Source organism: Roseobacter sp. CCS2 (assembly GCF_000169435.1).
Lineage (GTDB): Bacteria > Pseudomonadota > Alphaproteobacteria > Rhodobacterales > Rhodobacteraceae > Yoonia.
The window spans coordinates 1-49903 of the sequence record NZ_AAYB01000010.1 but is presented as its reverse complement, the minus strand read 5'-3'; the positions used below and the strand labels follow the sequence as shown (position 1 = coordinate 49903).

Here is a 49903-nt window from a genome sequence, read left to right as displayed (position 1 = left end):
TTTCGCTACAGCATCGGCACAGACTTTGCCGATCCGCTCACGCAATTCAGGTGTGATGCAAGGGCCGGGGGCCTCTTCAAACACTTTTTGGTGGCGCCGTTGCAACGAACAATCGCGTTCGCCTAAGTGGACGGCGTTACCTTTGCCATCGCCAAATACTTGAATTTCGATGTGGCGCGGCGTGGTCAGATATTTTTCAATATAGACTTCATCGTTCCCAAACGCGGCTTTGCCTTCGGCCCGTGCGGAATGGAACGCCTGTTCCATGTCTGCGGCTGTTTGGGCCACTTTCATACCACGCCCACCGCCACCAGCAGTGGCTTTGATGATGACAGGATAGCCAACTTCTTCGCCAACACGTTGCGCATCGGCCAGCGTTGGCACGCCGCCGTCAGAGCCGGGCACGCAGGGCACGCCAAGGTCTTTCATCGTGTCTTTGGCAGTGATTTTATCACCCATCACCCGAATATGTTCGGCCGTGGGGCCGATGAATGTCAGATCATGATCTTCGACAGCCTGCACAAAGGCTGCGTTTTCTGACAGAAAGCCATAGCCGGGGTGGATTGCCTGCGCGCCTGTAATTTCACAAGCTGATATGATCGCCGGGAACGACAGATAGCTTTGCGCCGATGATGGCGGCCCGATGCAGATGGCTTCATCTGCCATGCGCACGTGCATCGCATCTGAGTCGGCTGTCGAATGCACAGCCACAGATTTCACACCCATTTCACGGCAGGCACGCACAACCCGAAGGGCGATTTCGCCGCGGTTCGCGATAAGAATTTTATCGAACATGGGACCGCCCTTATTCGATGATCACAAGAGGTGCGCCAAATTCGACGGGTCCGCCATCCTCGACCAAAATCCGTTTGATCGTGCCCGCACGCGGTGCAGGGATGTGGTTCATCGTTTTCATGGCTTCGATGATAAGGATGGTATCACCCTCTTTCACAGTTGCGCCCACTGTGGCGAATGGCGCGGCATCCGGCTCGGGTGCCATGTAAACTGTCCCGACCATCGGTGATGTTACAGCACCCGGGTGGCTGGCAGGGTCGGCTGCGTCTGACGCGGATGCTGGTGCGGCTGGCGCGCTGGGTGCTGCCGGGGCGGTTGTTGGCGCCGCTGGGGCGGCGGGTACGCTCGCTTGTACAACTGTCTGGGTTTGGCGGCTCACGCGGACGTTTAGACTGTCGTTCTCGCCATAGTCCCGTTTGACCTGCAATTCAGTGAGATCGTTGTCGCGCAGCAATGCGGCCAAGGCCGCAATAAAGCTGACGTCGCTATCGTGAGAGGTTTTGTTGCCCATGTTTTCCTCGGCCCGTTGCCCATATTATTGGCGCTGTCGCGACGTTGCGTCACGAAGCATCAAAACGCTTATAGGGCAAGCCAGCGAAGGTGGAAAGCATCGCCGCCCGGAAAAATATCATGCCTCTTTGGCTGTGCTTTCTTCAGGCACCGTCTGCGCCCCGCCTACAGGGGTTGCATCGATGGTTTCACCACTGCTGTCGTAAGGTAGCATCGGCATGTCATATGGACGTAAGGTGCGTTCTGGTGGGGCAATCTCGACTGGGTTTTCGGGGAATTCAGACCCTGACAGGCGCGCCGTCACGACCTGTGCGATATATGGTTTATTCGAGGGCAAGGTTGCACTGCTATCGGAACTTTCAACCGCCTGTACCTTCGTGGTGACCGCACGCGGCAAAGTGGGTGCCGCGGCTGTAGCAGCGGCTGCAGGTGTGGGAAGTGAGAGTGCTGTATCCATCAATCTGGCTCCGTAAAAGCAAGGGCTATGCTGTCCCAGATTCGCTTTTTCGGATTACCAAATGCTTAATCGCAGCGAACGATTTCGCTGCCATTTTAGATTAACGCGCTCTGGCAATCAGATCGCAAGATACTGCGCACGCAGGTCTTCATTCTCAAGCACTTCGGCGGCAGACCCATCAAAAACCACCTTGCCGATATCAAGAATGACAGCACGGTCAGCCAGCTTTAGCGCCGCAACTGCGTTTTGCTCAACAATGATTGTCGTGATGCCCTGATCCCGGATCACACCAAGGGTCTTGGCAATTTCTTGAACAATCACCGGTGCCAGACCCTCGTAAGGCTCATCTAGCAAAAGCACTTTAATATCACGGGCCAACGCGCGGGCGATGGACAGCATTTGCTGCTCACCACCAGATAGGGTCACGCCCTCTTGCTTGCGCCGTTCGCCCAGACGCGGGAACAGGTCATAAATCCGATCCAGCGACCAGCCATGTGGTGGCGCGATTTGCGCCAGCTGCAGGTTCTCTTCCACTGTCAGGCCCGGAATGATCCGCCGATCTTCGGGCACCAGGGAAATACCGTTCGCGGCTGCCTCATGGCTTTTCATTTCGTGCAGCGGTTTGTGGTCCAGCCAGATTTCTCCATGCGTCAATGCAGGATCATCAAGGCGGGCAATGGTGCGCAAGGTCGATGTTTTGCCTGCCCCGTTGCGCCCCAAAAGGGCAAGGATTTCGCCTTCGTGGATGTTGAAGCTGACGTTTTGTACGATGTAGCTTTCGCCGTAATAGGCTTCGATCTCCCATACGCTCAGATAAGCAGGGTGGGTGGCCGCGTTGTTGGCGTGCTTGTTGAAAGGTGCGTTCATTGTATCGTCTCCTAGATCTGCGCTTCACCAAGATAGGCTTCACGCACCTTGGGGTGACCCTTGATCTTGTCGGGCGTATCTTCGACCAGCGGCGTGCCTTGAGCCAGCACCGTAATCCGTTCGGCCAGCGAAAAGACCACATTCATGTCATGTTCAATAATCGCCATGGTGATCCCGCGCTTTTCGCGGATTTCCTTCAGCAGGCTGATCGTGTTTTGCGTATCGGCGCGCGCCATACCCGCTGTTGGTTCGTCCAGCAGCAAAAGTTTGGGGTCTTGGACCAGACACATCGCCATTTCCAGGCGCCGCTTGTCACCCCGCGACAGGCTAGAGGCCAGCATATCCTTTTTTTCAAGCATATTGACATCAGCAAGGATGCTGTCTGCCTGCGCTTGAATGTCCCTTTCAGCAAAGATGCTTTCGATGGCATGCATCCGAAACGCCCCATCACGTTTGGCAAAGCAAGGGATCATCACGTTTTCAAAAACGGTCAGGTCGGTAAAAATCTCAGGCGTCTGAAACACCCGGCTGATCCCCATCTGGTTGATCTCATGCGGTTTGCGCCCCAACACGGATTGCCCATCAAACATCACCGATCCACTGTCAGGGATCAGCTTGCCCACCAGCACGTTCAGTAGCGTCGATTTGCCTGCCCCGTTTGGCCCGATGATCGCGTGTAGGCTGCCTTCGGCAACGCTCAGGTTCACGTCACCCAGTGCTTGCAGGCCACCGAACCGTTTATTGATGCCTTTTACTTCTAACAAACCCATCTGTTTGTCTCCTTATTCGGCCGGTTCAGTGGCGTTTGGTTTGGCGTCTTCGGGCTTGTTACGCCGGAAGAGGGCGGCGATTTTCTGACCACCTTGGACAAGGCCACCGGGCAGAAAGATCACAACCAGCATGAACACGATGCCTAAGGTCAGGTGCCAGCCTTTGCCGATGAATGGGTAGATCATCGCGACGACGAAGTTTTCCAATCCATCAGGCAAGAAGGCAAACCAGCTGTGCAGAATGGTTTCGTTGATCTTTGAAAAGATGTTTTCGAAGTATTTGATCATACCGGCACCAAGGACCGGACCGATCAGTGTACCTGCACCACCCAAGATAGTCATCAAAACAACCTCACCTGACGCTGTCCATTGCATCCGTTCTGCCCCGGCAAGTGGATCCATCGAGGCCATCAGACCACCGGCCAGCCCGGCATACATGCCAGAGATCACAAAGGCCGCCAGCGTATAGGGCCGTGCGTTCAGGCCAGTATAGCTCATCCGGGTCTGGTTCGATTTGATCGCCCGCAGCATCATTCCGAAGGGGGACCGAAAGATGCGGATCGACATATAGAAAGCGAAGATCATAAAGGCCGCGGCAAGATAGTAGCCCGCATTAAACGTGAACAACCACGCGCCCACTTCCCATTCAAAACTGGATCGCATTTCCAATCCGAAAAGTGAGGGAACAGGGATATTGCCTGTCGCGGTTTGCGATGCGCCAAAGATGCGCGGGTCATCAAGCGCCAGTTGCAAGCCTGTCTCACCACCGGTGATCGGTGTCAGCACCGAATAGGCCAAGGCGAATGACATTTGCGCAAAGGCCAGCGTCAGGATTGAAAAATAGATGCCAGAGCGTCGCAGTGAGATAAACCCAATCAGCAGCGAGAATAGCCCTGCAATAATTACGCTTATCGCAATCGCTGGCAGAACATTCATGCTGAGCAGCTTGAACATCCAAACCGCCCCATAAGATCCCGCACCCAAGAAAGCCGCGTGACCGAAGGACAGATAGCCCGTAAGCCCAAAGAGAATGTTGAACCCAATGGCGAAGATGCCAAAGATCACAAAGCGCTGCATCAGGTCAGGATAACCTGCGTTGAACTGCGCCATCTCTGCCCCTTCGGGAAAGGGGTTCAGGATGAAAGGTGCGAACATGGTCAAACCAATGACAATGAGCAGCAGACGAAAGTCTTTTTTCTCTAATCCGAGCATTGGCTTATTCCTCCATCACGCCTTTGCGACCCATCAGGCCACGTGGACGCGTCAACAGAATGATAATTGCAACAAGGTAGATGATGATCTGGTTGATGCCTGGCAGGATATCGATGACCTGAGACATCGAAGCAAAGCTTTCCAAAATGCCCAGCAGGAACCCTGCAGCGACGGCACCGGGCAGGGACCCCATACCGCCCACAACAACCACCACGAAACTAAGCACAAGGAAATCCATACCCATGTGATAGTTGGGTGAATTGATGGGCGCGTACATGACGCCCGCCAAGCCAGCCACGGCGGCGGCGATCCCGAACATGATGGTAAAGCGCTTATCGATGTCGATGCCCAGAATACCGACGGTTTCGCGGTCAGCCATGCCCGCCCTTACAACCATGCCGAAAGTCGTAAATTGCAGGAACGCAAAGACTGCACCGATGATGATGACCGAGAAGAAGAAGTAAACCAAACGCCAATAGGGGTAGATGATCTGGTTCGGGTCAAAACCAAGAATAACGCCAAAATCAAAGCTGCCGATAAAGGCTTCTGGTGCAGGCGTTGGAATTGGATTGGCACCGTAAAAGTATTTAACGATCTCTTGAATAACGATGGCTAAACCAAAGGTCACAAGGATCTGGTCAGCATGGGGGCGCTTGTAGAAGTGTTTGATCAACCCGCGCTCCATGATGAAGCCGATGCAGACCATGATCGGGATGGCGACCACGATGGAAATGGGAACGGCCCAGTCAATGATGGTGTCACCCGTCGCCTGTCCGAAAAGATCATAAAGATATGGCACATCCACCTGAAGCGGGTTGCCCAGAAAGTCAGTTCGCGTTTCGTCGATCACCTTGTGGCTGAGCGTCAGCAGGTTGCTGACCGTAACCGCGACAAAGGCACCCAGCATGAACAAAGCACCATGCGCAAAGTTCACAACACCAAGCGTGCCGAAGATTAGCGTCAAGCCCAATGCAATCAGCGCATAGGCCGATCCTTTATCAAGCCCGTTAAGAATTTGAAGAATGAACTGGTCCATCTGGTGACCTCTGATCAGTTGTGGGGGTACGCAACGCTTGCGCGCTATCACGCCACAGCCGGATATCGGCGTCGCATGACCTTAAAAAGGGGCAGGTCACCCGGATATCGGGTGACCTGCGTCTGTTTGGTTTATGCGCCTGGGTTACAGGAGCCCAGTGCACCACCGGCAAACTGCGGGTGATCTGCTGGGTATGTGACCTGAGCAGCTGGCGTAACTTCAACGATTTCAAGAAGGTCGAACTCGTTGTCCGGGTTCTCTTTACCCTTCACAACCAGCACGTCTTTGAAGCACTGGTGATCTTCGCCACGATACAGTGTTGGGCCATTGCCCAGACCGTCGAACTCAAAATCTTCGAGCGCTTCGTCAACCGCACATGGGTTGAACGAACCAGCGCGTGTGACCGCATCTGCATAAAGCAGCGTCTGCACATAGCATGTGTGCGCGGCCTGTGATGGCGGGAAGCCATATTTTGTGCCGAACGAACGTACAAAGGCTTGCGAGCCTGCATCCTGCAAGGACCAGTGCCAGTTCGTGGACCCAAAGATACCCTTCACGTTGGCACCCGCACCTTTTGCCATCAGACGAGAGTACAGTGGAACAACGATCTCAAAGTTCTGACCGTTGGCTTGCGCATCACGCAGACCGAACTGAACCGCGTTGGTCAGCGAGTTCACCATGTTCCCGCCGTAGTGGTTCAGAACCAGAACGTCAGCACCGGAGTTCAGAACAGGCGCGATATAGGAAGAAAAGTCTGTCTGTGTCAGCGGTGTCAGCACCGTGTTCACAGTTTCCCAACCCATGGCTTCTGTTGATGTCCGCACGGCCTCTTCTGTGGTGTAACCCCAGTTATAGTCGGCAGTCAGGTGATAGGCCTTACGGCTGTTGCCGTAAGCCGCTTCAAGCACAGGGGCCAGCGCCGCACCGGACATGTAGGAGTTAAAGAAGTGACGGAAACCATTAGCACGGCGGTCCTTACCGGTCGTGTCGTTGGAGTGTGTCAGACCAGCCATAAAGATGATGCCGGCCTCTTGGCAAAGCGCCTGCACAGCCACAGCCACACCAGAGGACGAACCACCGGTGATCATAATGGCGCCGTCTTTTTCGATCATCGAACGGGCCGATGCGCGGGCTGCATCAGACTTTGTCTGCGTATCACCGGTCACATACTTTACTTCGCGGCCCAAAATACCTGTGCCATCAAGTTCCTGTGACGAGAATGTTGGCAGCATACCACCGTCGCCGCCACCATTCAGGTGCTCAACCGCTAGCTCATAAGCGCGCAGCTCGTCCGCGCCTTCGTCGGCATATGGGCCGGTCTGCGGCACGTTGAAGCCAAGAATGACTTCGCTGTCGCCGGGGGCATTTGTGTAACCAGATTCTTGAGCACTCAGATACTGCGGCAGAGCGAGACCAGCACTGGCAACCATGCCAGTTTTGAGAACGCCACGACGCGAGAAATTCGATTTGGACATTATTATCCTCCCTAAAGATTGACGCTGGCTGTGCCCGTTAGGCCAACTCAGCAGCATCTTGCCAGTCTGAAAGACGCGACACTCTTTCACCAACAAACCATTGAGAGCGCTGGACTTATTTGTAAAGTTATGAACAAGATATAGAGATATGTAGTAAATACTTTCTCTTGCACCCGCAGAAAGCCACTGAAACCTATAAGGGAATTCCCAGTGCCCAATCAAAGGCTTGTCGGATCACGCATTCGCGAAAAGCGGCTCGACCGGGGGTTGAGGCAAGCATCGGTTGCGGAAACAGTTGGGATTTCGCCATCATATTTGAACCTGATCGAACACAATCGGCGAAGAATCGGTGGAAAATTGCTTGCTGACCTGGCGCGGGTATTGGATGTTGACACGTCGCTTTTGGCCGATGGCGTCGATGGTGAGACGCTTGATCAGATGCGTGGTGCTGCGGCCAGCGTGGGCCGCACTGTTGAAGTCGACCGAACCGAAGAACTTGCCGCGCGCTTCCCTGGGTGGGCCGCGTTGATTGCAATGCAGGCCCAAAAGATTGCAGCATTGGAGGAGCGCGGTCGCGTTCTGACAGATCGTATTGCCTATGACCCGCAACTTGCCGGATCGCTGCACGAGGTCATCTCGGCCGTGAGTGCGATCCGATCATCTGCTTCCATTCTGGTCGGGCCAGAGGAACTGGATCAGGACTGGCAACGGCGCTTTCACGAGAATATTCACAACGACAGTATCCGTCTGGCCGACAGCAGTGAGGCGCTGATTGCCTATCTTGAAGCACCCGAAGGCGTTTTAGAGCAATCAGGTTCGCCCTTTGAAACCGTCGAGAACTATCTGGAGCGCAGTGGCTTTCACATTGCAGCGCTGGAAGAAGGTGCGACCCCGGCGCAGGTCTTGAAAGAGGCCGGATTGGAAGGGTCCCCCAAGGCGGTGCTGCGCGAGGTTTTGAACGACTACGCACAAGGTGTCGCGCAATTGCCTTTGGCCAAACTGGAAAAGGCGTGTCGCAAGCATAACTATGATCCCGCAGCACTGGCGCAATTCTTCGGTGTGCCTTTGTCCGTGGTGATGCGCCGTCTGGCACAGTTGCCGCCCGGCAAGGGCCATCCGCCCATGGGTCTGGTGATTTGCGATGCAGCCGGGGCTTTGACATTTGTAAAACCCGCCCCCGGTTTTACGATGCCGCGATCCGGTGGGGCCTGTCCGCTTTGGCCGCTTTATGGCGCGCTTAGCAGACAGCACCAGCCGATCCGCATGGATGTTCAAATGCCCGGTCGGAATGGCACACGCGCGCTGTGCTTTGCATTGGCAGAACCGCGTGCCCCAACAACGTTTGACGCACCACCTGCTTTGCAAAGTATGATGTTGGTGATCCCGGATCCGCCTGAACCCGCAGCAGAGCCGCATCCTGTGGGTGTTTCTTGTCGGATTTGCCCGCGCACCGACTGTCCCAGCCGCAGGGAACCGGCCCTCAAGGGTATGGATACGCAAACAGTGCTTTGACAGGTCTGAGGTTTAGCGTGATAGTCGTTTCTCAGGGAGGCCCCTTTGCAAAAGGGGACATGAAGAGGGAGGCGATGAAATGGGCAAACGTGTCCTTTTGATCGAAGATGAGCCAAATATTATCGAGGCGATCAGCTTTATCCTCTCGCGTGATGGATGGACGGTACATACCCACGAAGACGGCACCTCTGCCATGGATAAGGTTCTCGCGTTGCCGCCCGATATGATCATTCTTGATGTGATGCTGCCGGGGCGCAGCGGCTTTGATATTCTGCGTGATCTGCGGGGCCATGATGTGACAAAGCAAACGCCCGTCATGATGCTGACAGCCCGCGGTCAAGACAAAGACCGTGATCTGGCGATGCGTTTGGGTGCAAACCTTTTTATGACCAAGCCGTTTTCCAACACCGAGGTGCGTGACCACGTGCGCCACCTGATGGAGGCATGAGCCGCAAGCCGACCACGCCGGTCTTTTTGCAGCGGGCCAGTTATCGTCAGCGGCGCGTCAGGGATGCGGCCAAGCTGTTGCCTTTTGTGGGTGTTGTTTTGCTGGCTATTCCATTGGCATGGACGGGCGGCGAGGGGGACGACCAGATCGGAGCATCCGGCCTTTTGTATGTCTTTGGTGTCTGGGTTCTGCTGATCGTTTTGACGGCTTTGCTGTCCAACCTGATGCGCGCTGACAGATCGCTGACAGCGCAGGACAAGCCAGAGGAATGACGTCCTTTAACGCCCTTATTGTAGTGGCGCTGGGCTATGTCGCGTTTCTTTTTGCAATCGCCTTTATCGCAGAGCGTCGGGCCGCTAATGGTCATTCCAACTGGCTGACATCGCCTTGGATTTATACACTATCGCTAAGTATCTATTGCACCGCCTGGACATTTTATGGCGCCGTTGGCTATGCCGCGCGGTCCGGGTTGGAGTTTGTAACGATATACCTTGGCCCAACCTTGGTGATGGTCGGTTGGTGGTGGATACTGCGGCGGCTGGTGCGGATTGGACGCGCACAAAGGATCACATCCATTGCTGATCTGGTATCATCGCGCTTTGGTAAATCAACCCAGTTGGGAATGATCGTGACGGTAATTTCGGTCATTGCCGGTACACCCTATATTGCGCTGCAATTGCAGTCGGTCACCCTGTCTTTTGCGGTCTTTGCGCAAAGCGAAGGGGTTAACTGGGATCAGCCCGACTTTGTAGTGACAGCCATGTGGGTGGCCGTTGGTTTGGCCGTCTTTACGATTATATTCGGCACGCGCAATTTGGACGCCAACGAACGCCACCACGGCGTTGTTATTGCCGTCGCGGCAGAGGCAGTCGTCAAACTGCTTGCGCTGGTTGCAGTGGGTGTCTTTGTGGTCTGGGGTATTGCCGGGGGACCGGGCGAAATGCTGGACCGCATTGATCAGTCTGAAATTGTTTTGTGGAACGAAGACAGCGGACGCTGGATTAGCCTGATCTTCCTTTCAGGGGCAGCATTTTTGTGTCTGCCGCGCATGTTTCAGGTGCTTGTTGTTGAAAATGCAGATGAACGTCACCTGCACATCGCAAGTTGGGCGTTCCCGCTGTATCTTTTTATGATGAGCCTTTTTGTCGTGCCGATCGCGGTGATTGGCCTTGATCTGCTTCCCGCTGGCAGCAACCCCGACCTGTTTGTACTGACTGTCCCGCTAAGCGAAGGGCGTGATGGTTTGGCAGTATTGTCATTTCTGGGTGGCTTTTCGTCTGCAACATCCATGGTCATTGTGGCCACCATCGCCTTGGCGACGATGGTGTCAAACCACATTGTTGTCCCGATTTGGTTGAACCGGCAAACCAATCAGCGCGCCGTCATGTCAGGCGACGTGCGTCATGTGATCTTGTTGGCGCGGCGGTTGTCGGTTGCCGGTATCATTGCGCTAGGTTTTTTTTACTACCGCATGTCAGGCGGCGGCACAGCGCTGGCCGCCATTGGTCTGATTTCCTTTACCGGCGCTGTGCAGATTCTGCCGGCCATGATTGGTGGAATTTTTTGGCGTGGGGCAACCGGTGTTGGTGCCGCAGCAGGGCTGATTACCGGGTTGGTGATCTGGCTGTGGACCCTTTTCTTGCCCAGTTTTGGCGTTGATGCCGTGATCAGTCAGACCGTGATGGACCAAGGGCTTTTCGGTCTGTCATGGCTACGGCCACAGGCGCTTTTTGGTGTCAGCGGTTTGGATCCTCTGGTGCATGGCATTCTGTGGTCAATGGTGCTGAATTCCGCAGTGTTCGTGATCTGCTCGCTTCTGACTTTTCCAGCCCCGTTAGAGCGGTTGCAAGGTGCGCAGTTCGTGAATGTCTTTGCCCATTCAAACGCCGCGCCTGCGTGGTCTGGTGCTGCAACCGGGGCGGAAGATCTGTTGATCATGGCGCAACGGATCATGGGCAGTAAACAAGCCCAGGCGCTTTTCACGCAAGAGGCTGCACGCCAAGGCAAGGTGGGCTACTTGCCCGAAGTGACACCTGATTTCATAGAACAGTTGGAACGCATCTTGGCCGGGTCAGTCGGTGCCGCCACCGCGCATGCGATGATCGCACAGTTGATTGGTGGCAGCAGCGTTTCAGTGGAAGACCTGATTGCGGTGGCGGACGAAGCGGCGCAAATTCTTGAATACTCAAATCAGTTGGAAGCCAAATCGCAAGAACAAGAACGCACGTCACGCGCTTTGCGCGCGGCCAATGACAAGCTGACCGCGCTGTCGATCCAAAAGGATGCCTTTCTAAGCCAGATCAGTCACGAATTGCGTACACCCATGACCTCAATCCGGTCATTTTCTGACATTCTGCGCGATGGTGAGATGAACGAGGAAGAACAAGGGCGTTATGCAAGCATCATCCACGATGAAGCTGTACGTCTGACCCGGCTTTTGGATGATCTGTTGGATCTATCGGTCCTTGAGAACGGACAGGTAGAGTTGCGCGAGCAATCGGGTGATTTGTCAGGCCTGTTGGATCGCGCTGTGCGGGCTGCCGGTACCCATGATGGTGTGTTGGATATCCGGCGTGACCTTGATCAGGAACAGTTGCAACTGTTTACTGATCTGGACCGGCTGACGCAGGTGTTTATCAACCTGATCGCCAATGCGCGTAAATATTGCGATGCGGATAATCCGATACTGGAAATCAAGGTACATCGGCAGGGGGGTGGCTACGTCGTTGATTTCATCGACAACGGTAGCGGCATCGCGCCCGAAAATCAGGATTTGATCTTTGAAAAATTTTCCCGCGTGGCTGACGGATCAAAGGCCGGTGGTGCGGGACTGGGCCTGGCGATTTGTCGTGAAGTCATGCACCGCCTTGGCGGGGATGTTTCTTATCTGTCGCGAACCAGCGGTGCTGCTTTTCGGGTCCAGTTACCGCAGGTCATAGATGTGGCGGCGTTAGAAGAAACGTAACGACTTTTCCGTATCACTGCTGCAGAACATCTGTGACAGGCCTATGACTGATAGCACACAAGTGACATTGCTGCGGCGGATGACCCGTCCGCAAGGGCAAGAGGTCGCGGATAACCCGCTGACCTCTTCTCGTGCTGTGCGGCTGGCGCTGACGAAAGCAGCAAATGATACCGTTGGTCTGGTCCTGACCGTGCAAAGTGTGGCGGAAGAGGTGACAAGCCTTGATGACATGCTGGGCACATTGGCAGACGAATTGATGTTGGTTGCATTGGAACGCGACGGTGGTCTGGCCGGTCTGATCGCGCTGGATATGGAAATGCGCGCGGCAGTGCTTGAGATGGAAACCATGGGCGCGGTGCTGGCCCACCCGGCTGAGGCGCGCGCGCCGACGCTGACTGATAAAACACTTTGCGATCCGCTGTTACAGGCATTCCTGTCGGCATTTCCGCTGGCCGTGCTGGACACGCCATTAGAAGGATGGATGGACAGCGTTGTATTGGGCCACAAAATAGAAAGCACGCGGGCTGCCGGATTGGTGTTGGCAGATCGTGATTACCGCATCGTGCGGCTAAGCGTGGACCTTGGCGTTGCAGAACGGCAAGCAGAACTGGTTATTGTGCTACCGGTTGTGCAGCATGCCCCGGAACCTGAAACGACGCCTGAGACGTTTTTCGACTGGGACAGCGACTTTCAGGACAGGGTTTCGGATGCACCAGCCCGTCTTGATGCTTTACTGCACCGCTTTCCGATATCGCTTGCCACAGCGCAGGGTTTGCAGGTCGGTTCGGTGCTGCCGTTGCCGGGATGCACCGTTAACTCTGTGCGCCTGCTGTCACCAGATGGTCATGAGGTCGCGCAGGCCAAGCTTGGGCAGATTGGTGGTTACCGCGCTGTCCGGCTTGAGGCGGCACCGGCGCCGCAACTGATCGAACTGCCGGGCACAACGGCCGACGTGGGCCAATCTTTGCCTGATGCGATGGACGTTGATCTTGGGGGCGGCGATGTATTGGGTGATGTGCCTCATATGGATGATGGGCTTGCGTCCGGCGAAGTGGCGGAGGCTGCAATGGATATCGACCTGATGTCTGGCGACATGCCCGAGATTGATGATCTGCCCTTTGACCCAGACGCGCTTTAACGGTTGGCTAAGGCTTCCAGCTGGGGGCGCATACCGCCCAGATCATAGCCTGCCGCAGATGTTGCAGCGATAATCTCATCTGCAGGCATTTCTGTTGCTTGGCCCAAGGCCCAGACGATGGAAGACCGCGTGCCAGATGCGCAATAGGCCAGCGTTGGTCCGTCAGAACCATCCGTAGCTGCCTTTTGGGTGTCGATCATCTCCATATTCATTCCTTGATGGGTGACGGGAATGATCACAAAGTTCAGACCGGCGGCCTTTGCGGCCGCTTCGATCACCGCTGCGTGGTGGCTTGGCGGCACCTCAGCATCGGGTCTGTTACAGATGACCGTGGTAAACCCCGCCTCGGCGATGGCTGCGATGTCCGCCACATCAATCTGGGGCGTGACGGCGTAAGTCGGGCTGAGGTGTCGAATATCCATGTGTCCTCCTAAACCGCGACGGCGGTTTGGTCCAGTCGGCTGCGCAGCTTTGGTGTGATCATCATGCCGGTCACCATGGCCACAATAAAGATGACGCCACCAGTGCCCCCGAAACTAAGCGATGCAACCGCCGGACCTGGGCAAAGACCCGAAAGGCCCCAGCCCATACCAAAAAGGGTTGAACCAAGTATCAGATTGCGGCCCAGCTTTGGTTCTGGCGGCGTTGGAAAGGCCGCGCCCAAAACTGGTTTGCGCCCAATCGTAAACCGCCACGCAACAGCCATAGGAACGATCGCGCCGCCCATTACAAAGGCCAGCGTCGGGTCCCAATCGCCAAAGACATCAAGCCACCCTTGCACTTTGGTCGTGTCGGTCATGCCTGATACCAACAAGCCAAGTCCAAACAGCGATCCCACCAAGAACGAGATGAATGCCCGCATCAGATCACCCCCAAAAGATGTTTGAAAATCACGACCGTCAGACCGCCCGCACCAATGTAATACGCAGTCGCGACGATGCCGCGCAACGACAGGCGTGAGATACCGCAGACACCGTGGCCGGACGTACAGCCATTGGCCAATCGCGTGCCAACGCCGACAAGCAGGCCGGCCACGATAATGATCGCCCAATTCCCGGTTAGATGCGTCTCAGTACCGCCCACGATAAATGTGGCGATCCCCGGAACGATGATCAGGCCAGCAATCAGTGCAGCGCGTTCGATCCAATCATGCCGGCCGCTTCCATCCACAAGACCGCCAATAATCCCCGAGGCCCCCATAATGCGCCCGTTCACAAGCAGATAAATGGCCGCAGCCACCCCGATAAGCACGCCACCAGCGAGCCCCATGATCCAATCCATAGGCATCATTTTGTCCTGTTCTGATCGTCGTCTCTAGAGTGCGTTGATCGGCACTTTGAAATAGCTTTGACCGTTCTCTTCCGGTTCGGGCATATGCCCGGCGCGCATATTGGTTTGCAGCGACGGCAGGATCAGGCGCGGCATGCCAAGCTTGGCGTCACGCGCCTCGCGCATCGTTACGAATTCATCCAGCGGTCGTCCTTCGCCGATATGCACGTTCAGCGCCTTTTGTTCACCCACCGTGGTTTCCCATGCAAATTCATCGCGCCCGGGTGCTTTGTAATCATGGCCTACGAAGATGCGTGTATCATCAGGTAAGGCCAGAATTTTCTGGATAGAGGCATAAAGATCTTCTGCCGATCCACCGGGGAAGTCGCAGCGCGCGGTGCCAAAGTCGGGCATAAAGAGTGTATCACCCACGAACGCCGCATCGCCAATCACATAGGTCAGGCAGGCAGGCGTATGGCCCGGCGTATGCAGCACATCGGCACGCATCTGACCAATGTGAAAGCTGTCATCTTCTTCAAAAAGCGCATCAAACTGCGACCCGTCCCGTTGAAAGGCGGTGCCTTCGTTAAAGACTTTGCCAAAAGTATCCTGCACAACCGTGATATTGGCACCAATGCCAATCTTGCCACCAAGATGTTCTTGCAAATAAGGGGCTGCGGAAAGGTGGTCGGCATGGACGTGGCTTTCGAGGATCCATGCAACCTGAAGATCTTCTGATTTGATCCAAGCGATGATTTCATCAGCCGATTGTGTGTTCGTACGACCTGCCGCCTGATCATAGTCAAGAACGCTGTCGATAATGGCACAAGTGCGTCCTTCCGGTTCTTGGACGGCGTAGGATACGGTATTGGTGGCCGTGTCGAAGAATGCTTTCACTTTGGGTGTCATATCGAATCTCCTGTCCAAGCACAGAATAAGCTTTTTAGGACACATTTCAATGTTGAAATGTTTTATTCGGAACGCTACCATGACATCATGGACAATATGACGACGTTTCGCGATGACCCGATGGATGCTGCCGCCGCAGATGCAGCTGACCTTCTTAAATCACTGTCGAACGCAGGCCGCTTGCGCATTCTTTGTGCACTGGTGCCCGGTGATTTAACAGTGAGAGAGCTTGAAACAGCATTGGGTGCCAGCCAATCCTATGTGTCCGGTCAGCTTTTGCGCCTGCGCAACGAAGGACTTGTCGCCTGCGAAAGGAACGGGCGCAGCATGCGCTATCGTTTGTCGGACCCGCGGGTCAGGCCGTTATTGGAACGGATCTACGAATTGTTCTGCCCAGAGGTATAGGGTGCCAGTTCGGCCCGTGCGACCTGCCTGCGATGTACGGCATCCGGTCCGTCAGCTAATCTGAGTGTGCGCAGATGCGTCCATTGCCGCGCGAGCGGCGTGTCTTGTGATACGCCTGCAGCGCCGTGCATTTGTATGGCTTGATCGGTGATATCAAGCGCGACCTGCGGTGCTATGACCTTGATCTGACTAATCCATGGTGCGGCGGCTTTCTTATCGCCCTGATCCATCATCCACGCGGCTTTCAGACACAATAGACGCGCCTGTTCGATATCCATTCGCGCCTTTGCGATAATGTCAAAGTTTTCGCCCAGTTGTGCCAGCGGTTTGCCGAACGCTTCGCGTGCGGTGGCACGTGTGCAAAGCAGCTCCAACGCTTTTTCAGCCTGCCCAATCGCGCGCATGCAGTGGTGAATGCGACCCGGTCCAAGCCGCCCCTGCGCAATTTCAAACCCGCGCCCTTCGCCCAGCAAAAGGTTCTTGGCTGGTACGCGCACATTGTCATAGCGGAAATGCATATGCCCGTGGGGCGCGTCATCGTGTCCATATACCTCCATTGCGCGCAGTTTTGCGATCCCGGGCGTGTCGGCGGGCACCACGATCATGGAATGTTGCTGATGCTTTGGCCCGTCAAAGCGCGTGCGCACCATCACGATATGCACGGCACAACGCGGATCGCCTGCACCCGTTGCCCACCATTTCTGGCCGTTCAGAACATAGTGATCACCGTCGCGTTCGCAGCGCATGGCGATATTGGTGGCGTCTGAACTGGCGACATCGGGTTCTGTCATCAGATAGGCCGACCGTATCGCACCTGCCATCAATGGCTTTAGCCACTGTTCCTTCATCGCATCGGTGCCGTAGCGTGCGAATACTTCCATGTTACCAGTGTCAGGGGCATTGCAGTTAAACACCTCTGCGGCCAAATGGGATTTGCCCATCTCTTCGGCCAGATAGGCATATTCAACGGTATTGAGTTGCGGGCCGTCACGGAACGTATCCCAGAAATTCCATAGGTCGCGCGCTTTTGCCGTTGCCTTCAACCCTTCCAGGATTTCGGTCTGGCGCGGGGTAAAGGTCCAACGGTCACCAACGTTCACTTCGGCCAAAAATTCCACGTCCAGCGGTGCAATCTCATCTGCGATCATGGCTGTGACAGCTGCCAGTACCGGTTTCAGCCGTTCGGTTTGTCCCAGATCCATCATCGCGCCTCATGTATTGGTTGCGCTATCGTGCATCCTCGCATCGGGGTGTCAATCAATGGTTGCACATGGGTGGGTAGGGGCCCCTAATGGGGCCATGAAAGAAGCTGCACAAAACCTAGGGATCAGTCTGCCTGATCTGGATACTTACCTCACGCAATCCATTGCCGAATTTGAAGGACTGAAAGAGGTCATCAAGTTCGGTACAGGCCAATCAAACCCCACTTTTCAGCTGAACGCTGAAAGCGGAACCTATGTGTTGCGTAGCAAACCACCGGGGCGGCTGTTGCCGTCTGCACATGCGGTTGACCGGGAATTCCGCGTGATGCGCGCTTTGGCTGAAACAGAGGTGCCTGTTCCCGAAGTCTTGCATCTGGCGCAGGCTGAAACTTCACCCAGCAGGCGGGCGTTCTTTGTTATGCGCTACCTGCCGGGGCGCATTTTCTGGGACCCGGCGCTGCCAGACTGTCCTAATGATGAAAGATCAGCGATCTATGACGCGATGAACAGGGCTTTGGCTGCGTTACATGATGTGGATGTCGATGCTGTGGGGCTAGGGGATTACGGCAAACCGGGCAACTATTTTGCGCGACAGTTGGAGCGTTGGCGCAGTCAGTATCTGGCGTCAGTTGATGAACCAAGCGCTGCGATGTCCGAGATTATATCATGGCTTGGCGCACATATGCCCGCTGATGACGGAAAAGTCGCGCTGGTGCACGGCGATTGGCGGCTTGATAATATGATCTTTCAACCGGATAGCTCTGATGTGGCGGGCGTGCTGGATTGGGAACTGTCCACCTTGGGTCACCCGATGGCCGATCTTGCCTATCAATGCATGCAGTGGCGATTACCAAACCAAGGGGACATGCGCGGGCTGGCCGGAGTGGACCGCGCCGCCCTGGGCCTGCCAAGCGAGGCGCAATATGTGGCCGATTACGCCGCCCGCCGTGGGATTGGACAGATCGAAAACTGGTCGTTTTATTTGGTCTTTGCTTTCTTCCGGTTGGCCGCAATCCTTGCAGGTGTTGCCGCACGTGCTGCGGCTGGCAATGCGTCAAACCCGGCGATGGCGCGAAAATACGGTGCGGCTGTTCCGGCACTGGCGGCAATGGCCACAATCGTGATGCACGAAGGGGCCGAGCTTTAGCCCAGCATCACGCCTACAATAACCGCCATCAGACCAATCATTGATACAAAAAGGGCGCCCAGATTAATCGGCAAAATCTTGGAAATCCGCGCGCGCAATTCCGCGTCTGGCAGGTTTGCGCGTTTGGCCCGCGCCACAGCCACGATGCTGTAAACAATGCCGCATAGCCCCATAACCGACAGGGCCGCACCAATCCACACGACAATTTCCATGACCACTCCGCTGTTTTGGTCGATCTATCGCGCGGTGCGACACTGCGCAAGGGTTGCAGGCCACGGGGGCAGGGGCTAGTCAATGGCAACCTTTCAGGAGAGCATCATGAACGATTCCGTGACCGAGACCGCAAGCACCGTTGCCGGACAAGAACTGCGTCAGTTCGTGGAACGCTATGAGCGGTTGGAAGCAGAGAAGAAAGACATCGCCGACGCGCAAAAAGAGGTGATGGCCGAAGCCAAAGGGCGCGGCTACGACACCAAGGTGCTGCGCAAGATCGTAGCGATCCGCAAACGCGACGCAAACGATCTAGCTGAAGAAGAGGCAGTGATGGATATGTATAAGGCCGCCCTTGGCATGTAAGGCCTAATCGAAGGGTAGGATCAGTTCGACCCCTTCCATTGCCGCGATGACATCAAGATCAGCCTCATAGGCATCCGTGATTGTTGCCACGACAGTTTCATCCAGCTGCGGCAGGCTAATGCTGTCTTCGACCAAGTCAGGCAAAGCATGTTCCTCAAGCACCTCGGCGATCAGCGTTTGACGTGCATCTATATCGGCAGGGTCAGTATCGACGATCCGGGCCAGAAAGCCTTGCATACCTTCAGGGCTGATGATGTTTGAAAGCACGTCATACTGCCCGGTGATGGGGGTATCGACAGAAACGCCTGCCAAAAGGCGGATCAGTTCTTCCCATATCAAGGGCGTGTCTTCATTGCACCAGACATAAAGCGGGGTGTTAGGGGCGGCCAGTTTGATCCGCCGAATGACATCGGACCACAGCACCTCAACCGGCGACAGAACACCCAGATAATGGGCCAGACTTTGCACACCCGCGCGTGTCGCTGTGTCTTGCAGAAAACTGGCCGGGTGCCGCATCCCCAGAAACAGGGTGATATCGTCGTTGGGAAACAGCGCGTGTAAGCCGCGCACCTTCTTTTCAGCCTGATGATAAAAGACGCTGTGGTCAAAGATCCGCTTTGGGATCGTGATAAAGTTGTCATTGCTCAGCACAAGCCGCTTGATCTCATCATCTTCAACAATGGCATCCAACAGCACATCGCGGGCATCCGCGGTTGGTGCGCCCTCGGCAAGCATTTCAATCGCTTCGCGGATCAATTTGCGGTACTTACCCGGGCCGGGCACCGCTGTGCCTTGCTGAAGAAACGTATCGGCATTCTTAAGTACCGATTTCAGCAGCCGGTCTTCATCCGTACAATTCGCGCCGATATGAAATGCGATCTGCATGAATGGCCCTTTAGCTTAATTATTCGAAGGTCATCATAGGCGGATTTTTCAGGTGCGAAAGCGTGATAACCCGACGCGCGCGGGCGCCCCCCGAAGCCGCGATGATTTTTTGCAGTTGCAGAGCGAAAACACCATTGCACATCTGCGTTTCCCCCTGCTATACGCCGCGCATTCGGTTCAACCGATCCACCGCAAGCGGTGTACCAGTGCCCCTATAGCTCAGCTGGTAGAGCAACTGATTTGTAATCAGTAGGTCCGCGGTTCGAGTCCGTGTGGGGGCACCATTAAAACTCTTAGAGAACAATTGGTTGTGAGTTAATCAAAGGATGGGCTGCTGGCTATTCAGTTGTGCTTTGCAACGTTGATAGAGTTGACAAGTTGTCGAACGGCCATGAGGCGTGGAGATCGACAACGGAGTACTCTTGGCGAATAGCCTGGCCAACGGATGTGTTGGGCGGGTGGATGATCGGGGCGGCATGGGCGCTGTAGTGCGGGATTATCGCAAAATGCTTAGGTCAACGTGAGCGCGATGCATCACTGTCGCTGGATGACGGAACGTTTGCGCGTGTAGCAGGCACTTGGATGTCGTAAAATCCAATCAACTTCATGAATACGTGGCACGGGTGCTATCCGCTTCTTCGAAGACAACCGTGGTTGTTTTGGCGCCAGATAATTTGACGCATGTTCAGCCACCGTCGCGCACTTCCCTGACCCAGGCGACTAGACTTGCGCGCGCCTCTAGGTCCATCTGAACCGCATTGGGTGGTGGCATGGCGTGGCTGACGCCGGCCTGCAGGTAGATCGCGCTTGCGTGCCGTGCCACGTCGCTGGGCGTTTCCAGATAAACGCCTTTGGGTGCCCATTGCATGTTGCCCCAGGCAGGTTCGCGGGCGTGGCACATGGAACAGTTGCCGATCACTGCGTTATAGGCGTCTTCGAAACCCTCTGCCGACGCGAACTTTTGTTCATATGCGGTCAAATCGCGCGCCTCTGCTTCCTGCCAGGTGTCGCCTGTGCGCACGGTCGATAACCATGCAATGACGATCATCAGCAACACGGTCACAGCCCATGTCCAATGCGGCCCTTTGCCGGTTTTGTGCATGGTGTTGAAGTAGTGTCGGATGGTGACGCCTGTCAGAAAGATCAGGCTGGCAATGATCCACGCATATTCAGTTCCAAAGGCTAGCGGGTAATGGTTCGACAGCATCAGAAACACGACGGGCAGCGTCAGATAGTTGTTGTGGGTTGATCGCACCTTGGCAATCTTGCCGTATTTGGCGTCTGGCGTGCGTCCTGCCTTAAGGTCTTCGACCACAATCTGCTGGTTTGGCATGATCTGAAAGAACACATTGGCGGTCATGATCGTCGCAGTAAATGCACCAAGATGAAGCAGGGCGGCCCGCCCCGTGAACACCTGATTGTAGCCCCATGACATGATCACAAGAATGACGAACAACAACAGCATCAGCACCGTTGGGCTGTCGCTTAGTTTGGATTTGCACATCGCGTCATAAAGCAGCCAACCGATGGTCAGCGACCCACCAGAGATCAGGATGCCTTGCCACAGCGTCAGATCAGCTTTGGTCGGATCAAGAAGATAAAGCGCGCCACCCACCCAATAGATGATCATCAAAAGTGCCGCACCCGACAGCCACGTCGCATAGCTTTGCCATTTGTGCCACGTCAGATGTTCGGGCATCTCGGCAGGGGCGACCATATATTTGGTGGTGTGATAAAAGCCGCCGCCGTGCACTTCCCATTCTTCACCAGATGCCCCTTCGGGCAGATTTGGCGCCGGTTTCAGCATCAGATCAAGTGCGATAAAATAGAATGATGCGCCGATCCACGCCATTGCGGTGATGACGTGCAACCAGCGGACCGAAAAAGCGATCCAGTCCCAAAAAATTGCAAGGTCATACATGGCGCTTCCTCTCTTCGTGCGATTCACAGGCAGGCTATCGCATCTGATATTGTTCTGGTATCTCGGCCTTAGGCCAAACAGCATCAAAAAAACCAAGTAAATGTCTTATCTCGATAACATCCAGACTTTTGTGCGCGTCTATGAGTTGGGCAGCATGTCGGCCGCAGCACGTGACATGCGTATTTCTGCGGCAGTGACGTCGGCGCGAATCTCTCAGCTAGAGCAACATCTTGGGGTCCGTCTATTCCAGCGGACGACCCGTAGTTTGACGGCAACAGAGCAAGGACAGGCCTTTTATGGCGGCGCTTGTGATGTGCTGGAAGCAGTGGCAAGCGCCGAAACGCAAATCGTCGATATCACGGATAATCCCAAAGGGTCGCTCTACGTCGCGGCCCCATTGGGCGTCGGGCGACGTTTGATTGCGCCCCATGTGCCAGAGTTTTTAAGGCTTTACCCTGATATCAACATGCGTCTGCGTTTGACTGACAGAAAGGTTGATCTGACAACCGAAGGGCTCGACCTTGCCTTCTTTTTAGGCCAACCAGAGGACAGTAACCTGCGTATTCGTAAGATCGCGGATGTTCAGCGCATCTTATGTGCTTCACCGGCATATATTCGCACCAAGGGTAATCCTGCGGATGGTGACGCGCTGATTGCAGACAACCACGAATGCATAAACCTGCGTTATCCGGGTGTCGCAGAGTTTCAGTGGCGCTTGATGACCGGCGAAGGGGCAAAGCGTTTTCGCGTCACCGGACGGTTTGAATCCGATGATGGTGATGTATTGACCGACTGGGCACTGAGCGGAAACGGCATCGTGATGAAACCACTCTTTGAGGTGTCAGACCATATCAAAGCCGGGCGGCTTGTACCTGTGGCGGTCGACACACCACCTGAGCCGATCCAGATGGCATGTCTATTCACGCATCGTCGGGGGCAGGACCCCAAGTCGCGCTTGTTCATGGAGTTCATGATCGAACGCATCAGTGTGGCTGTGCAGACTTAGTGGGCACGCACCCTAGCTTCCGCGATAAGTCGAATACCCGAATGCCGACAACAGCAGCGGCACGTGATAATGCGATGCCTCTGACATACCAAACCGTAAAGGTATGACGTCTAGAAAGCGCGGGGCCTCGGGTGGGGTGCCTGTTGCGTCAAGGTAGGCACCTGCGTGGAACACCAACTCATACATGCCGACTTCGAATTTGTCGCTGGGCAGGATCTGTTCATCCGTGCGGCCATCATCATTGGTCACGAGCGTCTTGAGGTGTGTGCGGCTGTCGCCATCAATCTTGAAGAGCTCAATTTTTAGCCCCTCAGCGGGGCAACCACGGGCCGTGTCCAGAACATGGGTCGTCAAATAACCAGTCATTGCATCTCTCCTTTAAGCGTTGACTTGCTTTTGCCAGACCCGAAGATGAACAGCAAAGCTTCGCATTCAAGAGGGTCCTTTAGCTTTTATTTGAAAAGCAAACCCATTGAATTGGTTTAGAGAAGACTCAATGACTGCATAAGGAACCTGATAAGTGACCCGTTACCCGCGCGACATGACCGGTTATGGTGCGACACCACCACAGGCAAACTGGCCACATAGCGCAAAGATTGCTGTGCAGATTGTCCTGAACTACGAAGAGGGCGGCGAAAATAACGTTCTTCATGGTGATCCAGCCTCTGAAGCGTTTCTGTCAGAGATCACAGGTGCGTCCGCCTGGCCCGGTCAGCGCCACTGGAACATGGAAACCATCTATGAATACGGATCGCGTGCCGGTTTTTGGCGTCTTCACCGTTTGATGGGTGACTTGCCTGTTACGGTTTACGGTGTAGCCACAGCCTTGGCCCGCGCACCTGAACAGGTCGCCGCGATGAAATCATCAGGCTGGGAGATTGCCAGCCACGGCCTGAAGTGGGTCGAACACAAAGACATGCCCGAAGACGAAGAGCGCGCGCAAATCATAGAGGCGATCCGTCTGCATACGGAAGTCACAGGTGAAGCGCCGCGCGGGTGGTACACCGGGCGCTGTTCCAACAACACCGTGCGATTGGCGGCTGAAACAGGCCAGCTTGCCTATGTCGCTGATAGCTACGCCGATGATCTGCCCTATTGGATGCGCTTTGGTCGCAAAGACCAATTGATTGTGCCCTACACGATGGATTGCAACGATATGCGCTTTGCCATTCAGGCCGGATTTACCACCGGGGATCAGTTCGAAAGCTATCTCAAAGACAGCTTTGATATGCTTTACGCCGAAGGTGGGGCAGGGGCGCCAAAGATGTTGTCGATCGGGTTGCACTGCCGCCTGATGGGCCGTCCAGGGCGGGCTGCGGCGCTGCAACGTGTCATCGACTACATGAAATCCCATGAAGATGTCTGGTTTGCGACCCGGTTGGAAATCGCTGAACACTGGACAAAGGAATATCCGCCAATCACCCGATCACGCCCGTCCGAGATGGATTGCGATACCTTTGTTTCCGAATTTGGCAGTATCTTCGAGCATAGCTCTTGGATTGCCGAAGGGGCGCATACGCTTGAGTTGGGCCCGACACATGACACCGCGCAAGGCGTACACAACGCGCTCGCACGTATTTTCCGCAGCGCAACAGAAGAACAGCGTCTGAGCGTGCTGACGGCGCACCCCGATCTGGCGGGCAAATTGGCTGCTGCGGGCGAATTGACAGCCGAAAGTACCGCTGAACAGGCAGGTGCCGGGCTTGATCTGTTGACGAACGCTGAACGCGAGATGTTCCAGGGGCTGAATGCACAATATGTGGACCGCCATGGCTTTCCGTTCATTATTGCCGTCAAAGACAACGACAAAGCGTCCATCTTGGCCGCGTTCCACCGCCGCATTGATAATGACCGCGCCACCGAATTCGCCGAGGCCTGCCGGCAGGTCGAACGCATCGCCGAATTGCGGCTGATCGAGAAGCTGGGCTGATGGGGCAGGTATTACATCTTGAACCATTGACCCAAGAGGCGTTTGCGCCGTTTGGGGACGTGCTGGAGGTTGCGGGCGATCCTGACAAGATCATCAATCAGGGGCTATGTGGCCGTTATCATGATCTGGCAAATATTGACATCGTTGGCGGGCGTGCGGGCATCAGCCTGTTCAGTGCAGAACCGCGTCAGTTTCCGATCACATTGGATATGGTTGAACGTCACCCAGACGGCAGCCAGGCCTTTCTGCCCATGAGCCACCATCCATTTGTTGTTGTCGTAGCCCCTGACGATGACGGGACACCGGGCCAGCCACGCGCATTTATCACGACGGCGGGGCAGGGGATCAATTTCGGCCGCGGCACATGGCACGGGGTGCTGACCCCGATCCATGCGCCCGGATTATTCGCTGTTGTAGATCGGATCGGGAGCGGTCCAAACCTGCAAGAACATTGGTTTAATACACCGTTCACGATTCAACGGTAACGACACTCGCCAGCAAGGAAAGACTGGCAGATACGTCCAAAGGGAGGGACATGAACTATGGCTGACAATTCCATCGGGACCCCGGAGCAACTGCGCGATCCCAATTATACACCAGCACTTTACAAAGCCGTGCCACTTGGCATCCAGCATGTTCTGGCGATGTTCGTATCCAACATCACGCCAGCGATCATCATCGCCGGGGCCGCTGGTTTCGGCTTTGGGTCTGACGCAGGCGCGCAGGGTTTCCCTGACATGACGTATCTGATCCAGATGTCGATGTTGTTTGCGGGCATCGCGACACTGTTTCAAACAATCGGCTTTGGTCCGGTCGGTGCACGTTTGCCAATCGTACAAGGGACATCGTTTGCATTCATTCCAATCATGATTCCTCTGGTCGCTGGTAAAGGTGTCGAAGCCATGCCTGCGCTCTTTGGTGGTGTCGTGATTGGTGGTTTGTTCCACGCGTTCATTGCAACATTTATTGGCAAGATCCGCTTTGCCTTGCCGCCATTGGTCACAGGTCTGGTTGTGACGATGATTGGTCTCGCACTCGTGAAGGTTGGTATCCAATACGCCGCCGGCGGTGTTCCTGCGATCAATTCGCCAGAGTACGGTTCGCTATTGAACTGGTCTGCGGCACTTGTTGTCGTCTTCGTAACATTGGCGTTGAAGTTCTACGCCAAGGGTATGTTGGCTGTGTCCGCTGTCGTGATCGGTATTATTGTCGGCTACTTTTATGCTTTGCTCATGGGTATGGTCACTTTTGAAGGCATCGCCACAAGCTGGGACCGCGCCGCTTTGGTTTCGTTCCCAAGCCCGTTCAAATACGGTTTTGAGATCAGCTTTGCAGCCGTCATCGGTTTCTGCCTGATGGCATTCGTATCTGCGGTTGAAACTGTGGGCGATGTCTCTGGTATCACCAAAGGTGGTGCTGGCCGTGAAGCCACCGAAAAAGAGATCACTGGCGCGACGTATGCCGATGGTGTTGGTTCTGCGCTGGCTGGTATCTTTGGCGGTTTCCCGAACACATCTTTCAGCCAGAACGTTGGTTTGATCGCGATGACAGGCGTCATGAGCCGTCATGTTGTCACCATCGGTGCAATCTTCCTGATCATCTGTGGCCTGATCCCGAAAGTGGGTGCCGTCATTCGCACGATCCCGATCGAGGTCCTTGGCGGCGGTGTGATCGTGATGTTCGGTATGGTTGTGGCGGCCGGTATTTCGATGCTGTCAGACGTGAAATGGAACCGGCGCAACATGGTGATCTTTGCGATTGCCTTGTCGGTTGGTCTGGGTTTGCAGCTTGATCCGAAAGCAGTTCAGTATCTGCCAGATACACTGCGCATTCTGATGACATCCGGTCTGCTGCCTGCCGCGTTGATCGCCATCGTGTTGAACCTGATCCTGCCGGAAGAACTGTCCGGTGAAGCGACAGAAGAAGTATCTGGTGGCATGCGAGGGCACGGCGAAGGATCTCTTGAAAAGGATTAAAGTCTGATCTTGGCAATAGAGGAAGGCCCGGTCTTTGGACTGGGCCTTTCGCACAGCTAACCCTAAGGGGAAATACAAAAGCCTTGCATTTGACATAAATTCGCCTGCCAAAAAACACCGTAGTACGGGATAAAATCTACAGTTGCTGTTTTGTGTTTGTTCGGAGTTCGCCTGGTGATGTTTCGTCAGTGTCTACATTCTCTTTATGATTTTGTGCCAAATTTGATGGCCCAATCCTGCATCAAAACCCAAACAGCACCTTGCCTGGCCGCGTATACGCAGTGTTTTGCTGCGGGATCGCGCCCGCATAATCTCCATAATTGATGAGTATAGTGATGATAAATCGTAGACATGCAATCGCATTGATGGCCGCCGCAGGATCAGCTTACGGTACTTCGACATTTGCGCAAGAATCCAAAAAAGTAGCGTTTATGCTGAATGGCACACCTGGCGATGTTGGGTGGAATTTTGAGCATGCGCGCGGCATTGAACAGGCGAAAGCTGCCTATGGTGATGCCGTGCAAATTGATACGTTCACGGACGTCAAAGAATGGGGCAATGGTGATGCCGAACAGCTGGAACAGTTGGTCGCCGCTGACTACGGAATGATTTTCGGATGCTCGTTTGGCTATATGCAGTCGATGATGCAGGCTGCGTTTGCGGCCCCGAATGTAAAGTTTGAACACTGCGGTGGATATGTGCGGGTCGCAAATCTGTCGACCTATTCGGCCCGTTGGTACGAGGGGCGCGTTCCGCAAGGCATTATTGCCGGCACGATGACTAAAACCAACAAAGTCGGATATCTGGCATCTTTTCCAATTCCACAAGTTTTGCGTGGCATCAATGCTGCCTATCTTGCTGCAAAATCTGTCAATCCAGACGTTGAGTTTGAAGTCGTTTGGCTAAACGCATGGTTCGCGCCCGAAAAGGAAGAGGCGGCGGCGCGGGACCTGATTGCGAATGGCGCGGACGTGCTTTTGGCGCATACCAACAGCACCAAACCAACCGAAGTTGCAGAAGAGTTGGGCGCTTTTGCCTTTGGTCAAGCCTCTGACATGACGGCTTATGGCCCCAACGCAACGTTGTCATCAACGATCAACAACTGGGGTCCATACTATGTACGCCGTATCGGTGCTATGTTGGATGGCACGTGGGAGACCGAAAATACGTGGGGCGGATTTGCGGATGAAATTATTGCAGCGGGCGCATTTTCCGATCAGATGGCGAACCGTACATTCCTGCAAGCGTCAGATACTGTTGAACGGTTAAGCAGTGGCCAAACGCACCCCTTTGTCGGTCCTATCCGTCGCCAAGACGGCTCGGCTTGGCTTGCCCCCGGTGAAACAGCGAGCGATCGTGACTTGCTGAAGATGGACTTTTTTGTACAAGGGATTTCCAGTGTTATCCCGTCGGGTGGGAATTGATGAGTATGCGAGGATTGAACAACATGAACGCAAGATCGACTGCAAAGCTTACCTGTTTGCTTTTTTTGGGTGCCGTAACGCCGATGACCGCAGCATATGCGGATGTCACCCTAACTGCATTGGATGGTAGTTTCGAAATGAAGGGTGCTTCAGTTACGTTTGATGACGAAAACTATTTTCTAGAGGGTCCTCAGGGCCAGTTGATCGTACAGCGCGAATTCGTGTCCTGTCTTGGCGATGGCTGCCCCGCCGAAGAGATCGCAAGCTCGGCTGTTGATGACAACAAGGTCGAACTGGTTTCGCTTGATGGGTCTTTCAGTCTAAGCGGAACCCTATTGGAAGTTACCACCGCAGATTTTGTCATCCAAACAGGCGACGGATCGGTTACTGTTCAGCGCGAATTCGTGACATGCAAGGGCGCCGCTTGCCCCAGTACGACAGTTGATAAAACGAACTTTGCCATTGCTGTTTCCAACACCGACGGTGCCAGCCTTTTGTCATCTATCATTGCTGAATTTGCAGCATCGAAAGATTTTGGTGTCACGCGTTTTGTCGGAGGTGAGGACATCGTATCGACAATCTTGATCGGCAACGAACAAGGTGAAGAAGTGGCAAACGTCCAACTTATTGAGATGGATACATCAGCTGCTATTCAGGCTGTGATGAACGGCAGTGTCACGATGGCGTTGACACAGGATGAAGTTTCAGCAGATGCCTTGGCCGAAATGACCGGGGTTGAGACAGATGATGTCAGCACGGTATTGAACGAAACGACCGTTGGCTTGGATGGAATTAGCTTTGTTACGAACCCAGACAACCGGATTAACGTGTTGGACTTGGAAAACCTGCGTTCAGTGCTGACTGGCGAAGTCACAAACTGGGCCGAACTTGGCGGCGCGGATGCGGCGATCAATGTGCATATGATGGCGCCAGGTGCTGGTGTTACCCAACAGTTGGCTGCGCGTTTGCTGAATGATGCCAGTTTGGCGGACGGACACAACATCGCTGAAACAACACAAGAACTCAATACTGCCGTCAAATCGGATCCTTATGCGCTGGGCGTTCTGTACCGGTCGCAGGTCGAAGATACGAAGACGCTCGACCTTGTCGGAAGCTGTGACATTTTCTTTGATAACAGTGATTTCTCAATCCAAACGGAAGAGTACCCTCTGACGGTGCGTTGGAACCAATACACGACGGTCACAGGTGACATGCCAGAGATTGCTGAAAATATCAGCGAATTCATTGCAACTGACTTTGGACAGCAAATTATTGCTGCCGAGGGCCTGATCGCACAAGAACTGCGCGTTCTGCCAATCAAAGATCAGGGTGGTCGGCTTTTGACCTCTGTTCTTGCCAGTGGTGACAGTCGTATCGCTGACGACGTTACGCGTACCTATTTGGCAGAGATCGCAAATGCGGAACGGCTTTCGACATCCCTTCGGTTTCTAACCGGACAGGCTGTTTTAGACACAAAAGCAATCGCCGATATCAAACGCATATCTAGCATTGTGCGTTCTGCTGAATACGAAGGCTATGAAGTGCTTGTTTTCGGATTTACCGACTCGGTTGGTACGATCAACAACAACATTGCGTTGGCTGAACGCCGCGCGCAAACTGTCAAAGACGTCTTAATTGCTGAAAATGCAGGCATTCTAGATGATGAAACAGTATCGATCTTTGGCATGGGGCCAATCGCACCGGTAAACTGTAACGATACATCTGTCGGGCGTGATCTAAACCGTCGCGTGGAAGTTTGGATTCGCCCACGCGCGTAAAAGTTGTTAACGTCGTCATTGGGCGCATGTTGCGTCCAATGACATTTATTTAGTTTCGGGTGAATCGTAATGCGACTTTTCCTTATCGCAGGTATTTTGACAGCGGCAGCGGCGTTGTTTTTTGTGGCGGTTCAAGCAATCGAAAGCAGAGTCGCCGTCGGTCAAGACCAAGAAGCGCTTATTGCTCTTGAGGCGCTACGGTCCGAAGAGGTTGCTGCGCGCGCTGCGTTAGAAGCCAAAGTTGCTGACAGCCTCACGACTATTGCCGGGTTTGAAGCCCAGCAGGCAGCGCAGATCGCTACCCTAGAATCAGTGCAGACCGAAAACGTGCGACTGGAAGGCGCGCTCACAGATGCACTTGCACGCTTCGCCTCAGCGGAAGAGGTGGCGCAGGCGCTGCAACTGGAAAATGATGCTCTTGAAGATCAGGTTAAATTGCTTGGCGAAGAGGTTGCGCAGTTTACCCAGAATCTGGCTAATACCGAGGATCTGATGGTCAGTGCCAATAAGACTGCCGATGAAAGCGAAGCGGCAGTCACCGCTCTTGAGAAACAGCTTTCGGACCTTCAGGCTATTGCCGATGGCTACATCGAACGTATAGCCGAACTAGAGGACGCGAACAGCGCGCTAGTCGTCCCTGATGCGCCGATTGCGAATATTGAAACGGATGTGCGTAGACGCATGGCGACGTCTGCGACCCAAGATGAACGTGATCAACCAAGCGCTGAGCCCGAAACCATGGTTGCGGTCGCCGCAACGCCAGAGCCGCCCGTGCCAAATACGTTGACCCAGCCCGATGCGAGCGATGAAATCGCCACCGTCGAAGAACCGGCCATTGTGGCCGAGTGCAATGCGCGTACTACCGCTGTTTTTGCCGATCAACAAATCACATTTGTTGATGACACCGATGCCATTGCTGCGTCATCAGCCACGGCGCTTGAAGCACTCGCTCGTGTTGCTGTCGAATGCGCTCAGAATGATCTGATCGTAACCATTGCTGTGCACACAAATGAAGATAAGGACGCTGTGGATATTATTGCGCTAAGCAATGGGCGCGCGGCGGCACTGCGCAATTTCCTTGGTACGCGTGGGCTACCGGCGAACTCGATGGGTATCATGGGTCATAATGCAATCCAGACCACTGATATTGATGATCTGTCAATGGGATCAACAGCGACATTTAGTTGGCAGCAGCGCTAACATAAAAAAAGATGTGAGGAAATTATGGTGTCAAATCTCGCCGCTGAAGTACTGATATATATGTCCTGCGCATTTCTCTTGGGCCTTGGACTGGGTTGGGTCGCGTGGCGAATTGGACGCGAGCAAGAACGGAAATCCTTGGTGTCCCAAGTCAATTTCTGGGAAACGCAATTGGAAGAGGCACGACGCCAGCGTGACGCTGACATCGGCATGATCGATGTCTTGCGTAAAGAGAAGGTGAACTTGAAGAAACGTGTTGCATCACTGATGTCCAGGCCATCAGTTGACGAGCCGTAATAGGACATCCGACCCTGCCATATTTAGTCCGCGCGGTGTTATCCCCGGCGTGACGATATGGCAGCGGTGACCCATACCCATCAGGATCGGTTCAACCTCAAGCCCGCGTGCGGCGCCTGCAGTGTCAGTGTTGGTATAGATCAGCAAAGTAAGGCGTAGCTTATCCGTTTCTAGCATCTTCCGCACATCGTTCAGATACCAATGGTATTGACCAAAGAGCGGCAGATCATGCTATCTGCATCATCGCTTTGGCAAGGTGAGTGGTGAACCTAGGCAAGGGAAGAAGGTCCAAGTTCGGGCGCTGTCGCTGCCGACAAACTCTGCTATTCGGCAGCTACCTTTTGGGGAAACGCCTGCGTATTAGACCCGGATGCGACGGGTAAGCCCATGTGGCGATTGACGTCCTTGTACAGCAAATAGCGGAACTTGCCCGGCCCACCTGCGTAGCAAGCTTGCGGGCAAAAGGCGCGCAGCCACATGTAATCGCCTGCTTCAACTTCGACCCAGTCTTGGTTCAAGCGGTAAACGGCTTTGCCTTCCAGCACGTAAAGCCCATGTTCCATCACATGTGTTTCAAGGAACGGGATAACTGCCCCCGGTTCAAAGGTCACCACAGTGACATGCATGTCATGTCGCAGGTCGGTTGGGTCCACAAAGCGCGTGGTCGCCCATTTACCGTCCGTATCAGGCATGACAGTCGGTGCGATCTCATTCTCATTGGCGATAACGACGTCCGGCAGATCCAGACCGGGGACAGCTTCATATGCTTTGCGGATCCAGTGAAAACGCAGCATATCGTCGGATTGATTGTGCAATGTCCAGGCGATACCAGGCGGCAAAAATGCATAGCCGCCCGATTCAAGAACATGGGTTTCCCCGTTGACCGTCAAGGTCGCTTGGCCTTCGACCACAAAAAGCACAGCTTCGGCACGGGCGTCCGTTTCGGGATGATCTGAACCACCGCCGGGTGACACTTCCATGATGTATTGTGAAAATGTTTCGGCGAATCCGCTTAGCGGGCGGGCAATGACCCAAAGCCGCGTCTTATCCCAAAAGGGCAAGAAACTAGTCACGATATCGCGCATCGTCCCTTTCGGGATCACGGCATAGGCGTCCGTGAAAACGGCACGATCTGTTAGAAGCTGATCTTGACCGGGGTGACCGCCGGTAGGCGCGAAATACTTGCCTGACATGCTGGCTCCTGCTGTATAATATTACTTGCGAATATGCGGGTACGGATCGGGCGTTGCCACCCATCAAACAGTGACAGGACCTATCGGTTTGTTTTGATAATGTGTCATCGGGCAACAATGAAATTCGAGTATCGCCGCCAGTTTTACTGAAATTTGGCTTCTCCGTATTGGCTTCCTTGTCTCAAAATTAGGGAAGAAAGTATCTACAAAACTGGAGATTATTCAGTTTTGGACACCTCAAGATTATTGTACGCGATGAAGCGGTTCGACCTGCCTTCAGTCCCGATGCGGTATTTCGCCAAGGCACTAACGTAACCCATTGTCTTTCAATCTAACGTAGGGTTCTCTTGCACCAGTTCATGGAGTGCAGCCGCAGACCAGTTTTTGCGTGCGATCCGTTTTAAGATACGCATGTGGCCGTTACCAGTTGCCCCTTTCGTCAGTTCCTGTCTGTCAAGCTTCACTATATCGGGGCCTTAATGGTCTTTGCGGTCAGCTTTGCGCATGCGACCGCCAATTTGGGAGAATGATATGTCATTGATTATTACAGGTGTCTTGGATGGGCCATTGACCGGCGGATTGCCAAAAGCGGTCGAGATTTTTGTGACCGCCGACATTGCCGATCTTTCGGTTTATGGTGTTGGATCCGCGAATAATGGGGGTGGTTCGGACGGCGAAGAATTTACCTTCCCCAGCGTGGCCGCCGAGGCTGGAACATATATTTATATCTCGTCCGAAGTTCCCGGTTTCACAGAATTTATGGGGTTTACTCCCGACTATACCGCGGGTGCTTTATCCGTAAATGGTGATGACGCGATTGAGGTGTTTCAGAACGGCGCTGTGATCGACCGCTTTGGCGATATCAATGTGGATGGCACCGGCCAGCCTTGGGAATACCTGGATGGCTGGGCCGCACGTAATCCCGGTGCTGTCGCCAGCCCGGATTTTGACATCACACAATGGAGCTTTTCAGGGCCAAACGCCTTTGACAATCAGGCCAGCAATGCAACAGCTGCCACGCCATTTCCAACCGCATCTTTTGATGATGTGGTGGCCACACCCACATTTGTCATCAACGAAGTCGACGCAGATCAAGACGGCACCGATAGCGCAGAGTTTATCGAGATTTATGATGGCGGCATTGGTAATGCCTCGCTCGATGGGCTGACTGTTGTGCTTTATAATGGCAATGGCGATGCGGCTTATGACACGATTTCGCTGGATGGGCTTTCAACCAATGCAGACGGGTTCTTTGTTATCGGATCCGCCAATGTGCCCAATGTTGATCTGGTAGAATTCACCACCAATGGTTTGCAAAACGGGGCTGATGCTGTCGCCCTGTATGATGGCCCTGCGCCTGCCGCGGCGACAACGGACAATTTGCTTGATGCCGTTGTCTATGGAACAAATGATGCCGACGACACAGAACTTTTGACCGCACTTGGGCAGACAGTGCAGGCCAATGAAAGCGCGAATGGCAATTCCATTGGCGATGCCGTTGCGCGCCAACCTGACGCAACCGGTGATTTTATTGCGCAAGCGCCTACACCGGGCACCAGTAACACCATTGAACCACCTGCCGAAATCACATTGATCAGTGAAATTCAGGGCGCTGTTGGCACAGACAATCTGGCGCAGGTCGGTGTTGATGACCGCAGTGCGCTTGAAGGTGAAACTGTGACCGTGCGCGCCATCGTGACGGCTGATTTTCAAAATGGTTTGTTTGGCAGCATGGGGGATCTGGACGGGTTCTATATTCAGGAAGAAGAAGTTGATTATGATTTCAATGATCTAAGCTCGGAAGGGATTTTCATCTTCGATGGCAATGCCCCACTGGTAGATGTGAACGTTGGCGATCTTGTGGAAATCACAGGGGTTGTGACTGAAAACTTTGGCCAGACCCAGATCACCGCGACAACGACGGCTGTCTTGGACACTGACCAAATGCTGCCTGACGCGGTTGAGGTCACGTTTCCGACGGCCAATATCATGCAAGATGATGACGGCAATTATGTTGCAAACCTCGAGGCTTATGAGGGTATGTTGGTCAATGTCGCGCAGGACATGACGGTGTCCGAATTGTTCAATCTGGATCGCTTTGGTGAATACACTGTCAGCGCTGATGGCAGACCTGTGCAGTTCACCCAAGATAATGCGCCTGATGTGGCAGGATTTGAACAGCATCGACAAGATATCGCCGCAGCCAAAATTGTTTTGGATGACGGGTTAGCGGGACAAAACCCTGATGTGCTGAATATCATTGACGGCAATGACGGTGTCTTGACCGCCGATGATGCGTTCCGCATGGGCGACACAATTTCGTCTATTCAAGGTGTCGTAAGCTATGGATTTGACGAGTTTCGCATCAACGCTGCCGAAGGTGATTATCAGCAGGCCAACCCGCGTCCCGAAACGCCTGATGAACTGGGCGGCAATTTCAAGGTCGCCAGCCTGAATGTGCTTAATTACTTCACTACTATTGATGAGCCGGGTGTAACGACTGACAATGGATCGGATCCTCGCGGTGCTGACTCTTTGGAAGAATTCGAAAGGCAGGCGGACAAGCTTGTAAATGCGATTGTTGCCATTGACGCGGCTGTTCTTGGGCTGGTTGAAATCGAAAATGACTTTGCCGGTGACACATTCGCGATCAAAGATATCGTGGATCGGGTGAATGCCGAATTAGGATCAGAGGTCTATGCCTTTGTTGATCCCGGTCAGGAATTTGTCGGCGGCGACGCGATTTCCAACGGGCTGATCTACAAGGTAGATGAAGTCGGTTTGAACGGTGACATGGCCATTCTGGAAACTTTCGAAGGGCGCGACTTTATTGATCCGTTGGACGCTGGCCGTGGTTTGAACCGCCCCGCCATCGCGCAAACATTTGAGGATCTTGATACCGGCCAAACCATTACTGTTTCGGTCAATCACTTCAAATCCAAAGGATCACTTTCGGGGCTTGAGGCTGATGAGGCCCAAGGCGACGGGCAAGGCAACAACAACGCGACCAGAACAGAGGCCGCCGATATCCTTGCTGCTTGGCTGAACAGCGATCCGACCGGCCAAGGGTCAGAGAATACGCTGATTTTGGGTGACCTGAATGCTTACGCTAAAGAAGACCCGCTGACGGTTCTGGCAGACGCAGGCTTTACCGATCTGGCGGCAGCGGAATTGGGGGATGCCGCTTATTCGTTCGTGTTTGACGGCCAAATCGGCACATTGGACTACGCGTTGGCCAATGACGCCTTGGCCGACAATGTTGTTGGTGTCACCGAATGGCATATCAACGCTGACGAGGCAGACGCGCTGGATTATAATCTTGATTTTGGGCGCGATCCCGCACTTTTCGATGGTGACAGTCCGAACCGCAATTCCGACCATGATCCGGTGATTGTCAGCTTCCAATTTGATCCGGTCTATAATCAGGTGGCAGGCACAAACGGCCGGGACTTCTTGTTCGGCACCGAGGGGCGGGATGACATTGATGGCAAGAAAGGCGGCGATTTCATCTTCGCTGGCGGCGGCGATGACCTGATCAGCGGCGGGCGCGGGCGTGACAAAATCCTTGCAGGCAGTGGCGATGATGAGATTGACGCCGGACGTGGTAGTGACCTCGTTATTGCCGGTGCAGGTGATGACACGATCATCAGCGGCAATGGCAAACGTGATCTGTCTTGGGGTGGCCATGGGGCAGATACCTTTGTCTTTTCAGCCGCGTTCGCAGAGAACGGGTCGCGGGACAGGACCACCATTCTGGATTTTGACGTGACGGAAGACATCATCGACCTTGGCGGTGCCGAAATCGCAAACGTCCGCGAGGCCGGTGGATCTGTCCGGATCACACTTGAGGGTGGGCACGACAGAATTGACCTGATTGGTGTGTTCGAATTTGATGATATCGTATTCGCAAACGATTTTGTCTTTGTATGACCCAAGGTCAAAATAAATGCCTGTCACCGTTATGCGGTGGCAGGACTCAGACACCTTTCTGACCCATTATGCGGAACAAAACAGCGCGGACTTTGCTAAAGGCGAAATCTGAGGAAGGCGTCCCACCCCACGACTTACCCCGAGGGCAATAATCCGTACCACTTGAAAACCAAAGCGATGGCCTAGCTTGTAAAGCGCAGTCAACGAGAGCGGTTCAAATGTCCGGTGGTCACCGAAACAATCTTGCAATCTATGATGATGTTGCTGACCAATGGTGGTCTGACGACATCCGCTGGGTGCGCACATTAAAGAATATGGTGCCGGGGCGGTTATCCTGGTTTGATCAAATGGCCGACTGGCAAGGCAAGACCGTGCTTGATCTGGGGTGCGCCGGTGGTTTCATGGCCGAGGCTTTGGATGAACGTGGCGCAACTGTCGTGGGAATTGACCCGGCCAAAGATGCGATTGCGTCCGCCAAAGCCCACGCAGAACTGACACAGCGCGATATTCGCTATGATGTGGGTGTGGGTGAAGCGTTGCCTTATGATGATGCCAGTTTTGATGCGATCGTATGCGTGGATGTTTTGGAGCATGTTCAGGACCTTGGCAAAGTGGTGTCCGAGATCGCGCGCGTCCTGCGTCCGGGTGGCACGCTGTTTTATGACACCATTAACCGCAATCCGATCGCGCGTTTCGTCACGATCACAATTGCCGAAGATGTGCTGCGCATACTGCCCAAGGGCACCCATGACCCGCAGATGTTCATCAAACCGTCAGAGCTGAAAGACCAACTCGAAAGCGCCGGGCTGGTGCCGGGAAAAACCGCGGGCCTTGGACCGCGCGGGATCAATCGGCGTGGCGACTTTGTCTTTGGCCGTGTGCCCGGCACATTCATTATTTTCATGGGGACAGCACAAAAACCCCTTTCAGCACCTGAATGAGGAGAAGAACGATGGACAACAAAACATCCAACGACCCCACGATCCGCTTTGACCGGATGTGTGAGCACCTTGCGTTGATGGCGCAAAACACACAACGCCCACAGCAGGTCGAGCAGCGTGGCGATCTGAACCTGCGCAAGGATGGATCACAGCACAGACGCTATCATGCATTCTTTGATGACCTGCAGAACTGATGCGCCCGACTTTACCTTTCCGTCGTCTTAAGGCCACCGTCGGCGCGTTTCTGACAGGGCTGCTTATCGTGTCGGCAGGTCCGACCTTGGCACTGGACCGCGATACACCGTTTGGATCAATCGACGGTGGAACGCTTGCCTTGTCGCAATGGGAAGGGCAGCCTGTTCTTGTGGTCAACACAGCCTCTATGTGTGCTTTCACCGATCAATACCGTGACCTGCAAACGCTTTATGACCAGTATCGCGATCAAGGTCTGGTCGTGCTGGCCGTCCCGTCAGATGATTTCAACCAAGAACTGTCCAGCGATGCAGAGGTGAAAGATTTTTGTGAACTGGTGTACGGCATTGATATGCCAATGACGGTGATCACCGGCGTGAAAGGGCGCAATGCCCATCCCTTTTATCAGTCACTGCGCCAAGAGGCGGGGTTTGTTCCAAGGTGGAATTTCAACAAAGTACTGCTTGATCACGACGGACGCCTTGTTGACACCTTCGCGGCACGCGTCAGCCCACTCTCCGATCAAATCACTCAAGAGATTGAAGAGTTGTTGTCTGACGTCTCTGGCTGATCAAGAACCTTATTAGGGATAAGGCTCCACTGAATTGGTTGATTAAGCCTTGTCCTGATGCCGTCACACCTTGCCCCTCCAAATGAGGGATTGTTGGTTCAGCGCGTGAATATCGACCCTTTTCGCTATGATGTCTTCGCATAATTGAACCGCGCGGCGTGCCTGCTGTTGGTTGATGTGCTTGTAAGCCGGGCGCGCCAAGTAATCATACCAAACGCCGCCGCAGATCGTATCCAGCACAATCCTTTGAAAGCAGTGATCATGTTTCACAGGCCATTGCGCGCCATGTTGCCGCGCAAGCTGCGGCAACACCTGTCGCGTAAGCCGCAAATAGTGCGCGACAGCGTCCTGGTGGTCATCACGTGCTTCAAAAAGCGACGGCGTAGTGCGTGTGTTCATCTGGCCTATTTCTGACGGTACCCTGCTGAGTTCCTTGGAACCAAGGCAGTTTGCATTAGTTCATGCATCACAAATAGAGCACCGGGTTGAAACGGCGAGGATACAGCGCAAGACCCGATGAAAATATCACCACTCTTTTTCGAGGAATCAAAAATTGAACAAACGCCTTCTTATTCTTGGTGCAACGTCCGGTATCGGGAAACTTGCAAGCGACAACGCTTTGTCGCGTGGTTATGATGTGCGTGCATTCGGGCGCAGCGCCGATACGCTTGATAAAAAACCACAGTTGGAACCTTGGGTCGGCGATGCCCTTATCGCCGAGGATATCGCCCGCGCTTTGGACGGTGTTGATGCGGTCATTTACGCCCTCGGCATCAAGGAAAGCATTGCGATGCTTTGGCAAGAGGTGACACTATTTTCCGACACCAGCCGCATTTTGATCGACCAAATGCAGCAAAAAAACATTAGACGTTTGGTTGTCGTCACCGGCTTTGGCGCCGGGCGCAGCAAGGCCGCGATGAGCCGCATAGAACGGTTGGGGCATCGCGCGATCCTTGGCAGACCCTACGCTGATAAAGACCGGCAGGAAGAACTGATCATGGCCAGTGATCTTGATTGGACAATTGTGCGTCCGGTCATTCTGACCAATAACGCCAAGACCGGGAATTTTCGTGTGTTGAGGGATGAAAAGCAGTGGCGTAATGGGCTGATATCGCGGGCGGATGTTGCCACGTATCTGGTTGATGCCGCTGCATCAGACGACGATATGCGGCGCGACGTTGTTCTTGCGCGCTAAAGCTGATGAACCGACCATACCTGATCCACATAAGTTCGCTTGTTCTGACAAAAACAGCCGACGGGCTGATTGATCCGAAACTTGTCCTTGCGTGGCTGCTGAATGCAATTGGCGCACCGGGATACATCATCGGTATTCTGGTGCCGGTGCGCGAGTCTGGTTCATTGCTTCCGCAATTGTTCCTGGCGCAAAAGATAGAAGCACGCCGTCAGCGTAAATGGTTCTGGGTGACAGGGTCGGCGGTGCAAGGTGCCGCAGCGGCCGGCATTGCAGCCGCAGCTTATTTTTTGTCCGGGCCGGTGGCAGGTTGGGTCATTCTGCTGTGTCTTGCCGTTCTTGCCGTCGCGCGCGCGGCCTGTTCCGCCAGTTTCAAGGATATCCTTGCCAGAACGGTCGAAAAAGGCAATCGCGGCAAGGTATCCGGCACGGCGAGCACCATTGCCGCTACGGTCGTTTTCATATTTGCCATATTGCTTAGTTTTGGCATCTGGCCACGCGAACCCGCTGCAGTCGCATTCGCGGTTTTTCTGGCGGGTCTGTTGTGGCTTGCGGCAGCGGCACTTTTTGCGCGGCTGTCAGAACCTGACGCCGATGCGCGCGATGATAATGATACGACTTTACCTGAACTTGTGCAGCCACTTTGGGACGACAAAGAACTGCAAACCTATATCGCGACGCGCGGTCTTCTTATCTCGACGGCTTTGGCGCCACCGTTCCTTGTTATGCTGGGTAACCTGAGCAGTGGGGCGCTGGGCAACTTAGGCGTGCTGATCATCGCATCCGCGCTCGCGTCGATCATATCGTCTTATGTGTGGGGCGCGTTGTCTGACCGGTCGAGCCGGAAAACGCTTATCGTGGCAAGCGGTGCTGCGGCGGTGACTTACGTCATGGCAGCATTAAGCGGTTTTGCAGGGGTGGGCGTTGGCAGTGACTACTTGATCCCCATTCTTATATTCATGGCGCAGATCGCATATGAAGGCGCGCGCGCCGGGCGGAAGACGCACTTAACCGATATGGATGCGGAAGGTCGCACTGCCGTCTACACAGCGCTGTCCAACACGGTGATCGGGGTGATGCTTGTGTTTGGCGGCTTGCTTGGTTTTGTTGCGGATGCGTTTGGTCCCGGGCTTGTACTGCTGATCCTTGCAGTGCTGAGTGGCTTTGCGATGGTGACAGCCTGGCAATTATCCGAAGTTCAAGCGGAGTGAGCGGGGCGCTCTAATCGTCTTTCAACGGGTCATGCCCCCAGTTCATAAGCGAATACCGCCACGCAGAGTTTTCAACATCGTTGTCAGGTCCACCTTGCGACAAATGTCGTTTGATATAGCCTACGACAGTTGCCATGTGATCCCATTGATCGTCGCTCAGATCATCCTTGTTGGTCCGTTTGATTTCAACGATCCGTCGCCCTGACTTGTGGCCGGTGCTTTCGCTGCCATCATTGTCACCAACAGACTTTGACGCGTCGGTGTCTAACCAATCTTCAAGCGCGCTTGGCGACAGATTAACAAGCTCGCGCCACTCGTCCCAGATTTCTTCATGCGATTTCGAAGATGACATTATGTGCCTCCCATGTTGCAGTGGCAAAACCGCTTATGCGGCCGTTGGTTCCCCCCAAGGTTTGCCATTTACCGCAATGCGGCATCAAATTGCGGAACTAATGGTAACGTGCGCAGTTAATAACGGCATAGTAGAGGACCATTGTTTTGAAAGCTTCAGATCTTTTTGTGAAATGCCTTGAGGCTGAAGGCGTAGAACGCATCTACGGCGTTCCCGGAGAGGAAAACGCGGATTTCATGAAGTCCCTAGAGGCGTCCTCCATCGAATTTATTCTTACCCGTCATGAACAGGGTGCCGCTTTCATGGCCAGCGTCTATGGCCGCCTTACCGGCAAGGTTGGCGTCTGTCTTGGCACCTTGGGTCCCGGTGCCACAAACCTGATCACGGGGGTCGCCGACGGAAACATGGACCGCGCACCGCTGCTGGTGATCACCGGCCAGGGTGCATTGACCAGACAGCATAAAGAAAGCCATCAGGTAATGAACGTGGTCGAAATGTATCGCCCGGTGACCAAATGGAACTGTGCTGTCAATCATCCTGATAACATCCCCGAAATCGTCCATAAGGCTATCAAACTGGCGGTCACCGAAAAGCCGGGCGCGTGCCATATCGAACTTGCCGAAGACGTGGCGGCCATGGACACAGACGCCGTCGTGTTGCGACTATCGCGCGTGCGGCGCCCTGTGCCCGACGACATGATTATTGATGAGGTCTGGGATCGGCTAAGGTCTGCAAAATCGCCCCTGATCATTGCAGGCAATGGCGCGATCCGGACCCGGGCCAGCAGGGAACTGCGGGCATTGTGCGATGCCACAGGGATCGGTGCGCTGATGACTTTTATGGCAAAAGGCGCGCTGGATTTGGATGATCCGCAGTGTTTGTTTACCGTGGGGATGGGGCAGCGTGATTTTCCCCAGCTGGCAATCGACGCGGCAGATCTGGTGCTGACCGTGGGTTATGACCCGGTTGAATATGGGCCAGCAAAGTGGAACGAAAAATGCGATCTTGATATTATCCATATGGATTTCGATCCTGCCGAAAGCGACATTCATTATCAGCCCATTGTGGAAGTCATTGGTGATTTGGCGCATGGGCTTGGCGCGCTGAACAAGCGCATCCAGCGCGACGGGACACCGCAATATGATCTGACAGCGCAGAAGAAACTGCGCCAAAAGATGATGGATGAATTCAAACAATACGCAGACGACGAAACCAAAGGGTCAATTAGGCCGCAGAAAGCAATCGCAGATGCGCGCGCTGTTCTGGGTGCACATGATATTTTGCTGTCGGGGGTTGGTGCGCACAAGATGTGGGTGGCACGGCACTTTCAGTCTCATGAACCGAACACATGCCTGATTTCGAACGGGTTTTGTTCGATGGGGATGCCATTGCCCGGTGCGATTGCCGCCAAGCACGCCGATCCATCTGCCAAGGTACTCGCGATCCTTGGCGATGGTGACATCATGATGAATGTGCAGGAAATGGAAACGGCCTCTCGCCTTGGCTCTGACATCACGCTTTTGGTTTGGGAAGACAAAGCCTATGGCCTGATCGCATGGAAACAAGAACAGGATTTTGGGTCCCACACCGATCTTTCTTTCAATAATCCTGATTGGGCCCAATTGTGCAATGCGATGGGCTGGCATCATCAGGCCTGTGATGCGTCGGTTGATTTGCAGGACTGTCTGAAAACAGCGCTGGATCATGAAGGACCTGCGATGGTCGTGATCCCGATTGACTACCGTGAAAACATGGAGTTGACCAAGCGGCTTGGCAGCATAGATCAGACATTCTGAGGTGTGGCATCGCCATGCGTCCAGAACGGTCGGAACCATATGTGACTAAGGCGGTTGTCTATTCACGCGATATGAAAGGGACAACGCCATGACAATTGATAACAAGCGGTTTTGGGAAATTCTGAAAGACACGCCGATCTGCATGGTTACGACGGTCGATGGCAACGTTTTGCGATCACGCCCCATGGCACCGTATATCGACACGAACAAAAAGACGATCCAGTTCATGACGGACGGCGACAGCGCCAAGCTGTTCGAGATCGCGGAGAATAAGGAAATCGGGCTTAGCTTTGCCGATCAGAAGAACATGGTTTTCGCATCGGTATCCGCGACAGCGACTGTTAGTCGTGACAAGGCATTGATCAATGAACTTTGGGATGCCTATGCCGAAGTCTTTTTTGGAAACGGTCCTGAAGGTGCTGATGTCGCCATTATCAAAGCTGAACCGACCCAGGCTGAGTTTTGGGACAACAGCAAAGGCACCCTCGCAATCGCCGCAGAGATGACACGCGCCTTTTTCTCAGATGATGGGCCGAACCTTGGTGACAATGAAAAGCTTCAAACGTCTTGATTAAAGGACGCCCCGCAAAAAGGCCCAAAAAAACATGAGTTTCTCACTTAGCACGCATCACGAAAACCTGCAGGCATTCCTGAATGACCGCGCACCGCACCAGCCGGAATTTCATCAGGCAGTGGAAGAAGTGATGGCGGACATCAAGCCGATCATCGACCAGTCAGAGCCTTATAAAAAGGCAAATGTGTTCGAACGGTTGGTAGAGCCTGAACGTGTAATTTCGTTTCAGGTTGCCTGGCAAAACGATGCGGGCGCGGTTGAGGTCAATCGCGGCTATCGCGTGCAATTTAACGGCGCTATCGGGGCTTATAAGGGCGGCTTACGGTTTCATCCCACAGTAAACCCATCCGTTCTAAAGTTTTTAGCTTTTGAACAGACCTTCAAGAACGCCTTGACCGGGTTGCCGATGGGGGGTGCTAAGGGTGGGTCAGATTTTGATCCGACCGGGCGATCAGATGCAGAAATCATGCGCTTTTGCACGGCCTTCATGCAAGAACTGCATCGCCATATCGGGCCAGACATCGACGTGCCGGCAGGGGACATCAATGTTGGCGCGCGCGAGATTGGCTATCTGTTTGGTGCCTACAGACGCATTCAAGGCAAGTTTGAAGGTATTCTGACCGGCAAGGGTGAGGCATTCGCGGGCAGTGCTATGCGGACCGAAGCAACAGGTTATGGGGTGATGTATTTTCTGTCGGACATGCTGAAGTCCCATGACGATAGCATTGATGGAAAGACGATCATCATCTCGGGGGCAGGCAATGTCGCTACATATGCAGCTGAAAAGGCAGTTGCATTGGGCGCAAAGGTGATCAGCCTCTCTGACAGTTCTGGTTTCGTGTATGACGCAGATGGGCTGACGCAGGAAAAGATAGACTGGGTGCGCGCGCACAAGGCAAAGGCCGGTGCAAGTTTGGCCGCTTATGTTGATGCATTTGGTGGTAAATGGGCAAAAGGCGAAACGCCTTGGTCTTTGAAAGCTGACATCGCAGCACCTTGCGCCACCCAAAACGAGCTGGGCAAACAGGATGCAAAAACCTTGGCTAAGAACGGCATCAAGGCCGTTATTGAAGGCGCCAACATGCCAACAACGGCGGACGCGAAAAAGGTATTGAGCGACAAAGATATTCTTTTCGCACCCGGCAAAGCAGCAAATGCAGGCGGTGTCGCCGTATCCGGTTTAGAAATCAGCCAAAACCGTCAGCGCCAATCAAGCGGGCCCGACGAAGTTGATAACGCACTGCAGAATATCATGTCTGACATTCACGCATCATGCGTCGCTGAAGGACAAAAAGACGGCAAGGTCGATTATGCCAAGGGCGCGAATATCGCCGGTTTCCGAAAAGTAGCGGATGCAATGGTTGCCCAAGGTGTCGGTTAGAGCGTTGTACGTTCTGGCCCGCGTGATCATGCCCGCCGCTTGCGAAATGCCGCCAAACCCAAGGCTTTGGCACTTTGCGCGACGGCACGCCATGCAGACATTTTCGGATTTGGTTCCAATCCTGCGCCCAACCGCCTGATTTGGGTTTCATAGTATGACACTGCAATCATAAACATCTTGTCGAGCGATTTAATACCGGTGCTTGGTCGCCCCACATCGCAAGTGTAATCCGGGTTGGCTGCGGCATGTTGCGGCAGTTCGGGATCCAGCGTCAAAGCACGCGCAATGCCGATGAAATCCGTCGCCCCAGATACCAATGCTGTTTCCATTGCCGCGACTGAACGAAAGCCGCCGGTGACGGCAAGGGCAACACTGGTGTGCTTTCTGGCGTTTGCAGCAAAATCAAGGAAGTATGCCTCGCGCGTTGTTGATTGTTTGACACCCGTCATGGCCGGGCTTTCGTAATTACCACCCGAGATTTCAATCAGGTCAATCCCTTCGGCAGACAGTGCCGCGATCAGATCATAGGCTTCGTCGCCTTCAAATCCGCCTTTCTGGAAATCAGCGCTGTTCATCTTGATAGATACCGGAAAATCAGGCCCGACAGTGGCCCTGACAGCGCGGTAAACCTCAAGCACGAACCGGCGCCGGTTTTCAGCACTGCCACCCCATTGGTCGGTGCGGCGGTTGTGGTGTGGCGACAAGAATTGACTGACAAGATATCCGTGTGCGCCGTGTATCTGCACACCATCGAACCCTGCACGTTGGACCAGCCCCGCTGTTGTGGCAAAGCGTTTGATCAAATCGGTGATTTCTTCACCGACTAGTGCTTTTGGCGTAGCAAAGGCAGCCTCAAGCCCGGCACCCAAAGGAACCGCGCTGGGTGCGACCGGCTGTGGTGTCAAAAACTTGGGGCTTTGTTTGCCGGGATGATTGATTTGCATCCAAAAGCGCGCATCGGGATTGGCCTGATGTACAGCATCAGACCATGACGCAAACCGGTCCAAATGTGCATCGTTTTCAAGCACGACATTGCCGGGTTCGCCTAACGCCGTTTTGTCGATCATCACATTGCCTGTGACCAGAATGCCGGTACCGCCAGCAGCCCACCGCGCATAGACACGGTTGTGTGCTTGCGTCGGCAAATGCTCTCCCTGCACCGCCATTACCTCGCTCATGGCGGATTTGAAGAACCGGTTGGGTGCACCGATCTTTCCGCCCTCATCGAACGGGCTGAACAGGGTCGGTGCATGGGCGGGTGAAGGTGATGTGGTCATCTATATCTCAATTCCTGCGCTTGGCGGTCACAGATATGTGGGCATGCCGGTTTGCAGCACAAGGTAATCAGTCTGATGACTTTGCGTCGCTTACCAACGGATTAGGGGTTCCATTCGTCAAAGTTGCGAATGTCTGATCTACGGCTAGGGCAGGGCGGCTACTGACCGTTTCACAAGCTTATGCAGGGGCAAACAAGTCTTTATAGTCTTCGCGCAATGCCTTTTTTTGAACTTTGCCCATCGTGTTGCGTGGCAGTTCTGGCAGCACGATCAGCTTTTGTGGATGTTTAAAGCGTGCAAGCGAGGTGCCGATATTTTTCTTGATCGCATCAAGGTCAAGTTCCGCTTCGCCTTCGGCAACAAGAACACCCACGACCGTTTCGCCAAAATCAGGATGCGGAACACCGATAACGGCGCTTTCCAGAACGCCTTTTTCTGCATCCAACAAAAGTTCAATCTCTTTGGGGTAAATATTGTACCCACCCGAGATAATCAGGTCTTTGTTGCGCCCGACGATGTGTAAATAGCCGTCCTCATCAATTTGCCCAAGATCACCGGTAATAAAGAACCCATCTTCCCGCAGCTCTTCGGCGGTCTTTTCCGGCATTTGCCAATACCCCTTAAAAATGTTCGGACCCCGTACCTCGATTTCGCCGATCTCGCCTTGGGGAAGGGTCGCTCCGGTATTACTGTCAGTGATCTTGATTTCAATTCCCGGAAGTGGAAAGCCAACGGTGCCTGCGCGACGCTCACCGTTGTATGGGTTGGACGTGTTCATGTTTGTCTCTGTCATGCCATAGCGTTCAAGAATGCGGTGGCCGGTACGCTCTTCAAACTGCACATGGGTTTCAGCAAGAAGCGGTGCACTGCCAGAAACAAACAGCCGCATATCCTGCGCCAATTTCTTGGTGAACCGTGCATCCTCTAACAGACGTGTATAGAATGTGGGAACGCCCATCATCGTTGTCGCAGTCGGCATGCGGTCAATAATCACATCCAAATCAAATTTTGGCATGAAAAAGATTTTGCTACCGGCAAGCAGCGAAATGTTCGTCGCCACGAACAGCCCATGCGTGTGAAAAATGGGCAGCGCATGAAGCAGAACATCATCGGATGTGAACGCCCATTCATTGGCCAGTGTCTTGCTGTTTGAAAGCAGATTGCCTTGCGTAAGCATCGCCCCCTTGGAACGCCCTGTCGTCCCAGACGTATAAAGGAAGGCGGCCAAATCATCCTCGGACCGGTCAGCGGTTTTGAATTCTGGCGACATAAGCTTTGCCTGCGTCGCAAAACTGCCGCGTCCGTCGGTGTTCATCGTTTCAAGGACTGCACCGGCTGCTTTCGCAACGGGTGCCAAGGCCTCGGATCGACGTTCGTCACAAAGAACGACCCGCGCACCGCTGTTTTCGACAAAATACGAAACTTCATCAGCCGTATAGGCTGTATTCAAGGGCAGAAAGACGATACCGGCTTGCACGCAGGCGGCGTAGACGGCCAAAGCTTGTGGGGACTTTGCGACCTGCACGGCGACGCGGTCGCCAGGCCTTACCCCAAGTTGGGCAAACACATGGGCATATTGTGCTGCCAGTTCAAGAAACGCATTGTGCGAAATGATCGTGCCATCGGCTAACTCAAGAAATGGCGTTGTCTTACCTTTGTGCTGCCCGAAAAGTGTATCATACAAAGGGTTTGCCATGTTCAACTTCCTTAGCTTTTGGTCACTGATCCGCTGAGTGTTTTCACGGTTGCGGATGCGACGACAGTTTGGTCACCGACAAATTTCTCGTGGTTTTGTGAAATTTGGGTCAGGTCATAAAGATAGTTCACCATTGCCCCGTTCGATTGCCTACGCCCATTGGGCGAAACATCTGCGTTGGCATGGACAGCATGAACCAAAGCGCCATTGCCAAGATGGAACCGCGCGACCGGATCATATGGCATGCCGTCTGATCTTTTGGCGTTCAGCAGATAATAGGCCGCCAATGCCTGATCATCAGCGCTTTTCACAGCGTCGACACCTGTTTCTTCAAGCCATTTGTTCAAGCCGGGGATCGGCGACAGCGTCACAAATGTCGTAAGCCCCGGCAATTCTTTTGCCAGATCCGCGACAACTTGTTTGATAAGTGAATTACCAAAGGAAATGCCGGCAAGTCCCGCTTGGCAGTTGGAAATCGAATAGAAAACAGCCGTATCGGCGTCTTCTGCATCAATCTCGTCCCGATCATCCGTCAGCAAATCCTGGACAGAGCTTGGCACACCTTTGGTCAGTGCCACCTCAACGAAAATAAGCGGCTCATCAGCCATCGACGGGTGAAAAAAGCCAAAGCAACGCCGGTCTGTGGGCTTTAGCCTGCGCCGAAGATCATCCCAACTGTCAATTTCATGTACCGCTTCATAAGCGATGATTTTTCAAGAATGTTCGCCGGGCTTGCCCAGTCAATTGGGCGGAGCACCAGAAAACCGCGATTGAACCATGACGCAAACAAATGCTTGAAATCCACATCCAAAGGTTCCAGATCAGGCTGTTCCCGCATCATGCCCAGCAAATCTTTGCGCATCTGAACCAGCCGACCGGTGGCACCGGGCACTTGATTAAGCCGTCTTGCCAACTCTTGGCGTCGCGGCTCACAGGCAAGTGCAAAAGCACGATAGGTACTTTTGCTGGGTTTATCTTTGTAAGCCTCCAGCGCGCTGATAACGCCATCGGGGTCGATTTCGAGTTGATGGGTCACAAACTCAAAAAAGGCCGATTTCTCGTCTTTGTTCATCGCCGCGTAGCGGTCCAACAGGTTGCGCGCCAGCGTTCCGCCTGACACCTCCCCATGGCTGCTCAGCAGGTCCTCACACAAATCCGATGTTGTGCGGCTGTCGACCTCCTCTGAAAGCGCCTTTTGATAGCGCCGCTCAAATATAGTGGAAATCAAGCCACCGAAGTAGCTCATACCGCTTCTCCCATGACGAAGTCAGGCAGCCATGTGGCGATGCCGGGAAAGAAGCAAAGCAGGATGATTGCAATCACCATGCACGCCACGAAAGGAAGCGATCCCTTCAGGATGGTCTTGAGCGAGATGTCAGGCGCGATGCCATTGATCACATAAAGGTTCAAACCGACCGGTGGGGATATCAAACCAATCTCCATGTTGATCGTCAGAACAACCGCAAACCAGATAGGATCAAAACCAGCCGTTGTGATGATCGGCAGCAAGATCGGTGCCGCCATCAGGATCACAGCTACAGGTGGCAAAAAGAAGCCAGCAACCAACAGAAACAGCATGACAAATGTCATCAGCACCCAGCGGTTTACATCCAGCGTTCCAATCCATTCGGCAATCGCCTGGGTGATGAACAGGCTTGACAGCATATAGGAAAAGACACCAGCCGCGGCGATGATGAACATGATCATCACGCTTTCCTTGGTGCTGTCGCGCAGAACGACCCACAGATCCTTGGGGTTCCAAAGCTTGTAGATGATCATCGCGATCAACAGGCAAAGAAGCGCGCCAACCGCGGCAGTTTCAGATGGCGTCGCGATGCCACCATACATGGCATAAAGCACACCAACGATGATCGCGAGAAACGGTAAGACCCGCGGCAGAATTTCAAACTTTTCTTTCCAAGAATAGGTTCGCGTCGACAGCAATTGCTTGTCGCCAGACTGCCACGTTGAATACAGCGACCAGATCATGAAAAGCGCAACAAGCAAAAGGCCCGGCAGAACGCCCGCAAGAAAAAGACGACCAATCGAGGTTTCTGTCGCGATGCCGTAAACGATCATCGTGACAGATGGCGGAATAAGAATACCCAACGTGCCGCCCGCCGCGATGGAACCCGCCGCCACACCATCAGGATAGCCACGTTTGCGCATTTCCGGGATGCCCATCTTTCCGATGGCCGCACAGGTCGCCGGGCTGGACCCGGACATTGCTGCAAACAAGGCACAGGCCCCAAGGTTGGAAATGACAAGGCCACCGGGCACGCGTGTCAGCCAGCGTTCCAGCGCTTCGTAAAGATCAGCACCGGCGCGGGTTGATGCAATGGACGACCCCATAATGATGAACATCGGGATCGACAAAAGCGCGAAGTTATCAAGCTTTCCGAACAGGATTTCAGGGATCAGTTCAAGCGAGCGTAACCCGTCGAAAATCAGCAGAAACCCGGTTGAGACGATCAGCAACCCAAGTGC

Annotated in this window: 48 protein-coding genes, 1 tRNA gene and 2 pseudogenes; 25 read left to right on the top strand and 26 right to left on the bottom strand. The window is 54.0% G+C overall.

Annotated features, from left to right (window positions below):
- The 9 genes and pseudogenes from RCCS2_RS17670 to RCCS2_RS17635 all read right to left on the bottom strand — a co-directional run.
- Positions 1-795 (bottom strand): ATP-binding protein (locus RCCS2_RS17670; protein WP_008236878.1); only part of this gene is annotated, 795 nt, incomplete at its 3' end.
- Between the two features lie 10 nt (positions 796-805).
- Positions 806-1306, bottom strand: coding sequence for an acetyl-CoA carboxylase biotin carboxyl carrier protein (gene accB, locus RCCS2_RS17665; protein ID WP_008236877.1), 501 nt, complete (start codon positions 1304-1306; stop codon positions 806-808).
- A 117-nt stretch (positions 1307-1423) separates the two neighbouring features.
- Positions 1424-1762, bottom strand: a complete 339-nt coding sequence (locus RCCS2_RS18620; protein WP_008236874.1) for a hypothetical protein — start codon at positions 1760-1762, stop codon at positions 1424-1426.
- Positions 1763-1879: 117 nt separating this feature from the next.
- Positions 1880-2629 (bottom strand): ABC transporter ATP-binding protein, encoded by a 750-nt coding sequence (locus tag RCCS2_RS17655; RefSeq protein WP_008236872.1) that lies wholly within the window; start codon positions 2627-2629, stop codon positions 1880-1882.
- Between the two features lie 11 nt (positions 2630-2640).
- Positions 2641-2775, bottom strand: a complete 135-nt coding sequence (locus RCCS2_RS18865) for a hypothetical protein (RefSeq protein WP_442852268.1) — start codon at positions 2773-2775, stop codon at positions 2641-2643.
- A 105-nt stretch (positions 2776-2880) separates the two neighbouring features.
- Positions 2881-3399 (bottom strand): annotated as a pseudogene (locus RCCS2_RS17650) (ATP-binding cassette domain-containing protein); the annotation flags it as partial.
- A gap of 12 nt (positions 3400-3411) precedes the next feature.
- Complete coding sequence (locus tag RCCS2_RS17645; protein WP_008236869.1) at positions 3412-4611, bottom strand: branched-chain amino acid ABC transporter permease; 1200 nt, start codon at positions 4609-4611, stop codon at positions 3412-3414.
- Between the two features lie 4 nt (positions 4612-4615).
- The gene (locus RCCS2_RS17640; RefSeq protein ID WP_008236866.1) at positions 4616-5647 is read right to left on the bottom strand and encodes a branched-chain amino acid ABC transporter permease; all 1032 of its coding nucleotides are present in this window, start codon (positions 5645-5647) and stop codon (positions 4616-4618) included.
- Positions 5648-5778: 131 nt separating this feature from the next.
- The gene (locus tag RCCS2_RS17635) at positions 5779-7122 is read right to left on the bottom strand and encodes a substrate-binding protein (RefSeq protein WP_037294530.1); all 1344 of its coding nucleotides are present in this window, start codon (positions 7120-7122) and stop codon (positions 5779-5781) included.
- A 210-nt stretch (positions 7123-7332) separates the two neighbouring features.
- Between RCCS2_RS17635 and RCCS2_RS17630 the strand changes: the two genes are divergently transcribed.
- The 5 genes from RCCS2_RS17630 (at position 7333) to RCCS2_RS17610 (ending at position 13185) form a co-directional block, all read left to right on the top strand.
- Positions 7333-8634 (top strand): XRE family transcriptional regulator, encoded by a 1302-nt coding sequence (locus tag RCCS2_RS17630; protein WP_037294527.1) that lies wholly within the window; start codon positions 7333-7335, stop codon positions 8632-8634.
- A 79-nt stretch (positions 8635-8713) separates the two neighbouring features.
- The gene (locus RCCS2_RS17625) at positions 8714-9082 is read left to right on the top strand and encodes a response regulator transcription factor (protein WP_008236862.1); all 369 of its coding nucleotides are present in this window, start codon (positions 8714-8716) and stop codon (positions 9080-9082) included.
- Positions 9079-9354 carry a hypothetical protein gene (locus tag RCCS2_RS17620; protein ID WP_008236861.1) on the top strand — a complete coding sequence of 92 codons (276 nt, stop codon included), beginning with the start codon at positions 9079-9081 and terminating at the stop codon, positions 9352-9354. Before RCCS2_RS17625 ends, RCCS2_RS17620 begins: the two co-directional genes overlap by 4 nt.
- A complete protein-coding gene (locus RCCS2_RS17615) occupies positions 9351-12047 on the top strand; it encodes a sensor histidine kinase (protein ID WP_008236860.1) in 2697 nt (898 codons plus the stop codon). The genes RCCS2_RS17620 and RCCS2_RS17615 overlap by 4 nt, the downstream gene beginning before the upstream one ends.
- Before the next feature lie 43 nt (positions 12048-12090).
- A complete protein-coding gene (locus RCCS2_RS17610; RefSeq protein WP_008236858.1) occupies positions 12091-13185 on the top strand; it encodes a FliM/FliN family flagellar motor switch protein in 1095 nt (364 codons plus the stop codon).
- Here RCCS2_RS17610 and RCCS2_RS17605 read toward each other — a convergent pair.
- The 4 genes from RCCS2_RS17605 to RCCS2_RS17590 are packed head-to-tail and all read right to left on the bottom strand — an operon-like array spanning position 13182 to position 15363.
- Positions 13182-13607, bottom strand: a complete 426-nt coding sequence (locus tag RCCS2_RS17605; RefSeq protein ID WP_008236856.1) for a TIGR01244 family sulfur transferase — start codon at positions 13605-13607, stop codon at positions 13182-13184. The two genes, RCCS2_RS17610 and RCCS2_RS17605, sit on opposite strands and share 4 nt — an antisense overlap.
- A gap of 8 nt (positions 13608-13615) precedes the next feature.
- Positions 13616-14047, bottom strand: a complete 432-nt coding sequence (locus RCCS2_RS17600) for a DUF6691 family protein (protein ID WP_008236854.1) — start codon at positions 14045-14047, stop codon at positions 13616-13618.
- Positions 14047-14472: a YeeE/YedE family protein gene (locus tag RCCS2_RS17595; protein WP_037294525.1), complete on the bottom strand. Its 426-nt coding sequence runs from the start codon at positions 14470-14472 to the stop codon at positions 14047-14049. The genes RCCS2_RS17600 and RCCS2_RS17595 overlap by 1 nt, the downstream gene beginning before the upstream one ends.
- Before the next feature lie 27 nt (positions 14473-14499).
- A complete protein-coding gene (locus tag RCCS2_RS17590) occupies positions 14500-15363 on the bottom strand; it encodes an MBL fold metallo-hydrolase (protein ID WP_008236850.1) in 864 nt (287 codons plus the stop codon).
- Between the two features lie 87 nt (positions 15364-15450).
- Between RCCS2_RS17590 and RCCS2_RS17585 the strand changes: the two genes are divergently transcribed.
- Positions 15451-15768 (top strand): ArsR/SmtB family transcription factor, encoded by a 318-nt coding sequence (locus tag RCCS2_RS17585; RefSeq protein WP_037294543.1) that lies wholly within the window; start codon positions 15451-15453, stop codon positions 15766-15768.
- Here the strand turns inward: RCCS2_RS17585 and RCCS2_RS17580 are convergent.
- Complete coding sequence (locus RCCS2_RS17580) at positions 15741-16970, bottom strand: acyl-CoA dehydrogenase family protein (protein WP_037294524.1); 1230 nt, start codon at positions 16968-16970, stop codon at positions 15741-15743. The genes RCCS2_RS17585 and RCCS2_RS17580 overlap by 28 nt on opposite strands.
- A 97-nt stretch (positions 16971-17067) precedes the next feature.
- Between RCCS2_RS17580 and RCCS2_RS17575 the strand changes: the two genes are divergently transcribed.
- A complete protein-coding gene (locus RCCS2_RS17575; protein WP_008236844.1) occupies positions 17068-18117 on the top strand; it encodes a phosphotransferase in 1050 nt (349 codons plus the stop codon).
- Here the strand turns inward: RCCS2_RS17575 and RCCS2_RS17570 are convergent.
- Positions 18114-18329 carry a hypothetical protein gene (locus tag RCCS2_RS17570; RefSeq protein WP_008236843.1) on the bottom strand — a complete coding sequence of 72 codons (216 nt, stop codon included), beginning with the start codon at positions 18327-18329 and terminating at the stop codon, positions 18114-18116. The genes RCCS2_RS17575 and RCCS2_RS17570 overlap by 4 nt on opposite strands.
- A 106-nt stretch (positions 18330-18435) precedes the next feature.
- Here RCCS2_RS17570 and RCCS2_RS17565 point away from each other — a divergent pair, with 106 nt between their 5' ends.
- On the top strand, positions 18436-18693 hold the full coding sequence (locus tag RCCS2_RS17565) for a DUF2312 domain-containing protein (RefSeq protein WP_037294541.1): 258 nt from the start codon (positions 18436-18438) through the stop codon (positions 18691-18693).
- Positions 18694-18696: 3 nt separating this feature from the next.
- Here the strand turns inward: RCCS2_RS17565 and RCCS2_RS17560 are convergent, their stop codons facing one another.
- Entirely contained in the window at positions 18697-19578 is an 882-nt protein-coding gene (locus RCCS2_RS17560) for a hypothetical protein (protein WP_008236839.1), read from the bottom strand.
- Positions 19579-19786: 208 nt separating this feature from the next.
- Here RCCS2_RS17560 and RCCS2_RS17555 point away from each other — a divergent pair.
- A tRNA-Thr gene (locus RCCS2_RS17555) sits at positions 19787-19862 on the top strand.
- A 401-nt stretch (positions 19863-20263) separates the two neighbouring features.
- Here the strand turns inward: RCCS2_RS17555 and RCCS2_RS17550 are convergent.
- On the bottom strand, positions 20264-21499 hold the full coding sequence (locus RCCS2_RS17550; protein ID WP_008236835.1) for a urate hydroxylase PuuD: 1236 nt from the start codon (positions 21497-21499) through the stop codon (positions 20264-20266).
- Between the two features lie 100 nt (positions 21500-21599).
- Between RCCS2_RS17550 and RCCS2_RS17545 the strand changes: the two genes are divergently transcribed.
- Entirely contained in the window at positions 21600-22505 is a 906-nt protein-coding gene (locus tag RCCS2_RS17545; protein WP_008236833.1) for a LysR family transcriptional regulator, read from the top strand.
- Positions 22506-22517: 12 nt separating this feature from the next.
- Here RCCS2_RS17545 and uraH read toward each other — a convergent pair whose 3' ends face one another.
- Positions 22518-22871, bottom strand: coding sequence for a hydroxyisourate hydrolase (gene uraH / locus RCCS2_RS17540; RefSeq protein WP_008236827.1), 354 nt, complete (start codon positions 22869-22871; stop codon positions 22518-22520).
- Positions 22872-23025: 154 nt separating this feature from the next.
- Between uraH and puuE the strand changes: the two genes are divergently transcribed.
- The 6 genes from puuE to RCCS2_RS17510 all read left to right on the top strand — a co-directional run bounded on the left by puuE (position 23026) and on the right by RCCS2_RS17510 (position 30813).
- A complete protein-coding gene (gene puuE, locus RCCS2_RS17535) occupies positions 23026-24435 on the top strand; it encodes an allantoinase PuuE (RefSeq protein ID WP_008236825.1) in 1410 nt (469 codons plus the stop codon).
- On the top strand, positions 24435-24920 hold the full coding sequence (locus RCCS2_RS17530) for an ureidoglycolate lyase (protein WP_008236823.1): 486 nt from the start codon (positions 24435-24437) through the stop codon (positions 24918-24920). Before puuE ends, RCCS2_RS17530 begins: the two co-directional genes overlap by 1 nt.
- A gap of 57 nt (positions 24921-24977) precedes the next feature.
- The gene (locus RCCS2_RS17525) at positions 24978-26411 is read left to right on the top strand and encodes a nucleobase:cation symporter-2 family protein (protein WP_008236821.1); all 1434 of its coding nucleotides are present in this window, start codon (positions 24978-24980) and stop codon (positions 26409-26411) included.
- 335 nt (positions 26412-26746) lie between these two features.
- A complete protein-coding gene (locus tag RCCS2_RS17520) occupies positions 26747-27835 on the top strand; it encodes a BMP family ABC transporter substrate-binding protein (protein ID WP_008236819.1) in 1089 nt (362 codons plus the stop codon).
- A 23-nt stretch (positions 27836-27858) separates the two neighbouring features.
- On the top strand, positions 27859-29613 hold the full coding sequence (locus RCCS2_RS17515; protein WP_198007065.1) for a phosphate ABC transporter substrate-binding/OmpA family protein: 1755 nt from the start codon (positions 27859-27861) through the stop codon (positions 29611-29613).
- 69 nt (positions 29614-29682) lie between these two features.
- Entirely contained in the window at positions 29683-30813 is a 1131-nt protein-coding gene (locus RCCS2_RS17510; RefSeq protein WP_008236815.1) for a hypothetical protein, read from the top strand.
- A gap of 279 nt (positions 30814-31092) precedes the next feature.
- Here RCCS2_RS17510 and RCCS2_RS18240 read toward each other — a convergent pair whose 3' ends face one another.
- Positions 31093-31287: a hypothetical protein gene (locus RCCS2_RS18240; RefSeq protein ID WP_008236810.1), complete on the bottom strand. Its 195-nt coding sequence runs from the start codon at positions 31285-31287 to the stop codon at positions 31093-31095.
- Between the two features lie 146 nt (positions 31288-31433).
- On the bottom strand, positions 31434-32303 hold the full coding sequence (locus tag RCCS2_RS17500) for a bifunctional allantoicase/(S)-ureidoglycine aminohydrolase (protein WP_008236808.1): 870 nt from the start codon (positions 32301-32303) through the stop codon (positions 31434-31436).
- 531 nt (positions 32304-32834) lie between these two features.
- On the opposite strand from RCCS2_RS17500, the gene RCCS2_RS18030 reads away from it, so the two are divergent.
- The 4 genes from RCCS2_RS18030 (at position 32835) to RCCS2_RS17480 (ending at position 37937) form a co-directional block, all read left to right on the top strand.
- The gene (locus RCCS2_RS18030) at positions 32835-36233 is read left to right on the top strand and encodes an ExeM/NucH family extracellular endonuclease (protein WP_008236807.1); all 3399 of its coding nucleotides are present in this window, start codon (positions 32835-32837) and stop codon (positions 36231-36233) included.
- Positions 36234-36451: 218 nt separating this feature from the next.
- Positions 36452-37174, top strand: a complete 723-nt coding sequence (gene ubiG, locus RCCS2_RS17490; RefSeq protein WP_008236798.1) for a bifunctional 2-polyprenyl-6-hydroxyphenol methylase/3-demethylubiquinol 3-O-methyltransferase UbiG — start codon at positions 36452-36454, stop codon at positions 37172-37174.
- A gap of 11 nt (positions 37175-37185) precedes the next feature.
- Complete coding sequence (locus tag RCCS2_RS17485) at positions 37186-37368, top strand: hypothetical protein (RefSeq protein ID WP_008236796.1); 183 nt, start codon at positions 37186-37188, stop codon at positions 37366-37368.
- A complete protein-coding gene (locus RCCS2_RS17480; RefSeq protein WP_008236795.1) occupies positions 37368-37937 on the top strand; it encodes a glutathione peroxidase in 570 nt (189 codons plus the stop codon). Before RCCS2_RS17485 ends, RCCS2_RS17480 begins: the two co-directional genes overlap by 1 nt.
- 63 nt (positions 37938-38000) lie before the next feature.
- On the opposite strand, the gene RCCS2_RS17475 is transcribed toward RCCS2_RS17480, so the two are convergent.
- The gene (locus RCCS2_RS17475; RefSeq protein WP_008236794.1) at positions 38001-38336 is read right to left on the bottom strand and encodes a hypothetical protein; all 336 of its coding nucleotides are present in this window, start codon (positions 38334-38336) and stop codon (positions 38001-38003) included.
- A gap of 154 nt (positions 38337-38490) precedes the next feature.
- Here RCCS2_RS17475 and RCCS2_RS17470 point away from each other — a divergent pair, with 154 nt between their 5' ends.
- Complete coding sequence (locus RCCS2_RS17470; RefSeq protein WP_008236793.1) at positions 38491-39132, top strand: NAD(P)-dependent oxidoreductase; 642 nt, start codon at positions 38491-38493, stop codon at positions 39130-39132.
- Between the two features lie 5 nt (positions 39133-39137).
- Positions 39138-40340, top strand: coding sequence for an MFS transporter (locus RCCS2_RS17465; protein ID WP_008236791.1), 1203 nt, complete (start codon positions 39138-39140; stop codon positions 40338-40340).
- Between the two features lie 10 nt (positions 40341-40350).
- Here RCCS2_RS17465 and RCCS2_RS17460 read toward each other — a convergent pair whose 3' ends face one another.
- Complete coding sequence (locus tag RCCS2_RS17460) at positions 40351-40692, bottom strand: DUF3140 domain-containing protein (RefSeq protein WP_008236790.1); 342 nt, start codon at positions 40690-40692, stop codon at positions 40351-40353.
- 146 nt (positions 40693-40838) lie between these two features.
- Here RCCS2_RS17460 and RCCS2_RS17455 point away from each other — a divergent pair, with 146 nt between their 5' ends.
- From RCCS2_RS17455 to gdhA, 3 genes are all read left to right on the top strand, one after another.
- A complete protein-coding gene (locus RCCS2_RS17455; RefSeq protein WP_037294522.1) occupies positions 40839-42488 on the top strand; it encodes an acetolactate synthase large subunit in 1650 nt (549 codons plus the stop codon).
- Between the two features lie 88 nt (positions 42489-42576).
- Positions 42577-43059, top strand: a complete 483-nt coding sequence (locus RCCS2_RS17450; protein ID WP_008236786.1) for a pyridoxamine 5'-phosphate oxidase family protein — start codon at positions 42577-42579, stop codon at positions 43057-43059.
- Between the two features lie 34 nt (positions 43060-43093).
- A complete protein-coding gene (gene gdhA / locus RCCS2_RS17445) occupies positions 43094-44443 on the top strand; it encodes an NADP-specific glutamate dehydrogenase (RefSeq protein WP_008236782.1) in 1350 nt (449 codons plus the stop codon).
- A 26-nt stretch (positions 44444-44469) separates the two neighbouring features.
- Here the strand turns inward: gdhA and RCCS2_RS17440 are convergent, their stop codons facing one another.
- The 4 genes and pseudogenes from RCCS2_RS17440 to RCCS2_RS17425 form a co-directional block, all read right to left on the bottom strand.
- Complete coding sequence (locus tag RCCS2_RS17440; protein ID WP_008236780.1) at positions 44470-45720, bottom strand: NADH:flavin oxidoreductase/NADH oxidase family protein; 1251 nt, start codon at positions 45718-45720, stop codon at positions 44470-44472.
- 178 nt (positions 45721-45898) lie between these two features.
- Positions 45899-47416 carry a malonate--CoA ligase gene (locus RCCS2_RS17435; RefSeq protein ID WP_008236779.1) on the bottom strand — a complete coding sequence of 506 codons (1518 nt, stop codon included), beginning with the start codon at positions 47414-47416 and terminating at the stop codon, positions 45899-45901.
- Between the two features lie 11 nt (positions 47417-47427).
- Positions 47428-48662, bottom strand: a pseudogene (locus tag RCCS2_RS17430) (malonyl-CoA decarboxylase).
- The coding region (locus RCCS2_RS17425) for a TRAP transporter large permease (RefSeq protein ID WP_008236773.1) at positions 48659-49903 on the bottom strand (1245 nt) is incomplete at its 5' end. The pseudogene RCCS2_RS17430 and the gene RCCS2_RS17425, both read right to left, overlap by 4 nt.

Excerpts from the sequence above, each read along its gene's own strand:
- accB (WP_008236877.1), bottom strand. The coding sequence starts at position 1,306 with ATGGGCAACAAAACCTCTCACGATAGCGACGTCAGCTTTATTGCGGCC.
- RCCS2_RS18620 (WP_008236874.1), bottom strand. The coding sequence starts at position 1,762 with ATGGATACAGCACTCTCACTTCCCACACCTGCAGCCGCTGCTACAGCC.
- RCCS2_RS17655 (WP_008236872.1), bottom strand. The coding sequence starts at position 2,629 with ATGAACGCACCTTTCAACAAGCACGCCAACAACGCGGCCACCCACCCT.
- RCCS2_RS18865 (WP_442852268.1), bottom strand. The coding sequence starts at position 2,775 with ATGAATGTGGTCTTTTCGCTGGCCGAACGGATTACGGTGCTGGCTCAA.
- RCCS2_RS17645 (WP_008236869.1), bottom strand. The coding sequence starts at position 4,611 with ATGCTCGGATTAGAGAAAAAAGACTTTCGTCTGCTGCTCATTGTCATT.
- RCCS2_RS17640 (WP_008236866.1), bottom strand. The coding sequence starts at position 5,647 with ATGGACCAGTTCATTCTTCAAATTCTTAACGGGCTTGATAAAGGATCG.
- RCCS2_RS17635 (WP_037294530.1), bottom strand. The coding sequence starts at position 7,122 with ATGTCCAAATCGAATTTCTCGCGTCGTGGCGTTCTCAAAACTGGCATG.
- RCCS2_RS17625 (WP_008236862.1), top strand. The coding sequence starts at position 8,714 with ATGGGCAAACGTGTCCTTTTGATCGAAGATGAGCCAAATATTATCGAG.
- RCCS2_RS17620 (WP_008236861.1), top strand. The coding sequence starts at position 9,079 with ATGAGCCGCAAGCCGACCACGCCGGTCTTTTTGCAGCGGGCCAGTTAT.
- RCCS2_RS17615 (WP_008236860.1), top strand. The coding sequence starts at position 9,351 with ATGACGTCCTTTAACGCCCTTATTGTAGTGGCGCTGGGCTATGTCGCG.
- RCCS2_RS17610 (WP_008236858.1), top strand. The coding sequence starts at position 12,091 with ATGACTGATAGCACACAAGTGACATTGCTGCGGCGGATGACCCGTCCG.
- RCCS2_RS17605 (WP_008236856.1), bottom strand. The coding sequence starts at position 13,607 with ATGGATATTCGACACCTCAGCCCGACTTACGCCGTCACGCCCCAGATT.
- RCCS2_RS17600 (WP_008236854.1), bottom strand. The coding sequence starts at position 14,047 with ATGCGGGCATTCATCTCGTTCTTGGTGGGATCGCTGTTTGGACTTGGC.
- RCCS2_RS17595 (WP_037294525.1), bottom strand. The coding sequence starts at position 14,472 with ATGCCTATGGATTGGATCATGGGGCTCGCTGGTGGCGTGCTTATCGGG.
- RCCS2_RS17590 (WP_008236850.1), bottom strand. The coding sequence starts at position 15,363 with ATGACACCCAAAGTGAAAGCATTCTTCGACACGGCCACCAATACCGTA.
- RCCS2_RS17585 (WP_037294543.1), top strand. The coding sequence starts at position 15,451 with ATGGACAATATGACGACGTTTCGCGATGACCCGATGGATGCTGCCGCC.
- RCCS2_RS17580 (WP_037294524.1), bottom strand. The coding sequence starts at position 16,970 with ATGGATCTGGGACAAACCGAACGGCTGAAACCGGTACTGGCAGCTGTC.
- RCCS2_RS17575 (WP_008236844.1), top strand. The coding sequence starts at position 17,068 with ATGAAAGAAGCTGCACAAAACCTAGGGATCAGTCTGCCTGATCTGGAT.
- RCCS2_RS17570 (WP_008236843.1), bottom strand. The coding sequence starts at position 18,329 with ATGGAAATTGTCGTGTGGATTGGTGCGGCCCTGTCGGTTATGGGGCTA.
- RCCS2_RS17565 (WP_037294541.1), top strand. The coding sequence starts at position 18,436 with ATGAACGATTCCGTGACCGAGACCGCAAGCACCGTTGCCGGACAAGAA.
- RCCS2_RS17560 (WP_008236839.1), bottom strand. The coding sequence starts at position 19,578 with ATGCAGATCGCATTTCATATCGGCGCGAATTGTACGGATGAAGACCGG.
- RCCS2_RS17550 (WP_008236835.1), bottom strand. The coding sequence starts at position 21,499 with ATGTATGACCTTGCAATTTTTTGGGACTGGATCGCTTTTTCGGTCCGC.
- RCCS2_RS17545 (WP_008236833.1), top strand. The coding sequence starts at position 21,600 with ATGTCTTATCTCGATAACATCCAGACTTTTGTGCGCGTCTATGAGTTG.
- uraH (WP_008236827.1), bottom strand. The coding sequence starts at position 22,871 with ATGACTGGTTATTTGACGACCCATGTTCTGGACACGGCCCGTGGTTGC.
- RCCS2_RS17530 (WP_008236823.1), top strand. The coding sequence starts at position 24,435 with ATGGGGCAGGTATTACATCTTGAACCATTGACCCAAGAGGCGTTTGCG.
- RCCS2_RS17525 (WP_008236821.1), top strand. The coding sequence starts at position 24,978 with ATGGCTGACAATTCCATCGGGACCCCGGAGCAACTGCGCGATCCCAAT.
- RCCS2_RS17520 (WP_008236819.1), top strand. The coding sequence starts at position 26,747 with ATGATAAATCGTAGACATGCAATCGCATTGATGGCCGCCGCAGGATCA.
- RCCS2_RS17515 (WP_198007065.1), top strand. The coding sequence starts at position 27,859 with ATGAACGCAAGATCGACTGCAAAGCTTACCTGTTTGCTTTTTTTGGGT.
- RCCS2_RS17510 (WP_008236815.1), top strand. The coding sequence starts at position 29,683 with ATGCGACTTTTCCTTATCGCAGGTATTTTGACAGCGGCAGCGGCGTTG.
- RCCS2_RS18240 (WP_008236810.1), bottom strand. The coding sequence starts at position 31,287 with ATGCTAGAAACGGATAAGCTACGCCTTACTTTGCTGATCTATACCAAC.
- RCCS2_RS17500 (WP_008236808.1), bottom strand. The coding sequence starts at position 32,303 with ATGTCAGGCAAGTATTTCGCGCCTACCGGCGGTCACCCCGGTCAAGAT.
- RCCS2_RS18030 (WP_008236807.1), top strand. The coding sequence starts at position 32,835 with ATGTCATTGATTATTACAGGTGTCTTGGATGGGCCATTGACCGGCGGA.
- ubiG (WP_008236798.1), top strand. The coding sequence starts at position 36,452 with ATGTCCGGTGGTCACCGAAACAATCTTGCAATCTATGATGATGTTGCT.
- RCCS2_RS17485 (WP_008236796.1), top strand. The coding sequence starts at position 37,186 with ATGGACAACAAAACATCCAACGACCCCACGATCCGCTTTGACCGGATG.
- RCCS2_RS17480 (WP_008236795.1), top strand. The coding sequence starts at position 37,368 with ATGCGCCCGACTTTACCTTTCCGTCGTCTTAAGGCCACCGTCGGCGCG.
- RCCS2_RS17475 (WP_008236794.1), bottom strand. The coding sequence starts at position 38,336 with ATGAACACACGCACTACGCCGTCGCTTTTTGAAGCACGTGATGACCAC.
- RCCS2_RS17465 (WP_008236791.1), top strand. The coding sequence starts at position 39,138 with ATGAACCGACCATACCTGATCCACATAAGTTCGCTTGTTCTGACAAAA.
- RCCS2_RS17460 (WP_008236790.1), bottom strand. The coding sequence starts at position 40,692 with ATGTCATCTTCGAAATCGCATGAAGAAATCTGGGACGAGTGGCGCGAG.
- RCCS2_RS17450 (WP_008236786.1), top strand. The coding sequence starts at position 42,577 with ATGACAATTGATAACAAGCGGTTTTGGGAAATTCTGAAAGACACGCCG.
- gdhA (WP_008236782.1), top strand. The coding sequence starts at position 43,094 with ATGAGTTTCTCACTTAGCACGCATCACGAAAACCTGCAGGCATTCCTG.
- RCCS2_RS17440 (WP_008236780.1), bottom strand. The coding sequence starts at position 45,720 with ATGACCACATCACCTTCACCCGCCCATGCACCGACCCTGTTCAGCCCG.
- RCCS2_RS17435 (WP_008236779.1), bottom strand. The coding sequence starts at position 47,416 with ATGGCAAACCCTTTGTATGATACACTTTTCGGGCAGCACAAAGGTAAG.